This window comes from Streptomyces chrestomyceticus JCM 4735 (genome assembly GCF_003865135.1).
Taxonomy (GTDB): Bacteria; Actinomycetota; Actinomycetes; order Streptomycetales; family Streptomycetaceae; genus Streptomyces; species Streptomyces chrestomyceticus.
This window is the reverse complement of the sequence record NZ_BHZC01000001.1, coordinates 7,487,091-7,542,716: the sequence shown is the minus strand read 5'-3', so window position 1 is coordinate 7,542,716 and position 55,626 is coordinate 7,487,091. Positions and strand designations below refer to the sequence as shown.

53 protein-coding genes and 2 pseudogenes (1 of these 55 cut by a window edge) are annotated in these 55,626 nt (G+C 73.5%); 33 read left to right on the top strand and 22 right to left on the bottom strand.

Annotation, left to right across the window (positions count from 1 at the left end; genetic code table 11):
- Positions 1-546: the 5' portion of a class I SAM-dependent methyltransferase gene (locus EJG53_RS33025; protein ID WP_125049762.1), read on the bottom strand. It extends 279 nt beyond the left edge of the window; 546 of the gene's 825 nt are visible here — the first part of the coding sequence; it begins with the start codon at positions 544-546; its stop codon lies beyond the left edge, outside the window.
- A gap of 217 nt (positions 547-763) precedes the next feature.
- On the opposite strand from EJG53_RS33025, the gene EJG53_RS33020 reads away from it, so the two are divergent.
- Complete coding sequence (locus tag EJG53_RS33020) at positions 764-2,023, top strand: DegT/DnrJ/EryC1/StrS family aminotransferase (RefSeq protein ID WP_125047996.1); 1,260 nt, start codon at positions 764-766, stop codon at positions 2,021-2,023.
- A gap of 50 nt (positions 2,024-2,073) precedes the next feature.
- Here the strand turns inward: EJG53_RS33020 and EJG53_RS33015 are convergent, their stop codons facing one another.
- Both EJG53_RS33015 and EJG53_RS33010 read right to left on the bottom strand, forming a co-directional pair.
- Positions 2,074-2,700 carry a class I SAM-dependent methyltransferase gene (locus tag EJG53_RS33015; protein ID WP_244955442.1) on the bottom strand — a complete coding sequence of 209 codons (627 nt, stop codon included), beginning with the start codon at positions 2,698-2,700 and terminating at the stop codon, positions 2,074-2,076.
- A 22-nt stretch (positions 2,701-2,722) separates the two neighbouring features.
- Positions 2,723-3,217, bottom strand: coding sequence for a DUF6314 family protein (locus EJG53_RS33010; protein ID WP_125047995.1), 495 nt, complete (start codon positions 3,215-3,217; stop codon positions 2,723-2,725).
- A 159-nt stretch (positions 3,218-3,376) separates the two neighbouring features.
- Between EJG53_RS33010 and EJG53_RS33005 the strand changes: the two genes are divergently transcribed.
- Positions 3,377-4,096: an HAD family hydrolase gene (locus EJG53_RS33005; protein ID WP_167515199.1), complete on the top strand. Its 720-nt coding sequence runs from the start codon at positions 3,377-3,379 to the stop codon at positions 4,094-4,096.
- Between the two features lie 38 nt (positions 4,097-4,134).
- Positions 4,135-4,572, top strand: coding sequence for an NUDIX domain-containing protein (locus tag EJG53_RS33000; protein WP_244955441.1), 438 nt, complete (start codon positions 4,135-4,137; stop codon positions 4,570-4,572).
- 43 nt (positions 4,573-4,615) lie between these two features.
- Here the strand turns inward: EJG53_RS33000 and EJG53_RS32995 are convergent, their stop codons facing one another.
- Both EJG53_RS32995 and EJG53_RS32990 read right to left on the bottom strand, forming a co-directional pair.
- Positions 4,616-6,238: an ABC-F family ATP-binding cassette domain-containing protein gene (locus tag EJG53_RS32995; protein ID WP_125047994.1), complete on the bottom strand. Its 1,623-nt coding sequence runs from the start codon at positions 6,236-6,238 to the stop codon at positions 4,616-4,618.
- Between the two features lie 384 nt (positions 6,239-6,622).
- Positions 6,623-8,002 (bottom strand): cytochrome P450, encoded by a 1,380-nt coding sequence (locus tag EJG53_RS32990; RefSeq protein WP_125047993.1) that lies wholly within the window; start codon positions 8,000-8,002, stop codon positions 6,623-6,625.
- A 34-nt stretch (positions 8,003-8,036) separates the two neighbouring features.
- Here EJG53_RS32990 and EJG53_RS32985 point away from each other — a divergent pair, with 34 nt between their 5' ends.
- The 3 genes from EJG53_RS32985 to EJG53_RS42920 all read left to right on the top strand — a co-directional run bounded on the left by EJG53_RS32985 (position 8,037) and on the right by EJG53_RS42920 (position 9,413).
- Positions 8,037-8,438 (top strand): hypothetical protein, encoded by a 402-nt coding sequence (locus EJG53_RS32985; RefSeq protein ID WP_031010778.1) that lies wholly within the window; start codon positions 8,037-8,039, stop codon positions 8,436-8,438.
- A gap of 79 nt (positions 8,439-8,517) precedes the next feature.
- Entirely contained in the window at positions 8,518-9,162 is a 645-nt protein-coding gene (locus EJG53_RS42925) for an aminoglycoside phosphotransferase family protein (protein WP_244955440.1), read from the top strand.
- A complete protein-coding gene (locus EJG53_RS42920; protein ID WP_244955439.1) occupies positions 9,078-9,413 on the top strand; it encodes a phosphotransferase in 336 nt (111 codons plus the stop codon). The genes EJG53_RS42925 and EJG53_RS42920 overlap by 85 nt, the downstream gene beginning before the upstream one ends.
- 92 nt (positions 9,414-9,505) lie before the next feature.
- On the opposite strand, the gene EJG53_RS32975 is transcribed toward EJG53_RS42920, so the two are convergent.
- The 4 genes from EJG53_RS32975 to EJG53_RS32960 form a co-directional block, all read right to left on the bottom strand.
- Positions 9,506-11,467 (bottom strand): primary-amine oxidase, encoded by a 1,962-nt coding sequence (locus EJG53_RS32975; RefSeq protein ID WP_125047991.1) that lies wholly within the window; start codon positions 11,465-11,467, stop codon positions 9,506-9,508.
- A 3-nt stretch (positions 11,468-11,470) separates the two neighbouring features.
- A complete protein-coding gene (locus EJG53_RS32970; RefSeq protein WP_244955438.1) occupies positions 11,471-13,069 on the bottom strand; it encodes an APC family permease in 1,599 nt (532 codons plus the stop codon).
- A gap of 177 nt (positions 13,070-13,246) precedes the next feature.
- Positions 13,247-14,200, bottom strand: a complete 954-nt coding sequence (locus EJG53_RS32965) for a hypothetical protein (RefSeq protein ID WP_031010785.1) — start codon at positions 14,198-14,200, stop codon at positions 13,247-13,249.
- A gap of 255 nt (positions 14,201-14,455) precedes the next feature.
- Positions 14,456-16,111, bottom strand: a complete 1,656-nt coding sequence (locus EJG53_RS32960; RefSeq protein WP_125047990.1) for an FAD-binding dehydrogenase — start codon at positions 16,109-16,111, stop codon at positions 14,456-14,458.
- A gap of 234 nt (positions 16,112-16,345) precedes the next feature.
- Between EJG53_RS32960 and EJG53_RS32955 the strand changes: the two genes are divergently transcribed.
- The 11 genes and pseudogenes from EJG53_RS32955 to EJG53_RS32905 all read left to right on the top strand — a co-directional run bounded on the left by EJG53_RS32955 (position 16,346) and on the right by EJG53_RS32905 (position 25,395).
- Positions 16,346-17,236 (top strand): DMT family transporter, encoded by an 891-nt coding sequence (locus EJG53_RS32955; RefSeq protein WP_125047989.1) that lies wholly within the window; start codon positions 16,346-16,348, stop codon positions 17,234-17,236.
- Between the two features lie 223 nt (positions 17,237-17,459).
- Complete coding sequence (locus tag EJG53_RS32950; RefSeq protein WP_125047988.1) at positions 17,460-18,332, top strand: MBL fold metallo-hydrolase; 873 nt, start codon at positions 17,460-17,462, stop codon at positions 18,330-18,332.
- A 113-nt stretch (positions 18,333-18,445) separates the two neighbouring features.
- Positions 18,446-19,110: pseudogene (locus EJG53_RS32945) on the top strand (TetR family transcriptional regulator).
- 46 nt (positions 19,111-19,156) lie between these two features.
- On the top strand, positions 19,157-19,921 hold the full coding sequence (locus tag EJG53_RS32940) for a glucose 1-dehydrogenase (protein WP_125047987.1): 765 nt from the start codon (positions 19,157-19,159) through the stop codon (positions 19,919-19,921).
- A gap of 87 nt (positions 19,922-20,008) precedes the next feature.
- On the top strand, positions 20,009-20,542 hold the full coding sequence (locus tag EJG53_RS32935) for an NUDIX hydrolase (RefSeq protein WP_031010795.1): 534 nt from the start codon (positions 20,009-20,011) through the stop codon (positions 20,540-20,542).
- 101 nt (positions 20,543-20,643) lie between these two features.
- A complete protein-coding gene (locus tag EJG53_RS32930) occupies positions 20,644-21,054 on the top strand; it encodes a YidH family protein (protein ID WP_125047986.1) in 411 nt (136 codons plus the stop codon).
- Between the two features lie 3 nt (positions 21,055-21,057).
- The gene (locus EJG53_RS32925) at positions 21,058-21,396 is read left to right on the top strand and encodes a DUF202 domain-containing protein (RefSeq protein WP_125047985.1); all 339 of its coding nucleotides are present in this window, start codon (positions 21,058-21,060) and stop codon (positions 21,394-21,396) included.
- A gap of 131 nt (positions 21,397-21,527) precedes the next feature.
- On the top strand, positions 21,528-22,586 hold the full coding sequence (locus EJG53_RS32920) for a phosphotransferase family protein (protein ID WP_125047984.1): 1,059 nt from the start codon (positions 21,528-21,530) through the stop codon (positions 22,584-22,586).
- A 9-nt stretch (positions 22,587-22,595) separates the two neighbouring features.
- Positions 22,596-23,846: an acyl-CoA dehydrogenase family protein gene (locus EJG53_RS32915; RefSeq protein WP_125047983.1), complete on the top strand. Its 1,251-nt coding sequence runs from the start codon at positions 22,596-22,598 to the stop codon at positions 23,844-23,846.
- A gap of 76 nt (positions 23,847-23,922) precedes the next feature.
- The gene (locus EJG53_RS32910; RefSeq protein ID WP_125047982.1) at positions 23,923-24,810 is read left to right on the top strand and encodes a bifunctional helix-turn-helix transcriptional regulator/GNAT family N-acetyltransferase; all 888 of its coding nucleotides are present in this window, start codon (positions 23,923-23,925) and stop codon (positions 24,808-24,810) included.
- A gap of 72 nt (positions 24,811-24,882) precedes the next feature.
- The gene (locus tag EJG53_RS32905; RefSeq protein ID WP_125047981.1) at positions 24,883-25,395 is read left to right on the top strand and encodes a hypothetical protein; all 513 of its coding nucleotides are present in this window, start codon (positions 24,883-24,885) and stop codon (positions 25,393-25,395) included.
- 45 nt (positions 25,396-25,440) lie between these two features.
- On the opposite strand, the gene EJG53_RS32900 is transcribed toward EJG53_RS32905, so the two are convergent.
- The 3 genes and pseudogenes from EJG53_RS32900 to EJG53_RS32890 all read right to left on the bottom strand — a co-directional run bounded on the left by EJG53_RS32900 (position 25,441) and on the right by EJG53_RS32890 (position 28,556).
- Positions 25,441-26,037 carry a TetR/AcrR family transcriptional regulator gene (locus EJG53_RS32900; protein WP_031010815.1) on the bottom strand — a complete coding sequence of 199 codons (597 nt, stop codon included), beginning with the start codon at positions 26,035-26,037 and terminating at the stop codon, positions 25,441-25,443.
- A 73-nt stretch (positions 26,038-26,110) separates the two neighbouring features.
- A pseudogene (locus tag EJG53_RS32895) lies at positions 26,111-27,765 on the bottom strand (class I adenylate-forming enzyme family protein).
- The gene (locus tag EJG53_RS32890) at positions 27,762-28,556 is read right to left on the bottom strand and encodes an SDR family oxidoreductase (RefSeq protein WP_031010819.1); all 795 of its coding nucleotides are present in this window, start codon (positions 28,554-28,556) and stop codon (positions 27,762-27,764) included. Before EJG53_RS32890 ends, EJG53_RS32895 begins: the two are co-directional and overlap by 4 nt.
- Before the next feature lie 216 nt (positions 28,557-28,772).
- Here EJG53_RS32890 and EJG53_RS32885 point away from each other — a divergent pair, with 216 nt between their 5' ends.
- Positions 28,773-30,113 carry an exo-beta-N-acetylmuramidase NamZ family protein gene (locus tag EJG53_RS32885; protein ID WP_125047980.1) on the top strand — a complete coding sequence of 447 codons (1,341 nt, stop codon included), beginning with the start codon at positions 28,773-28,775 and terminating at the stop codon, positions 30,111-30,113.
- A gap of 110 nt (positions 30,114-30,223) precedes the next feature.
- The gene (locus EJG53_RS32880) at positions 30,224-31,237 is read left to right on the top strand and encodes a methyltransferase (RefSeq protein WP_125047979.1); all 1,014 of its coding nucleotides are present in this window, start codon (positions 30,224-30,226) and stop codon (positions 31,235-31,237) included.
- Between the two features lie 39 nt (positions 31,238-31,276).
- On the opposite strand, the gene EJG53_RS32875 is transcribed toward EJG53_RS32880, so the two are convergent.
- Positions 31,277-31,708 (bottom strand): hypothetical protein, encoded by a 432-nt coding sequence (locus EJG53_RS32875; RefSeq protein ID WP_125047978.1) that lies wholly within the window; start codon positions 31,706-31,708, stop codon positions 31,277-31,279.
- 229 nt (positions 31,709-31,937) lie between these two features.
- Between EJG53_RS32875 and EJG53_RS32870 the strand changes: the two genes are divergently transcribed.
- The 7 genes from EJG53_RS32870 to EJG53_RS32845 all read left to right on the top strand — a co-directional run bounded on the left by EJG53_RS32870 (position 31,938) and on the right by EJG53_RS32845 (position 39,863).
- Positions 31,938-33,254 (top strand): MFS transporter, encoded by a 1,317-nt coding sequence (locus EJG53_RS32870; protein ID WP_125049757.1) that lies wholly within the window; start codon positions 31,938-31,940, stop codon positions 33,252-33,254.
- Positions 33,255-33,472: 218 nt separating this feature from the next.
- Entirely contained in the window at positions 33,473-34,858 is a 1,386-nt protein-coding gene (locus tag EJG53_RS32865) for a serine-threonine protein kinase (protein WP_125047977.1), read from the top strand.
- Between the two features lie 457 nt (positions 34,859-35,315).
- Complete coding sequence (locus EJG53_RS32860) at positions 35,316-35,933, top strand: hypothetical protein (RefSeq protein WP_030023818.1); 618 nt, start codon at positions 35,316-35,318, stop codon at positions 35,931-35,933.
- A gap of 79 nt (positions 35,934-36,012) precedes the next feature.
- Positions 36,013-36,825 carry a 3-keto-5-aminohexanoate cleavage protein gene (locus EJG53_RS32855; protein ID WP_125047976.1) on the top strand — a complete coding sequence of 271 codons (813 nt, stop codon included), beginning with the start codon at positions 36,013-36,015 and terminating at the stop codon, positions 36,823-36,825.
- 19 nt (positions 36,826-36,844) lie between these two features.
- Positions 36,845-38,227: an OFA family MFS transporter gene (locus EJG53_RS32850; RefSeq protein ID WP_125047975.1), complete on the top strand. Its 1,383-nt coding sequence runs from the start codon at positions 36,845-36,847 to the stop codon at positions 38,225-38,227.
- A complete protein-coding gene (locus tag EJG53_RS44210; RefSeq protein WP_413790171.1) occupies positions 38,224-38,337 on the top strand; it encodes an MFS transporter small subunit in 114 nt (37 codons plus the stop codon). The genes EJG53_RS32850 and EJG53_RS44210 overlap by 4 nt, the downstream gene beginning before the upstream one ends.
- An 83-nt stretch (positions 38,338-38,420) precedes the next feature.
- On the top strand, positions 38,421-39,863 hold the full coding sequence (locus tag EJG53_RS32845) for an amidase (RefSeq protein ID WP_125047974.1): 1,443 nt from the start codon (positions 38,421-38,423) through the stop codon (positions 39,861-39,863).
- Positions 39,864-39,895: 32 nt separating this feature from the next.
- Here EJG53_RS32845 and soxR read toward each other — a convergent pair whose 3' ends face one another.
- From soxR to EJG53_RS32825, 4 genes are all read right to left on the bottom strand, one after another.
- Complete coding sequence (gene soxR, locus EJG53_RS32840; protein ID WP_244955437.1) at positions 39,896-40,489, bottom strand: redox-sensitive transcriptional activator SoxR; 594 nt, start codon at positions 40,487-40,489, stop codon at positions 39,896-39,898.
- Positions 40,490-40,596: 107 nt separating this feature from the next.
- On the bottom strand, positions 40,597-41,058 hold the full coding sequence (locus tag EJG53_RS32835) for a MaoC family dehydratase (protein ID WP_125047973.1): 462 nt from the start codon (positions 41,056-41,058) through the stop codon (positions 40,597-40,599).
- A gap of 131 nt (positions 41,059-41,189) precedes the next feature.
- Complete coding sequence (locus tag EJG53_RS32830; protein ID WP_125047972.1) at positions 41,190-41,816, bottom strand: TetR/AcrR family transcriptional regulator; 627 nt, start codon at positions 41,814-41,816, stop codon at positions 41,190-41,192.
- Positions 41,817-41,935: 119 nt separating this feature from the next.
- Complete coding sequence (locus tag EJG53_RS32825; protein ID WP_125047971.1) at positions 41,936-43,087, bottom strand: acyl-CoA dehydrogenase family protein; 1,152 nt, start codon at positions 43,085-43,087, stop codon at positions 41,936-41,938.
- A 105-nt stretch (positions 43,088-43,192) separates the two neighbouring features.
- On the opposite strand from EJG53_RS32825, the gene EJG53_RS32820 reads away from it, so the two are divergent.
- The 3 genes from EJG53_RS32820 to EJG53_RS32810 all read left to right on the top strand — a co-directional run bounded on the left by EJG53_RS32820 (position 43,193) and on the right by EJG53_RS32810 (position 45,979).
- Complete coding sequence (locus EJG53_RS32820) at positions 43,193-43,840, top strand: TetR/AcrR family transcriptional regulator (RefSeq protein WP_125047970.1); 648 nt, start codon at positions 43,193-43,195, stop codon at positions 43,838-43,840.
- Between the two features lie 135 nt (positions 43,841-43,975).
- Positions 43,976-45,007, top strand: a complete 1,032-nt coding sequence (locus EJG53_RS32815; RefSeq protein ID WP_125047969.1) for an urea transporter — start codon at positions 43,976-43,978, stop codon at positions 45,005-45,007.
- 123 nt (positions 45,008-45,130) lie between these two features.
- The gene (locus EJG53_RS32810; protein WP_125047968.1) at positions 45,131-45,979 is read left to right on the top strand and encodes a hypothetical protein; all 849 of its coding nucleotides are present in this window, start codon (positions 45,131-45,133) and stop codon (positions 45,977-45,979) included.
- A gap of 117 nt (positions 45,980-46,096) precedes the next feature.
- Here EJG53_RS32810 and EJG53_RS32805 read toward each other — a convergent pair whose 3' ends face one another.
- On the bottom strand, positions 46,097-47,179 hold the full coding sequence (locus tag EJG53_RS32805; protein WP_125047967.1) for a Zn-dependent alcohol dehydrogenase: 1,083 nt from the start codon (positions 47,177-47,179) through the stop codon (positions 46,097-46,099).
- A gap of 64 nt (positions 47,180-47,243) precedes the next feature.
- A complete protein-coding gene (locus tag EJG53_RS32800; RefSeq protein ID WP_125047966.1) occupies positions 47,244-48,662 on the bottom strand; it encodes an aldehyde dehydrogenase family protein in 1,419 nt (472 codons plus the stop codon).
- A 162-nt stretch (positions 48,663-48,824) separates the two neighbouring features.
- On the opposite strand from EJG53_RS32800, the gene EJG53_RS40805 reads away from it, so the two are divergent.
- Entirely contained in the window at positions 48,825-48,986 is a 162-nt protein-coding gene (locus EJG53_RS40805; RefSeq protein ID WP_154806419.1) for a hypothetical protein, read from the top strand.
- Between the two features lie 89 nt (positions 48,987-49,075).
- Positions 49,076-49,372, top strand: a complete 297-nt coding sequence (locus EJG53_RS32795) for a barstar family protein (RefSeq protein WP_125047965.1) — start codon at positions 49,076-49,078, stop codon at positions 49,370-49,372.
- Positions 49,373-49,410: 38 nt separating this feature from the next.
- On the opposite strand, the gene EJG53_RS32790 is transcribed toward EJG53_RS32795, so the two are convergent.
- The 3 genes from EJG53_RS32790 to EJG53_RS32780 are packed head-to-tail and all read right to left on the bottom strand — an operon-like array spanning position 49,411 to position 53,125.
- Complete coding sequence (locus tag EJG53_RS32790; RefSeq protein ID WP_125047964.1) at positions 49,411-50,181, bottom strand: class I SAM-dependent methyltransferase; 771 nt, start codon at positions 50,179-50,181, stop codon at positions 49,411-49,413.
- 31 nt (positions 50,182-50,212) lie between these two features.
- Positions 50,213-51,598 (bottom strand): MFS transporter, encoded by a 1,386-nt coding sequence (locus EJG53_RS32785; RefSeq protein ID WP_280526793.1) that lies wholly within the window; start codon positions 51,596-51,598, stop codon positions 50,213-50,215.
- A gap of 3 nt (positions 51,599-51,601) precedes the next feature.
- Complete coding sequence (locus EJG53_RS32780; protein WP_125047963.1) at positions 51,602-53,125, bottom strand: CitMHS family transporter; 1,524 nt, start codon at positions 53,123-53,125, stop codon at positions 51,602-51,604.
- A gap of 284 nt (positions 53,126-53,409) precedes the next feature.
- Here EJG53_RS32780 and hmgA point away from each other — a divergent pair, with 284 nt between their 5' ends.
- Both hmgA and EJG53_RS32770 read left to right on the top strand, forming a co-directional pair.
- Positions 53,410-54,735, top strand: coding sequence for a homogentisate 1,2-dioxygenase (gene hmgA / locus EJG53_RS32775; RefSeq protein ID WP_125047962.1), 1,326 nt, complete (start codon positions 53,410-53,412; stop codon positions 54,733-54,735).
- Between the two features lie 84 nt (positions 54,736-54,819).
- A complete protein-coding gene (locus EJG53_RS32770; RefSeq protein ID WP_125047961.1) occupies positions 54,820-55,569 on the top strand; it encodes a GntR family transcriptional regulator in 750 nt (249 codons plus the stop codon).
- Positions 55,570-55,626 lie beyond the last annotated feature (57 nt).

Below are 55,626 nucleotides of genomic sequence, written 5' to 3'. Positions count from 1 at the left end.
CAGGTAGTCGTGGGCCAGCAGCAGCCGTGCGTCGTCCGGGTCCTGGGCGGGGTCGGGAGCGGCGCCCAGGGAGTTGAGCAGCGGGTGGAACTCGACCACGTACAACATGCCGCCCGGCCGGAGCAGTCCGGCGATCACCTGGGCCCAGCGGGACAGGTCGGGCAGGTAACAGAGCGCGCCCTTGCCCGTGTAGACCACGTCGAAGCGGCGGCCGCCCAGCGCTTCGGCGGCCTGGTGCACATCGGCCTGGACGAACTCGATGTCCCGTCCGTTGCGGGCCGCCAGGAGACGAGCCTGGTCCAGTGCGGCGCCGGAGAAGTCCAGGCCGACGGTGTGCGCCGCGCCCCGCTCGGCGAACGCCTGGGTCTCGGTGCCGAGGTGGCACTGGAGGTGCAGGACATCCCGGCCGGCCAGCGGCCCGAGGTCGTCCCATTCGAAGGGCGCGAACCAGTGGTCGGCGGTCCGTGAGCCGTCCAGCCCGTAGAAGTCGCTGGCCACGTGCACCGGGGTACGGGCGTCCCAGTTCTCCCGGTTGGCGCGCAGCATGGCGTCGGCCGTGGGGGCACTGTCCTGATGAGGTGTGCTGTCCTGGTCGGGCGCGTTCTTCCGATGAGGCGTGCTGTCCTGAGTAGTCACGACGGCGTCCCTACCCGGCGGCTTGCGGCCGGATGCCCGGCGGCGGTCCCGGCCCGGTCCACGGCACGGCCGCTCAGGTGGGCGGCGGCGTCCTGCGTCTGCCCCGGTGAGGAGGAGGTGGTGCGCGGTGTACCCACCCAAGAACTTCGACATCGGCTGGCCGGATCTCGCGTACGGGATGGCGGCCTTCGGGCGGGACGGGGACGCCGAGCGGTGGGCGGCCACCGTGGAACGGCGGTTCGGGGACGGCGGTACGGGCAGGAGTGCGCAGGTGGCGGGCGAGGGCGCGAACCGGTGCCCGGGGCCCCGATGCCTGGCGACGCTGTCGGTACGCAGTGCGCTGGACCTGGCGTTGCGCGCCGCCGCGCTGCCCCGTGGCAGTGAGGTGCTGATGTCCGCCGTCACGATTCCCGACATGTGGCGGATCGTGACGGAACACGGCCTGGTGCCCGTCCCGGTGGACCTGGACGCGAGCACCCTGCTGCCGGCCGCCGGGCAGTGGGAGGCAGCCGCCACCCCGCGCACCAAGGCCGTCGTCGTCGCCCATCTTCTCGGCACCCAGGCGCCGCTGGGGCCCCTCGCCGGACTGGCCGCGCGGCGCGGCTGGCTGCTGATCGAGGACTGCGCCCAGGCGTACAGCGGCCCGGACTTCCGGGGCGATCCGGGCGCGGACGTGTCCCTGTTCAGCTTCGGGCCGATCAAGACCGCCACCGCGCTGGGCGGCGCGGTGGCGGTGGTCCGCGATCCCGGCCTGCTGACGGCCATGCGCGCGCTGCACCGGGAGTGGCCGGTGCAGCGACAGGACGCGCAGGCCCGGCGGGTCGCCAAGTACGCCCTGCTGGCGCTGCTCACCACGCGGCCGGTCTACACCGGGGTGGTGGCGGCCGCCGGAGCGCTGGGCCGCGACCACACCAGCGGCCTCCAGGACACCGTGGGGGCGTTCGCCGGTACGGACCTCATGCCCGCGATCCGGCACCGTCCGGGCGCCGCGCTGCTCGCCCTGCTGGACCGGCGACTGCGCACCACGGACGCCGCGCGGGCGGTGGAGCGGCGGGCGGCGACGGCACGTCGGCTGGTGGCGCGGCTGCCCGACCCGTCGCTGGTGTACGGCGTGGGCGCGCCCGTACACACGTACTGGCTGTGTGCCGTGCCCACACCGGATCCCACCGCGACGACCGCCCGCCTGCGGTCCGCGGGGTTCGACGCGGCCCGGCCGACCTCGCTGGGCGCGGTACCGGCACCGCCCGGCCGCGAGCAGGGCGCGCGGACAGCGGCGCACCTCGTGCGCCAGGCCGTGTGCCTGCCGCTGCGCCCCGGTATGCCGGAGCGCGCGCTGGACCGGATGGCAGCCGCCCTCGAACCGGAGGGCTGGGTGCCGGGGCCGTGAGGCCAGCGGGAAGCGCGGGCCGTCGCTAAGCAGGACACACAGTCGCTGCTCTAAGGGCGCCGCGCCCAGAACAGCGCATGTCCTCCGGCGCCTTCCGGGACGAACTCCTCGCCGTCCACGGTGAGCCCGGCCGCGGTGATCCACTTCCGGTAGGTGCCCGCGTCGGGATGGCTCCACCACATGGCGGCTCCGGCGCCGAGCCAGTTCTCCTCGCTGCCCGTCCAGGCCCCGTGACCGGCGACGGCGAGCAGGGTGCCGCCGGGCCGCAGCCAGCGGGCGATGCGCGAGAGCAGGGCCGGCTGCTCGTCGAGCGGCAGGTGGATGAGCATGTAGAGGCAGACGACGGCGTCGAAGGAGGCGTCGGGGAGGTCGAGACCGGCGGCGTCCGCGCGGTGGAAGGCGGCGCGCGGCACGAGGTCACGGGCCCGCCGGACCTGCACCTCGCTCAGGTCCACACCGGTCACGGCATGTCCCGCGGCACTCAGGGCCCGCGCGACCGGGACGCCGCACCCGCAGCCGAGGTCGAGCACGTCGGCCCGGTCGGGCAGCCGGTCGCGCAGGGCGGCGATCCAGGGGGCGTACGTGCCGTCACCGGCGTCGTCGGCGCGGTAGGCGTACGAGACGGCGTCGTAGCCGCGCCGGACCATGTCTTTTGAGGCTTCGGGGGCTTCGGTCACGGGGACGGACGGTAGGCCACCGTCAGGACCGTGAGCGAACGGTTTTCCGGTACACCGAGCACAGCAACTGGGTCTTGGCCGGGCCGCCCACCTGCCAGCGCAGGTGCCACTCCCCCGGCGAGACGACGGTGAACTCGCCGTCGTAGAGGTCGGCGGCGCAGGGGTGGCGGGTGGTCCAGTGGCCGGTGCGCAGGTCGAGATCGTGGAAGGGGCGGCCGTCGGCGAACGTGACGTCGGCGGTGCCGTCCGGGCGCGGGCACAGGCGCAGGGTGCGGGTGGCCGGGGCGGTGGTGCCGTTCCAGGTCAGTTCGCCCTCCTCCACGTGCAGCAGCACACCGGGCGCGGTCCCGTCGCCTTCCGGCCGGAAGTGCGCCGTGCCGCGGTAAGTCCCCCGCGTACCGGTGCGGACGTCCAGGACCGTGCGGTCGACCGTCCACCGGCCGGCCAGGTACGCGGCGGCGTCGGGGACCGGGTACGGGCCGCCGGGGACGGTCGCGGCGTCGGGCTCTGCGGGCATGCGGCCATTGTCCCCGGCGGTGCCCCGCCCCGGCGTCCGGGCCGGTCCGGGCCGCGCGGAATTGCGGTGCGGGCGCGCGTACCCGGTCAGTAGGGTGCCGCGGGGCCGGGGGTGCCATCCGGCCCGGACGACGGCGACGTGCACGAACGAGGAGACGGTGTGAGCGCAGGGGACGGCGGGCCCGGGACGCGCCGGGCGCGGCAGGTGCTGGTCTTTGACGCCGACGACACGTTGTGGGAGAACAACGTGATCTTCGAGCGGGTCATCGAGGAGTTCCTGACCTGGCTGGACCACCCGGAGCTGGGCCGGGAGGGCGTACGGGCCCTGCTGGACGAGATCGAGGCCGCCAACGCCGTGGTGCACGGCTACGGCAGCAAGGTGTTCCTGCGCAGCCTCGGCGAATGTGTGCGGCGGGTGCGGCTGCGGGAGGCCAGTGAGGCGGAGCTGGCGCGGATCGCGGGCTGGGCGCGGGCCTTCGAGGCGGACGAGGTGGAGCTGATCCCCGGGGTGGCCGAGACGCTGGCGGAGCTGGCCGGGCGGCACGAGCTGCTGATGCTGACGAAGGGGGACGCGGAGGAGCAGCGCGCGAAGGTGGCGGCGTCCCGGCTGGCCCACCACTTCCGCGGGGTGCACATCGTGCCGGAGAAGAACACCGGCACGTACGAGGAGCTGATCCGGACGCGCGTGCTGACGCCGGCCGACACCTGGATGATCGGCAACTCCCCCAAGTCGGACATCCTGCCGGCCCGGCAGGCGGGCCTGAACGCGGTGTTCATCCCGAACGACAACACCTGGGTGCTGGAGCACGGCGTTCTCGACCCGGCCGACGAACAGGTGCTCCACCTGAAGGCGTTCAGCGAGCTGCTGCGGCACTTCTGAGCGGCGTGCCGGGGAGAGCCGGGGAAGGGAGTACCGCGGTGGCGGAGAGGACCGGTACGCCGCGCGTCTCGTGCGTGTTCGTGTGCCACGACGGCCGGGGCCGGGTGCTGCTCGCGCGGCGGAGCGCGGGGGCCCGGGACGAGCCGGGGACGTGGGACTGCGGCGCGGGAGCGCTGGAGTTCGGCGAGACGTTCGAGGCGGCTGTGACGCGTGAGGTGTACGAGGAGTACCGCGCGACACCGCTGGAGATCGCGCGTATGGACGTACGGAACGTCCTGCGCGGCGAGCCGGTGGTGACGCACTGGGTCGCCGTGGTGTTCGCCGTCCGAATCCGTCCGGACCGGGTGCGGATCGGCGAGCCGCACAAGTTCGACGCGCTGGGCTGGTTCGCGCCCGACGCCCTGCCCTCGCCGTTGCACTCGCAGTGCGCGGCCACCCTGGCGCTCCTCCCGGCGGCGGTGAGGGGCCGCGGGTGAGGGAGCGGCGCGCGGCGGTGCTGCCGCGCGCCGTCCGTAGGGGTCACATCGGCGCGGTGTCCTTCAGTTCGCCGTCCAAGGCGAGCCAGCGGGTGACGCCGATCTCGCGGAGGAACGCCACGTCGTGGCTGACCACGAGCAGGGCGCCCCGGTACGACTCCAGCGCCGTGACGAGCCGGCGTACGGACGCCATGTCCAGGTTGTTCGTCGGCTCGTCGAGCATCAGGAGCTGGGGCGCCGGCTCGGCCAGCATCAGGGCCGCGAGGGCCGCCCGGAAGCGTTCGCCGCCGGAGAGCGTGCCGGCCTGCTGGTCGGCACGGGCCCCCTTGAACAGGAAGCGCGCCAGGCGGGCCCGTATCCGGTTGACGGTGGCGTCCGGGGCGAACCGGGCGACGTTCTCGGCGACGGTCAGCCCGTCGTCGAGGATGTCCAGCCGCTGCGGCAGGAAGCGGTGCGGCACGTGGATCTCCGCCTCGCCCTCCTCCGGCGGGATCTCGCCCGCCAGGGTCCGCAGCAGGGTGGTCTTGCCGGAGCCGTTGCGGCCGGTGAGGGCGACCCGTTCCGGTCCGCGCAGCTCGATGTCGGCGGACGCGCCGTAACGGACGCGCAGGCCGCGCAGGGTCAGTACGCCGCGGCCCGGCGGCACTTCGGTGTGCGGCAGGTCGACGCGGATCATGTCGTCGTCCCGCACCGCGTCGGCGGCCTCGTCCCGTTTCTCCCTGGCCTCCCTGAGTTTCCCGGTGTGCATGATGCGGTGCTTGCCGGCCGAGACCTGGGCCGCGGCCCTGCGCTGGTTCATGATGATCTTCGGCTCGCGCTTCTGGGCGTACATCTTGTTGGCGTACCGGGCCCGGCGGGCCAGTTTGACGTGTGCGTCGGCCAGTTCGCGCTGCTGGCGGGCCACGTCGGCCTCGGCGACCCGGAGCATCCGCTCGGCCGCCTCCTGCTCGACGGCGAGGGCGTGTTCGTAGGCGTCGAAGTTGCCGCCGTACCAGTGGACCTCGCCGCCGCGCAGATCGGCGATCCGGTCCACGAGGCCGAGCAGTTCCCGGTCGTGGCTGACCACGATCATGACGCCGGGCCAGCCCGCCACCGCCGCGTACAGCCTGCGGCGGGCGGCCAGGTCGAGGTTGTTGGTCGGCTCGTCCAGCAGCAGCACGTCGGGGCGGCGCAGCAGCAGCGCGGCCAGCCGCAGCAGGACCGACTCGCCGCCGGACACCTCGCCGATGGTGCGGTCGAGGTCGATGGAGTGCAGGCCGAGCTGGTCGAGGGTCGCGCGGGCGCGCTCCTCGACGTCCCAGTCGTCGCCCACGGCGGTGAAGTGGGCCTCGTCGGCGTCTCCGTTCTCGATGGCGTGCAGGGCGGCGCGGGTCCGGGCGATGCCGAGGGCCGCGTCCACCCGCAACCCGGTGTCCAGGGCGGCGTCCTGCGGCAGGTAGCCGACCTCGCCGGCCACCTTCACGGAGCCTTCGGACGGCTGGAGGCGGCCGGCGAGGAGTTCCAGCAGGGTGGACTTGCCGGACCCGTTCAGGCCGATCAGGCCGGTGCGTCCGGGGCCGACGGTCAGGTCGAAGTCCTCCAGGACGGGGGTGCCGTCGGGCCAGGCGAAGCCGAGGCCGGAGCAGACGACGGCGGCGGTGGCCGGAGTGGCGGAAGAGGTGGTCATACAGGTCTCCTCGGGGCGCGGCGAAGGTACGGGGACGGCGCGGGAGACACCACGGGAAGGTCCACGAGAGCCGGGCGGCGGCACCGAGCGGTGGGCCGGGGCGGAGAGGGCGGGCCGGTGGTACGGATCGCCGAGGTCGCGGACAGGGGCGCACGGCGGGTGCTGGGCGCGCTCTTCGCGCGCTGTCGCACCTCGCGCCGTGGGCGCGGTGTCTCAGGACCTCAGACGAGCAACGGCCTACTCCTGTCGGCGGCGATGGGAACGGGAAGAACGGTACGAGGCGCGCCGCCGGACCTTCAACGCATTTTTCGTCGCGCCCGGCGGCGCGGCGCGCTCACACCGCCGCCCGTGCCCGGCCCACGACCGCCCCGGCCCGTACGTACGTCACCCCACCGCGCGCAGCCGCACCCGCGCCGGTCCGGCCGCCTGCAAGGTGATCCCCGCGGTGAGCGGTACGTCCCGGTCCACCGCCGTCAGCTCGTACGACCGCAGCAGGACCGCCGCCGCCAGCACGGACTCCAGCATCGAGAAGTGCTGTCCGATGCAGGCCCGCGGGCCGCCGCCGAAGGGGAACCACGCGTAGCGGTGGCGCGCCGCCTCGCGCTCCGGTGTGAACCGCAGCGGATCGAAGCGTTCCGGGTCCTCCCACAGGTCCGGGTGCCGGTGGGTCACCCAGGGCGAGACGATCACGTCGGCGCCGTCCGGTATGCGGTACCCGCCGATCTCGGTGGCCGCGACGCCGCGCCGGCTGACCACCGGCGCCGCCGGGTACAGCCGCATCGCCTCCTTGAGGGCCATGGTCAGCTTCGGCAGCCGGTCCAGGTCGGCGGCCTCCGGGTCGCGCCCCGCCAGTACGGCGTCGATCTCCTCCCGTACCCGCGCCTGTTCCCCGGGGTGCCGGGCGAGCAGGTGGAGGGTGAAGGCCAGCGAGGTCGCGGTCGTCTCGTGCCCGGCCAGCAGGAAGACCAGCACCTGTTCGCGGATCTCGGTGGCGTCCAGGCCGCCGTCCTCCTCGGTGCCCGCGCGGGTGAGGAGCGAGAGGAGGTCCGCGCCCTCGCCGCCGTCGGGCGCCCCGGCGGCCCGCCGTCCGGCGGCGATGCCGTCGCAGACGGCGTTCAGCTCGGCCGTCGCGGCGGCGGCCTTCCGGTTGGCGGGGGTGGGCCAGCGGCGGGGCAGGCTGCGGGGCGAGAAGCCGCGCCGCACCACGTACTTGTTGATCACGGGGAAGCAGCGGTGCACGGTGGCGACCGCGGCCTCCACGTCCGTACCGAACAGGATGCGGGAGACGGTGCGCAGCGCGAGCCGGTTCATCTCGCCCACCAGGTCGACGGTGCCGTCGGGCGGGGTGCGCCAGCGGTCGGCGACGGCCTGCGCCTCGGACGCCACGGCCGCCGCGTACCCGTCCACCCGGCGCTTGGTGAACAGCGGCTGCACGATCCGGCGTTGGCGCAGGTAATCGGCGTCCTGGCTGGTCAGCAGGCCGTTGCCGAAGGACTGCCGGACCTCTTCGTAGAACGGGTGGTCCTTGCGGAAGTTCGCCGCCTCGGACGCCAGGACCTGCTGGCTGCCCTCGGGCGAGAAGACCGCGTGGAAGACGCTGCGCAGGCCGGGCGGTCCGGCCACGAAGCGGACGATGTCGCCGTGTTCGCGCCGGGCGCGGGTGAAGGTGTCCAGGGTGGAGCGCCGCAGGTCGAACATCGAGCCCAGGAACGGGACTCCCTTGGGTCCCGGTACGGTCCGGGCGGTATGCGTCGTGGAGGTCATGGGGGCGATACCTACCCCGCGTAGCATGGGGCGAATGATCAATAAGCGTTCCGGCCGCGCGCCCGCCGAAACCCCTTGCCGCGTCACCGTCTGCCGCGGCTGCTGCTGCGGTGATCCGCGCAAGGTCCCGGGCGTGGACCACGCGGCGCAGATACCCCGGCTGCGGGCCGCGCTGGCGGGTGCGGCCGAGGTCCGCGCCTCGGACTGCCTGGACGTCTGCGACCAGGCCAACGTCGTGGTGGTCCAGCCGTCCCGCGCGGGCCGGGCGGCGGGCGGGCGCCCGGTGTGGCTGGGGCTGGTCAACGACGACGGGGCGCTGGACGACGTCGCCGACTGGATCAAGGCCGGCGGCCCTGGCGTCGCGGAGCCGCCGGGGGTGCTGGACCTGTACACGTTCACCGTGTCGCGCCGGGTGCGGGAAGCGCTGGAGGACTGAGGGACGGTGGCCCGCGGGGCTTCAGGACCGACGGCCGGTTGTCCCTCCCCCGGCGGCCCTCTGCGGCATGATGGCGATCATGACGGATGAACGTTGGCCGGAGGCGGCCGAGGTGGCCCGGCTGGCCCAGGACACCGTTCCCGGCGTGACCGCGGCCGATGTCCGGCCCATCGGCGAGGGCGGCGACCACGCGTCCTGGTGGGTGGGACCGGATCACGTGGCCCGGTGCGCGCTGGACCGGGGCGGCTCGGAGCGGCTGCGCCGGGAGGTCGCGCTGCGCGAGCTGATCGGGGACCGGGTCGGGGTGCCGGTGCCGGTCAGCGTGGCGAACGGTGAGTGGGCGCGCGGGCGCGCCTTCACCCTGGACACCCGGCTGGGCGGGGTCTCCGCCGAACTGCGTGCGGTGACGGCGGCGGGCGAGGCCGAGCTGGCGCGGCTGCTCGTCCTGCTCGCCGAGGTGCCGGTGGCGTCCGCCGAGGCGCTGGGCGTGCCGCCGGAGGCGCCGCGCAACATGCCGGGGCTGCTGCGCCGCGCCACGGCGGCGGCGGAGTCCGTCGCCGCGCGCGGCGAGTTCGCGTCGGACCTGCTGCCGAGGCTGCACGTGCCGGGGCGGAGAGCGCCACCGCACCCGGCACGCTGGTGCACAACGACCTCAAGGGAGAGCATCTGCTCGTCGCCGAGGACGGCCGGATCAGCGGCGTGCTGGACTGGACGGACGCGGTGACCGGCGACCCCGCCGAGGATGTCGCGGGCCTCGCGATCTCGGTCGGCGCGGTGGCCGCCGTACGGATCGCGGAGGCCGCCGGGTTCGACCGCGGCGGGTGCGCCCGGGCGCTGCAACTGGCCCGCTGCGACACGCTGACGCTCCTCTCCGACCGGCTGCGCGGCATCGACGACAGTCCGCTGCCGTTGCTGCGCGCGCAGTTGCGGCGCGCGTGGGAGCCGACGCCGCTCGACGGACCGGCGGAAGCCTGACGGCCCGGCACCGGCCCGCCTCACCCCTGACCGGCCCGCCTCACCCACCTGACGGGCCGTCACCCGTCCGCCTCACAAACCTGACGGCCCCCTCACCTCCCCTCAGCGTGGCAGTGCCCGCCCGCACCGCTCTCCCGGGGCAGGTCCAGGGTCGGGTTCCGGTCGAAGAACCCGGTCGGCCGGAGCGTGAAGCCGCAGCGGTCGACCGGCATGACCGGCCAGTCCTCCAGGCGCGGCAGGTGCGTCGGCCCGAAGCAGTGCCAGAGCGTGAGGGCGGTGTTCTCCAGGGACTCGCCGGGACGTGACCACTCGGGGACGCCCGCGCCGCCGGGGTGCTGGTTGGGGTAGTCCCCGTCCGGGTAGCGGCGGCCGGCCGCGCTCCGGGTGATCCACAGGTGCTTGGCGGCGTAGGCGACCCGCGCTGCGACCGCGGAGCCGGGCTGCGCGAGGAGCGGCGGGCCGGACGGCTGCGGGGTCAGGGTGTACGCGACCGGCTGTCCGGTCCGGTTGCGGGCGGTGGGGTTGGTGATCCGCCAGCGGCGGCCGACGGCCGGGTCGGCCAGCCGTCCGGCTTCCCCGGAGTCGGTGACGGGGGTGGCGCGGACGGTGAAGGCGTTGCCGTTGGGATTGTCGGGGCCCATGGGGATCCGGACGATGTCGACCTCCTCCACCGTGTTCGTGTGGCCGTCCACCGCCGGGTCCAGCCGGGCGCAGAACAGGTGCTGGTGGTACGGCGCCTGGAGGCCGGGGGCGACCTCGGTGGCGTACGGGGAGACCGTGCCCGGCTCGGCCGCCGAGGTCTGCACCAGGCCGGTGGACTTGACCTCGAACTCGATACCGCCGTCCTGGTACAGGTACCAGTAGAAGCCGTAGTCGTAGTTGCCGAGCGTGGCGACGTACGAGACGACCAGGCGGCGGGAGCGGCGGCTCTCGGCGGAGAAGCCGCTGAACATGTTGGTGTGCTTCCACAGGAGGCCGTGGTCCTCCTCGTGGATGCAGACGGCGTTGGGCAGCGTCCGCGGCCTCCCGTGGTCGTCGGGGAGGACGGCGTCCACGTACCGGATCTCGCCGAGGCAGTCGCAGCCCAGCCGCAGCGCGTTGGCGTTGCGGCCGAGGGTGTACTCGCCGACGTCCAGGTAGCAGATCCAGTTGCGGTCCGGGCCGGGGTCGGCGTACGGGACGGCCATCTCGGCGAGCGAGGCGCGGTGCAGTACGGGCCGTACGCGGTCGCCGTCGCGGTAGGACAGCTCGTGCAGGACCAGGCCCTCGCGGGCGTTGAAGTCCAGCCGCAGTGACCAGTTCTGCCAGCTCAGGCGGTGTCCGTCCAAGGTGAAGGAGGGACCGTCGGGCTGGCTGATCTCCAGGGCCTTCAGGTCGGTGCGCGCCGGGCCGTTGAACTCGGCCTCGTAGCGGCCGCATGCGGCGGGCACCGGCACCGCTCCGGTGTCGATGAGCCGGACGACCCGGCGCTCGGTCAGGTCCACGTCGGCGACCAGGCCGCCCACGGGGTGCGCGAAGGAATTGTCGGCCGTCTCGCAGCGCAGGAACGTCAGCGAGCGCAGCATCCGGCGCCCGGTCTCCTCGGCCCGGCCGAAGTTGCCGGCGGCCAGCGGCGCGCAGACGGCGAGCGAGGTGTCGGTGAGGCCGCGCTCCGCCATGGCCTTGCGCCAGCCCGGGTCGGCCTTGACGATCTCGTCGCAGCGCTCGTACTCCTCGAAGAGCACGGGCGGCTGGCCGTCCACCGCCGGGTCCAGCGGGCGGTGGGCGAGCAGGACGCGGGCGCCGACGTCCACCACCGCCTCGGCGGCGGCGCCGGTCGCGGTGTCCAGGAGGGTCACGCGCACCCGGCGGACGACCGGGTCGCCGGGGCGGTGGGCGGCGACGGTGTGCCGGTCCGGCTCGTCCGGCAGGACCAGCGGGAACCGGGTGGTGTCCGCCACCAGGCCCGCGCCGTGCAGCACGTCGCGGGCCGCGGTGATCTCGTCGGCGGTGAGCGGGTCGAGGGGGTGCGGTTCCGGAGCGGGCGGCTGCGGTTCCGGCGTGCCGTGTGCCATCGGTCAGCTCTCCTCACGCGGGGACGACGGGGACGGCGTGCTCGCCGCCTTCTCCAGTTGGAACGCCTCGTTGCCCAGACCGATACGGGCGTGCACCTGCGGGCGCCGGGCGCGCAGCACCCGCCCGTACCCGAGTCCGACCACCGCCGCCAGCCCGATGACACCGGGCAGCACCCAGGTCAGTGCCGACCCCGCCGCCGCGCTGACCAGGACGCCGAAGTCCTTGGCGGCGTAGACCAGTACGGTCAGCAGCGCCAGCGCGGCCAGTCCGGCGGCCAGCAGCCGCCCGGCCTGCGCCCGGCCCGCTCCGCGCCGTACGAAGAACGCGATGACGGCGACCGACGCGGTGGCCATCAGCACGATCACGCCGAGCGCGCCCACGTTGCCGCCCCAGGCGAACAGCTTCAGTACGGGAGTGGTGGGGTCGCCGTCCGGGTGGCGGTCGGTGAGCGCGAAGGCGCCCACGACGAGCAGCGAGATGACGGACTGGAGCAGCGAGCCGAGCGCCGGGGCGCCGCTGGACCTGGCGGTACGGCCGAGCGCGGCGGGCAGCAGGCCCTCGCGGCCCATCGCGAAGGCGTAGCGGGCCACCACGTTGTGGAAGCTGAGCATCGAGGCGAAGATGCCGGTCACGAAGAAGAGGTGCAGGAGGTCGGTGAACGTGCCGCCGAGCCGCGGGCCGGTGAGGGCGAAGATCAGGCCGGGGCCCTCCTCGCCCGCCGTGGCGACGACGTGGTCCGGGCCGGTGGCGACGCCGATCAGCCAGGAGCTGAGCGCGAAGAAGACCGCGACGAAGCCGACGGCGAGGAACATCACCCGCGCCACGACCGTCTGCGGCCGGCTGGTCTCCTCGGCGTAGACGGGGGCCTGTTCGAAGCCGACGAACGCGGCGACGGCGAAGCACAGCGCGGTGCCCAGGCCCGCGCCCCCGAGGGTGGCCGGGTCGAAGGCGTGCAGCGACAGGCCCTGCGGCCCCGGTTCGGCGGCGAAGGCGATGTCGAAGACGGCGATCAGGACGACCTCGGCGGCGAGCAGCACGCCCAGCACCTTGGCGTTCAGGTCGATCTTCAGCGCGCCGAGCGCCCCGATCAGGGCGACGCCGAGCAGCGCGGGCACCCACCAGGAGACGGTGACGCCGAAGTGTCTGCCGAGCAGCCCGGTCACCTCGAAGCCGAAGATGCCGTAGATGCCGAACTGCAGGGCGCTGTACGCGGCGAGCGCGACGAAGGAGGCGCCGGCGCCCGCCGTGCCGCCGAGGCCGCGCGCGATGTACGCGTAGAAGGCGCCGGCGTTGTGCACATGCCGGCTCATCTCCGCGTAGCCGACGCTGAACAGCGCCATCACCACGCCCAGGATGACGAACAGCAGCGGCTGCCCGACGATGCCCATGACCTGGTACGTGGTGACCATGACGCCGGCCACCACCATCAGGGGCGCGCTGGCGGCCAGTACGGACAGGAGCAGCCCCGCGGTGCCGATGCGGCCGGCGCGCAGGGCCCGCTCCTGGCCCTTGAAGGTACTGATCTCCCCTGGACCGCCCGGACGTGCGGCACGGCCCGTGCGTCCCGGCTTGCTCTTGTTACCCGTACTGCTCGTCAGCATGGCGCGGAGGTGTCCTTTCCGTGGAGCGCGGAGTCGGGGGGTGCGCGTCGTGCGTGGTGCGGGTGGTGCTGCGTACGGCGTACCAGTGGTACTGCGTATGCCGTGCCGGTGGTGCTGGGTGGTGCCGGTGGTGCTCCGTACGTGGTGCGTGCGCCGGGTGGGGCCGGGCGCCCGGGGTCAAGCGGTGCGGAAGGCCGTGGCGCGGGCCGCCTTGAACGCCTTGCGGGCGTCCCGGTCGGGGTAGGACCAGGGAGCGGCGGTGACGTGCGGGCCGATGCGGTGGAAGAGCGCGGCGGCCTCCGCCATCCGCCCCTCGTAGTACTTGGCGTGCGCGAGGAAGTTGAGGTCCACCTTGCGGCGCGGGTGGTCCTCGCCCTCCCACTCCAGCCACCAGTCGAAGGCCGCCTTCATGACCTGGCGGGCGCGGCGGGTGGACCAGTGGCCGGAGGCGGCCGGGTCCGCCGGTTCGAGACCGGCGGCGGCCAGCGCCCGGTAGCGCTCGGCGTGGGCGACGACGGGCAGGATCGCCAGCGGCGAGTCGGCGGGGGCCTGTTCGGCGGCCCAATACGCGAAGTCGTAGACCTGGTGCAGCGGGTCGTCGGCGCCGTTCTGCCGCTGCTCGGCCAGGCAGGCGGCCATCAGGTGGTGGGCGTGGTGGTGGTCCGGGTGCCGGGCCCGCACCTGGTCGAAGGCGTGCTCGCGTTCGTCGGGGGTACCGGTGCGGCGGGCGAGGATCAGCAGACCGAGCCACGGGGTCGGGTCGCGGGGCGCCATGGCGGCGGCGAGCCGGCAGGCCTCGCGCGCGGCGTCCTGGTCGGTGCGGCCGCGCAGCGCCTGGAAGACGAGGGCGCAGGCCAGCAGGGTGGCGGCGTCGGCGCTGTCCGGTTCGGCGAGCCGCCAGTCACCGGCCCAGGCGGCGCTGGCCGCGCCTTCGGCGAGCACCACCAGCCGGTGGCCCCGCAGGTCCCAGTCCGTACCGGTGTCGGCCAGCAGGGTCCGTACGCGGACCCAGCGGCCGTGCGCCAGGGCGTCGACGGAGGCGGCGAGCTGGACGTCGTCCAGGGCCGGGTCGAGGACCGGCGCGTCCTTGCGGCGGGACCGGCCCAGCGGCAGAGGGGGCGGAGGGGTCACGGGCAGGAACACTCCACGACGCGCTTCACCTCCGGACGCGCCGCATCCCGGACGCGTGTGTGCGGATTCGGTGCACTGATCGACACCATCAGGTCACGCACAGCAAACCCGGCGGCACAGCTTCGCGTCAAGGCGGTTCGGAGAATGACCGAAAAGCCAACTCCCTTGCCCGTCAACACACTTGTCAATAAGCGCCGGGGCGGGGCGGTACCGCCGGACGGAGAACCTCCGGCCTCTGGCCTCCGGCCCCGGTACTCAGCCCACCGCCTTAGCCGCCGCCCGTCCCGCCGTGCGTCCCGAGAAGATGCAGCCGCCCAGGAAGGTGCCCTCCAGCGACCGGTAGCCGTGCACGCCACCGCCGCCGAAGCCCGCCGCCTCCCCCGCCGCGTACACACCCGGCAGCGGCTCGCCGCCCTCGGTCAGGACCCGTGAGGACAGGTCGGTCTCCAGGCCGCCGAGGGTCTTGCGGGTGAGGATGTTCAGCCGTACGGCGATCAGCGGGCCGGCCTTCGGGTCGAGCAGCCGGTGCGGGGGCGCGGTGCGGATCAGCCGGTCGCCCAGGTACTTGCGCGCTCCGCGCATGGCGGTGACCTGGAGGTCCTTGGTGAAGGAGTTGGCGATCTCGCGGTCGCGCGCGACGATCTCGTGGCGCAGCGCCGCCTCGTCGAGCAGCGGCTTCTCGGTGAGCCGGTTCATCCGCCGGACGAGATCGCCGAGGGAGCGCTCGACGATGAAGTCCGCGCCCCGGTCCATGAACGCCTGCACCGGGCCGGGAGCGCCGGGCAGGGGCCGCTTCAGCACCTCCCGGACGCTGCGGCCGGTCAGGTCGGGGTTCTGTTCGGAGCCGGAGAGGGTGAACTCCTTCTCGATGATCTTCTGGGTGAGGACGAACCAGGTGTGGGCGTGACCCGTCCGCATGATGTGTTCGAGGGTGCCGAGCGTGTCGAAGCCGGGAAAGAGCGGTACCGGCAGCCGTCTGCCGTGCGCGTCCAGCCACAGCGGTGACGGGCCGGACAGGATGCGGATGCCGTGCCGGGGCCAGACGGGGTTCCAGTTGTCGATGCCCTCGGTGTAGTGCCACATGCGGTCCCGGTTGACGATCCGGCCGCCGGCCGCCTCGGCGACGCCCAGCATCAGGCCGTCCACGTGCGCGGGCACCCCGGACAGCAGGCGCTCCGGCGGGGTGCCGAGGCGTGCGGGCCAGTTGGCGCGCACCAGGTCGTGGTTGCCGCCGATGCCGCCGGAGGTGACGATCACGGCCTGGGCGCGCAGTTCGAAGGCGCCGGCCACCTCGCGGCTGCTGGGCGTGCCGCGCTCGGCGTCGGAGGGCTCCAGGATCTCGCCGGTGACGGTGTCGACCGCGCCCGCGCTGCGCGCCAGACCGGTGACGCGGTGCCGGAAGCGCAGCTCCACCAGGCCGCGCGCGACACCGGCCCGTACCCGCCGTTCGAACGGTGCGACCAGGCCGGGCCCGGTGCCCCAGGTGATGTGGAAGCGCGGTACGGAGTTGCCGTGCCCGGTGGCCTCGTAACCGCCGCGCTCGGCCCAGCCGACGACCGGGAAGAACCGCACGCCCTGCCGGTGCAGCCAGGGGCGCTTCTCGCCCGCCGCGAAGTCGACGTACGCCTCGGCCCACTTGCGCGGCCAGTGGTCCTCGGGGCGGTCGAAGCCGGCCGCGCCGAGCCAGTCCTGCCAGGCCAGCGCGTGGCTGTCGCGGATGCGCAGCCGCCGCTGCTCGGGCGAGCCGACGAGGAAGAGACCGCCGAAGGACCAGTGGGCCTGGCCGCCGAGGCCGCTCGCGGGCTCCTGGTCCAGGAGGATCACCTTGCGTCCCGCCTCGGCGAGCTCGGCGGTGGCCGCGAGGCCCGCCAGACCCGCTCCGATCACGATCACATCAGCGTCGTAGGCCATGACCGCCAGTCTTCTCTCCTCGCCGCGGCGCGCCGGAGGGCCCGGCCGCCATCGTGGCTACCGATCCTCAGCGCGGGCGGACCGCGCGTCAACCGCGGGTTCCGGTGCCACGCGTACGGGGTACCCGGGCGGGCCCGGTGCCGAAGGGCGGGCGGCAAGCGGGGGACGGACGGCCGCAGGGGCGACTAGGGTCGGTCAAGTCCCCGCCTCCCCAGCAGACTTGAGGTGTCTGACGTGACGGTGTTCCTGCTGGCCGTGAGCGCGGCCGGCTGTCTGGGCGTCGGATTCGTGCTCCAGCAGCGTGCGGCGCAGCACGCGCCGATGCAGGACTTCCTCTCCCTGCGCCTGCTGCTCGACCTGGCCCGGATGCCGCGCTGGCTGGCCGGCATCGGGTGCATGGCCGCCGGCATGGCGCTGGGGGCGGTGGCGCTCGGCATGGGGGAGGTCACCCTCGTCGAGCCGCTGCTCGCCACCAACCTGCTCTTCGCGATGGCCCTGTCCCGGTACCTCACCCGGCAGCGGCTCGGCCGGCAGGGGTGGAGCGGCCTGTGGCTGCTGGCGGGCGGGGTGACGGCGTTCATCGTGGCCGGTGAGCCGCACGGTGGGCGTGGCATCGCCGACCCGGTGCGGCACTGGCTGGTCATGGGCGCCGTACTCGGGCTCGCGCTGCTGCTGGCGGCCTGCGCCAAGCGCGTACGGATGAGCCGGGAGGCGGCGCTGCTGGGGGTGGCGGCCGGGCTGCTGTACGGGCTCCAGGACGCTCTGACCCGGATCAGCGGCGAGCGGTTCGGGCGCGGCGGCTGGGCGGCGCTGCTCACCGGCTGGGAGCCGTACGCGGTGCTCGCGCTGGGCGTCGTCGCGCTGGTGCTGGTGCAGAGCGCCTTCGAGACGGCGCCGCTGCGCATGTCGCTGCCCGCGCTGACGGCGGCCCAGCCGCTGGCGGGCATCGTCTGCGGGGTCGGCTTCCTGGGCGACCGGCTGAACGTGACCGCCGGGGCACTCGCCTGGGAGGCGGCCGGGCTGGCGGCGGTCGTGGGCGGAATCGTCCTGATCGGGCGGCATCCGGCGATGCCGGCGGGAGTGGCCGGACGGCCGGAGCGGGTACGGGAGTTGCAGTTGGGGTGAGAGCGGCGGGCGACGGCTCGGGAGCCGCCCGCAGTCCCGGCCGTTTCAGCTTTTTGTCATGCGCGCATCATGTCACCGCACGGTGCGAGAGACCCCTTGAGCAGGAGAAACAAGACCTGGCACCCCTTCCCCTTCCACGGCCGGGCGCGTTTCCTCTTTCTAGGCATCCGTTTTCGCCCGTACTCCGCACAAGCCGCCCGAAGTCCGAAGAATGAGGCATGCCATGAATGGTTGGTACGTCGACCACCGCTGCACCAACTGCGATGTCGCCCGGCAGCTCGCCCCCGACCTGATCGTCGAGACCGGCGGCCGCTCCGAAGTCGTACGGCAACCGCACGGCGCGGCCGAGGAACAGCAACTGCACGCCGCGGCGTTCGCGTGCCCCACCCGCTCCATCCGGCACCCCGCCCGCCGCCTCGACCCGGCCCTGGACCCGTACCCCCTGCGGCTCGGCACCAGCGACGTCCTGTTCTGCGGCCACAACTCCCCGCAGACCGCCGGAGCCAACTCCTACCTCCTGCACCGCCCCGGCGGCACGCTGATGATGGTGGACACGCCCCGCTGGAGCGAGCCCCTGGCCGCCCGCTACGAGGCGCTCGGCCCCGTCACCGACGTGCTGCTCACCCACCGGGACCACGTGGCGCACGGCCGCCGCTACGCCGACCGCTTCGGGGCCCGGCTCTGGATACACGAAGGTGACCTGGACGCCGTGCCCGACGCGGATCACGTCCTGCGCGGCATCCGGCCCACGGAGATCGCCGACGGCGTGGTCGCCCATCCGCTGCCCGGTCACACCGAGGGCAGCGTGCTCTTCGTCGCCGACGAGCGGTACTGCTTCAGCGGGGACAGCTTCTACTGGTCGCGCACGACCGGCGACGTGGAGGTGGCGGACACCGTCACCTGGTACTCCATCGAGGAACTGGCCGCCTCCCTGGACCGTACGGTCGCCGGTCTGCGCTTCGAGTGGCTGCTGCCCGGCCACGGCGGACGCAAGCAGTTGCCCGCCGACGAGATGGCCGCCCGGATGCGGGGACTGGCCGACCGCACACGAGAGCTGCGGCCGAGGCCCGTCGACTTCACGGCGGTGCGGTGGTGAGACGGGGCCCGGGGGCCCGGGTCCGGGGCCGGGCCCGGGTCCGGGTGTCGACGTCCTTCCTCATTCCCGACGAGGGCCTCGACAGTAATAATGCCCAGCATTAAAGTGCCCGCATGGCACGAACGACAGGGGCCGGGTCCGGGGCCGGGACCAGGGAGAGACTGCTGCGCGCGGCGGAGGAACTGTTCGCGGCGCACGGGGTCGACGGCGCGCAGACGCGGGACATCGTCCGGCTGGCCGGACAGAGCAACCCGTCGGCCGTGCAGTACCACTTCGGTTCCCGGCCGGGCTGCTGAACGCGGTGATGGCCGGGCGCCTGGCCCGTACGGAGGCGGTGCTCGCGCCCGCGCTGGCGGCCGTCGAAGCGCAAGCCGGCGCGGCGGGCCCCGATCTGCCCGCGCTGGTCGGCGTGCTGGTCACCGCCGAGGCGAGCCTGCTGCGCGACGACCGGGGCCGCCGCTGCCTGCGCGTCTCCGCCCAGTTGGCCCACGAGAGCGGCGTACGGTCCCGCACTCCGCACCCGACGCTGGACGGCACCGCGACCTGGCGGCTGATCGGCCTCGCGGTGGAAGCGCTCGCCGCAGCGGGCCTGCCCGAGGCGCTGCGGCTGGAACGGATCGAGCTGGCGCTGACGCTGATCGGCGCGGCACTGGCCGACCGGGCCCGGCAGTACCTGGACGGCGCCCGGCCGCTGACGTACGAGGAGGCGTTCCTCGCCGACCTCGTCGGCACCACGTCGGCGTTCCTGCTGGCCCCCGCCCCGGCCCCGTACCCGTAACCGGTCCGCGCCTCTCCCCCACCCCACCCCGAAGCAAGGAGCCACCATGCCCGACCTGCACGGCAAGAACATCATCGTCACCGGCGGCGCGCGCGGTCTGGGGGCGGCCGCCGCCGAGCAGGCGGTCGCGGCCGGCGCGCACGTCGTCCTCACCGACATCCTGGAGGACGAGGGGCGGGCGACGGCCGAACGGCTCGGCGAGCGCGCCCGGTTCCTCGTGCACGACGTGACGTCGGAGGACGACTGGCAGCGGGCCGCGGACTTCACGGCCGAGACGTTCGGCGGCATCGACGGCCTGGTCAACAACGCGGGCATAGCCACCGGCCAGCCGCTGGACTCGATCTCCGTCGACTTCTTCCGCAAGGTTCTCGACGTGAACCTCACCGGCGTCTTCATCGGCATGAAGACGGTGATTCCGGCGATGCGCGAGCGCGGCGCCGGATCGATCGTGAACATCTCGTCGGCGGCGGGCCTCATGGGGCTGGCGCTGACCGGCGGCTACGGCGCCTCCAAGTGGGGTGTGCGCGGCCTGACGAAGATCGGCGCGGTGGAGCTGGGCACGGCACGGATCCGGGTGAACTCGGTGCACCCCGGCATGACCCACACCCCCATGACCGCCCAGGCCGGCATCGAGAAGGGCGAGGGCAAGTACCCCAACACGCCGATGGGGCGGGTCGGCGAGGCCGAGAAGATCGCGGGGGCGGTGGTCTTCCTGCTGTCCGACGCGGCGTCCTACGTCACCGGCGCCGAGCTGGCGGTGGACGGCGGCTGGACCTCCGGGCCGACCGTGCGTTACGTCATGGGGCAGTGACGCGGGAGGCAGTGCCCCACGGCCCGGTGTGACACGCCCCGCCGGGCCCGTGCAACACCGGCCCCCGCGGACTGATTGCATGGAGACATGGACGGACAACAGCCACTGAGCGCGGACGAGATCGTCGACGTCGTCAGCGAGAGCGACGAGGTCGTGGGACAGGTCCGGCGGGGCGACGCCTACGCGCACCGGCTGCGGACGCGCTGCGCGTTCGTCCTCGCCCGCGACGCCGAGGACCGGATCTTCGTGCACCGCCGGACCGCGCGGAAGCTGGTCTTCCCCTCACACTACGACATGTTCGTCGGCGGCGTGGTCGGCGCGGGCGAGACCTACGACGGGACCGCGCTGCGCGAGGCGGAGGAGGAACTGGGCGTGACCGGCCTGCCGCGGCCGGCCCCGCTGTTCAAGTTCCTGTACGAGACGCCCGAGCACACCTGGTGGTCGACGGTCTACGAGGTGCGCTGCACGGTGCCCGTACAGCCGCAGGAGTCCGAGGTGGACTGGCACGCCTTCCTCACCGAGGAGGAACTGGCGCGGCGCATCCCGGAGTGGGAGTGGACGCCGGACGGCATGTCCGCCTGGCAGCGGCTGCTGGAGCGGCGGGCCGGGCAGGAACGGTGATCCCCGTGGCCGCACAGGGGCGGTAGTCCCGTCGGCCGGCGCGGGAAGGCGGGCAGCCCGGGCAGGGGCCCGCCCTGCGGGCACAGCGTAGGGTTCTGGCCATGATCCTCACCGACAGACTGCGGTCGATCGGCGCGGGCGTACGGCTGTGGTTCACGCCGGCGCGCGTCCGCGAGGAGGGCACGACGCCCGACTACCGCTTCTCCCTCGCCAACGAACGGACCTTCCTGGCCTGGCTGCGGACCGGGCTGGCGCTGGTGGGCGGCGGCTTCGCGGTGGACCAGTTCCTGCCCCGGCTGCACGACGTGCTGCGGGTGACGTTCACGGTGGTCCTGCTGGTGGGCGGCGCGCTGTGCGCGGTGCGGGCGGTCAACCACTGGGTGCGCTGCGAACGGGCGATGCGCCGCGGCGAGGATCTGCCCGCGTCCCGCTTCCCGGCCGTGCTGGCGGTCGCCGTCGGTCTGCTCGCGGCCGCGATGGTCGTCCTCGTCGTCATCGGCTGGACGCGCTGACCGATGGCCGGTTCCTTGCCACGAGAGCGGCCGTACCCGGCTCGCGATCCCGGTCTCCAGCCGGAGCGCACCCGCCTCGCCTGGCGGCGCACCACCCTGTCCTGCACGCTGGTCGCGATCCTCGCGGGACGGCAGGTGGTGCAGCACCACGGCCCCGGGCCCATGGTGGTCGTCGCGGTGGCGCTGGTGCTGCTGGTGTGGCTCGCGTTCCTGGCAGCGGCGCACCTGCGGATGCGGGCGATGGGCACGGGCCGGCCGCCGGTCCTGTCCGCCCGTACTGCACTGGCCCTGGCGGGCTGCGTCTGCGCGCTGGCGGTGCTCGGCGCGGCGATCCTCCTCTGAGGACCGACCGGCTCTTTCCGGCCAGGTGCCCAGCGCCCCGTACCCACCCTCTGGACGCCATACCGACTAGTCGGCATGATCGTAGCGGCCGTCCGACCGGAGCGGCCGTCCCTTCCGTACGGAGGAGCACGATGAGCAACGGCACCCCTCCCCCGCGTTCCGCACCCCCGGGCCTGGACCTGGAACGGCTGCGGGACCACCTGGACCGGGAACTGCCCGGCGCGGTACGGGGACCACTGGATGCCGAGCTGATCGAGGGCGGCCGGTCCAACCTCACCTACCGGGTCACCGACGGCACCGACCGGTGGGTCGTCCGCCGCCCGCCGCTGGGCCACGTCCTGGCCACCGCGCACGACATGCGGCGCGAGTTCCGGGTGATCAGCGCGCTGCACCCGACGGCGGTGCCGGTCCCCGAGGCGCTGCTGCTGTGCGAGGACGAGGCGGTCCTCGGGGCGCCGTTCTACGTGATGGAGCTGGTCGAGGGCGTGCCGTACCGTACGGCGGAGCAGCTCGCCGGGCTGGGTCCGGAGCGGACCCGCGGTGTGGTGCTGTCCCTCGTCGACACGCTGGTGGCGCTGCACGCCGTGGACCCGGCGGCGGTCGGACTGGCGGACTTCGGCCGGCCGGACGGCTTCCTGGAGCGGCAGTTGCGCCGCTGGGGCAAGCAGCTCGCGGCGTCGAAGAACCGCGACCTGCCGGGCATCGACGCGCTGCACGAGGCGCTGGGCGCGGCGCTGCCCGCCTCCCCCGCGCCCGCCGTCGTGCACGGTGACTACCGGCTGGACAATGTGCTGGTCGGCGCCGACGACCGGATCACGGCCGTACTGGACTGGGAGATGTCCACTCTCGGCGATCCGCTGACCGATCTCGGGCTGCTGGTGATGTACAGCGAGCAGGAGGACGTGCCCGGCTCCCCGATCGCCACGACGCGCGGCGCGCCCGGCCACCCCGAGGCGGCCGAGCTGATCGAGCGGTACGCGGCCGGGTCCGGCCGGGACGTGTCCGGCATCGCCTGGTACACGGCGTTCGCGTACTTCAAGCTCGCCGTGATCCTCGAAGGTATCCACTACCGCTTCACCCTCGGGCAGACCGTCGGCGCGGGCTTCGACCGGATCGGCGAGCTGGTGCCGGTCTTCATCGACCGCGGCCTGGCCACCCTCGACACCCTGACGACCGCCAAGGAAGGCTGAGGCACGCTGATGGACTTCGCATTCGACGCCCGCACCGAAGAGCTGCGGGGCAAGTTGCTGGCCTTCATGGACGAGCACGTGTACCCGGCCGAGGCGGTCGCCGACGAGCAGCGGGCCGCGCTCGCCTCGCCGTGGGACACCCCGGCGGTCGTGGAGGACCTCAAGGCGGAGGCCCGCAAGCAGGGCCTGTGGAACCTGTTCCTGCCGGACGAGGAGTACGGGGCGGGGCTGACCAATCTCCAGTACGCGCCGCTGGCCGAGATCACCGGCCGCAGCCCGCAGCTCGCGCCGACCGCGCTGAACTGCGCGGCGCCGGACACCGGCAACATGGAGGTGCTGGCGCAGTTCGGCTCCGAGGAGCAGAAGAAGCGGTGGCTGCACCCGCTGCTGGCGGGCGAGATCCGGTCGGCGTTCGCGATGACCGAGCCGGACGTGGCCTCCTCGGACGCCACGAACATCGAGACCCGGATCGAGCGGGACGGTGGGGGCACCTCCCGTTCGAGCGGAGCCGAGAAGGGGGGAATGTACGTCATCAACGGCCGCAAGTGGTACATCTCCGGCGCGATGAACCCGCTGTGCCAGATCTTCATCGTGATGGGCAAGACCGACCCGGACGGCGCCGACCCGCGCCGCCAGCAGTCGATGGTGCTGGTCCCGCGCGACACCCCCGGCCTCGAAGTCCGCCGCGCCATGCAGGTGTACGGCTACGAGGACCACTACCACGGAGGCCACGCGGAGGTGGTCTTCCACGACGTCCGCGTACCGGCCGCGAACCTGATCGGCGAGGAGGGCGGCGGCTTCGCCATCGCCCAGGCCCGTCTCGGCCCCGGCCGCATCCACCACTGCATGCGGCTCATCGGGATGGCCGAGCGCGCCATCGAGCTGATGTGCCGCCGCGCGGTGTCCCGTGAGGCGTTCGGCAAGCCGTTGGCGCACCAGGGCGTCGTCCAGGGGTGGATCGCGGACGCGCGGGTGGCCGTCGAGCAACTGCGGCTGCTGGTGCTGAAGACCGCGTGGCTGATGGACACCGTCGGCAACAAGGGCGCGCACACGGAGATCCAGGCCATCAAGATCGCCACGCCGCGTACGGTCGTGGACATCCTGGACCGGGCGGTGCAACTGCACGGCGCGGGCGGCGTCAGCCAGGACTTCCCGCTGGCGGAGCTGTGGGCGGCGGCCCGTACGCTGCGGCTCGCGGACGGCCCGGACGAGGTGCACCAGCGGTCGCTGGCACGCCGGGAGCTGAAGCGCTACATGTGACCCGGCGACGTACTGCCCCTTGCCCCGCCACCACCCGTCCCTTGCCCGCCAGCATTTCCCTGACTAAGGTCAGGGAATGGATGCGGCACAGATCAGTCAGGTGCGGCGGTTCAACCGCACGGTCACCGAGCGCGTGGGCGTGCTCCACGACCACTACCTCGGCCTGGACCGGCCCGTCGGCGAGGCCCGGCTGCTCTGGGAGATCGGCGGGCAGGGGCAGGACGTACGGCGGCTGCGCGAGCGCCTGGGACTCGACTCCGGGTACGTGAGCCGGTTGCTGCGCTCCCTGGAGGCCGACGGCCTGGTGACGGTGGAACCGCAGCCCGAGGACCGGCGGGTGCGCACCGTCCGGCTCACCGAGGCGGGCCGCGCGGAGCTCGCCGTGCTCGACGGCCGCAGCGACGAGCTGGCCGGCTCCCTGCTGGCGCCGCTCAACGCCGCCCAGCGCGCCCGGCTGGTCGCCGCGATGGCCGAGGTCGACCGGCTGCTGACCGCCACCACGGTCACGCTGGACGTCGTCGACCCCGACCACCCGGACGCCCGGCACTGCCTGCGGGCCTACTTCACGGAGATGCGGGAACGTTTCGAGACGGGCTTCGACCCCGCCCGGAGCCTGCTGCCCGACGCGGGCGGACTCCGCGCGCCCGAGGGCCTGTTCCTGGTGGCCCGGCTGCACGGCGAACCCGTCGCCTGTGCGGGGCTGAAGCTGGCGCCCGGCACCGCCGAGATCAAGCGCATGTGGGTGGCCCCGCACGCCCGGCGGCTCGGCCTCGGCCGCCGCCTGCTGGCCGAGCTGGAGGCCCGGGCCGTCGGACACGGCCGCGGCGTACTCCGCCTGGACACCAACAAGGTGCTCGGCGACGCGATCGCCCTGTACCGCTCGTACGGCTTCGAAGAGGTCCCGGCCTTCAACGACGAGCCGTACGCCCACCACTGGTTCGAGAAGCAGGTCGGCGGGGTCTGAGGGAGCGGCGGGGCCCGGGACCGAGCGCCCTCCGGACGTCCTGCGAAACGATCACTCTCGTAGGATCACGGCATGAATCACGACTTACCCTTGGTTCCGGTCGCCGATGCCTCCGGCACGGTGGCGGAGCTGAAGCTGTTCTCGGTCCCCGCGTCGGGCTGGTGGCTGATCGCCGTCGCGGCGTCGCTGCTCTTCGTGGTCGGAATGCGGCCGCTGGCCTTCAAGAAGGACCCCTCGGAGACGCAGGAGCAGTTCGAACAGCGGAAGCGGCGGAACAAGTGGCTGTTCCCCGTGGGAGCGCCGCTGGCGCTCGCCGCCATCCTGGCGACCAACCTCCTGCGGCCCGAAGCGGCACCGCCGATCCTGTTCCTGTACAGCGTCGCGCTGGTCGCCGTGCTTGCCGCCGTACTTCCGGTGCTTCCCCGGATGTACCGGCAGCACGAGGACCGGCAACAGCGCGAGCCGGGCGCCAAGGCCAAAGCCGACACCTTCACCATGGTGTGGATCAGCACCGTGCTGTGCACGGCGGTCGTGGGCGCCGTACTGGCGCTGATGGCGACGCCGTTCGGGATGCGGCACCACTGACGACACCTGCCCCCGAGGGCCCCCGGTGCCCGCGCCCGAGGGCTCTCACGGCCGCAGCGCCCGCAGCAGCAGGTCGGCGAGGTGGTCGGCGACCTCCTGCGGGGCGAGCGGGCCGTCCTCGCGGTACCAGGTGCCGAGGTGGTGCACCGACCCGAAGTGGTAGTCCACGACCAGGTCGGCCGGGGTGGCGCTGCTGAACACCCCGGCGCGCTGGCCCTCTTCGACCAGCGCGCGGAACTGTTCGTGGTAGCGCCGCCGCTCGGCCCGTACCTGCTTGTCCTTCTCGGGCGCGAGATGGTGCATCGAACGGAAGAAGATCTTCGTGTCGTCGAGGTTCTCGATGGTGGTGACCACGACGTCCGCCGCCGCGTCCCGCAGCCGCCGCTCGACCGGCGCGTCGGCGCGGGCGAAGTGGTCCAGCCGCTCCTGCTGGAGCCGCAGCACCCGTCCGTACACCTCGTGCAGCAGATCGTCCTTGGAGCCGAAGTAGTGGTAGAGGGCGCCCTTGGTCACCCCGGCGGCCTCGACGATCTCCTGTACGGAGGTACGGTCGTAGCCCCGCTCGGCGAAGAGCCGGGTGGCGGTGGCCAGCAGCCGCTGCGCCACGGGTTTGCCGCTCCCGCCGTCCTTCGTGCCGGCCATCGCCCTCACCTGTCCCTCGTGCGTCGTACGTCTCGTGCGTCGTGTCGTTGTCTGCTGTCCGCCGCGGGCGCGGTCAGCCGCGCCCGCGCAGTTCCCGCCTGAGGATCTTGCCACTGGTGGTCTTCGGCAGCTCGGGCAGGATCTCCACCTGCCGCGGATATTTGTACGCGGCCAGCCGTTCCCGGCAGTAGCCGGCCAGCTCGGCGGGCTCGGCCCGCTGCCCCGGCCGCAGGCTCACATACGCTTTCACCGACTCGCCCCGGTAGGCGTCCGGCACACCGACCACCGCCGCCTCGCGCACCGCGGGATGGCCGTACAGCACGTCCTCGACCTCCCGCGGCCACACCTTGAACCCGGACGCGTTGATCATGTCCTTCTTGCGGTCCACGACGTACAGCCAGCCGTCCGGGTCCATGAAACCGATGTCGCCGGTGCGCAGTTCGCCGTCCGGCAGGGTCTCGGCGGTGGCGTCCGGGCGGCGCCAGTAGCCGGGCACCACCTGGGGGCCGCGTACGGCGATCTCGCCCTGCTCGCCGAACGGCACGGCCCGCCCCGGTCGTCGATGATCCGTACGACCGTGTCCGGGCCCGGCACACCGACGGCCAGCGTCCCGGAGGCCGTGTCCACCGGCGCCTCGCGGCCGGGCGGGACGCTGGCGCACGGCGCGGTGCACTCGGTCAGCCCGTAGCCGTTGTGCAGATACGGGCCGAAGGCCGCCCGGAACTTCTCCACCAGCGCGGGCGGCAGCGGCGCGCCGCCCGAGGAGAGCGAGGAGAACGACGCGAAGTGCTCGCGGGTGACGCCGGGCTGCGCCGCCAGCGCCATGTACGCGGTGGACGGGCCGACCGTGTAGGCGGGGCGGTGCTCCAGGAAGGCGTCGAGGACCACGCCGGGCTCGAAGCGGTAGGCGAGGGCGAGGGTGCCGGCGTTGGTGAAGCAGGCGGCCAGTTCGCAGACCATGCCGGTGATGTGGAACAGCGGCGCCAGCGCGAAGTACGTCGCGCCGTCGGGCAGTGCCAGGCCGGTGCGCTGCCGTTCGGCGTTGTAGGCGATGTTGCCGTGGGTGTTGGTGGCACCCTTGGGGGTGCCGCTGGTGCCGGAGGTGTAGCTGATGAGGGCGGTGTCCGCGGCGGCCGGCGGCGTCACGCCGGGCGGCTTGCCCTCGTACGCGCGGGCCGCGGCCAGCAGGTCGTCGGCGCCCTCGCGCGGTCCGAGCCGCTCGCCGCGCAGCACACGGGTGTCGTCACGCGTCTGGAGGTCCAGTTCGCAGGCGGTCAGGGCGATCCGTACGGAGGGGACCGCGGCGGCGGTCGCGCGGAGGAAGGCGTCCCAGGTGCGGTCCGCGCAGACCAGCGCGGTGACCTCGGCGTCGGTGAGGACGTGCGTCATCTCGGCCGACTTATACATGGGGTTGACGGGGACGACGATGCCGCCCGCCTTCCACACGCCGAGCAGCGCGAGCACGAAGTGCGGCGTGTTCTGGAGCATGATCGCGGCACGGTCGCCGGGCCGGAAGCCGCGGGCCGCCAGGTGCCCGGCCACGCCGTCGCTGAGCGCGTCGGCCTCGGCGTACGACAGCCGCCCGTCGAAGTAGGCGAGAGCCGTGCGGTCCGGGGCGCGGCGGGCGGCGTCCCGGAAGGCGTGCAGGGCGGAGGGGTGCGGGTCGACGGGGGCGCGCTGGGCGTCGGTGAGCTGCGCCAGCCAGGGCTTGTCCTCGTAGGTGGTCATCGCGGCGTCCCCTCGGCTTGCGGCGTACGGCTCCCGGCCTGCTCCAGCTTCCGCTGGAGGTGGTTCATCCCGCCCAGCCACCGCTCGGTGTCGGCCGCCCGCGCGGTGTAGTAGTCGCCGACCTCCGGGTGCGGCAGGACCAGGAACCGCTCTTCCGCCATGGCCGCGAAGAGCGCGTCGGCGACGGCGGCGGGCTCGATCGCCGTCGGGGTCAGCACCAGTTCCCCGGCCGCGCCGGTGCCCGCGAGCATGTCCGTCCGCACCCCCTGCGGGCAGATCGCGTGCACCGCTATCCCCCGGTGCCGGTACGTCAGCGACAGCCACTCCGCGAAGGCGTACGCGCCGTGCTTGGTGACGCTGTACGGGGCCGCGCCGACCATGGTGAGCAGGCCCGCCGCCGACACCGTGGACACGAACCGGCCCGCGCCGCGCTCCAGCCACCCGGGCAGCAGCGCGCGGGCCGCCCGTACGTGCGCCATGACGTTGACGTCCCAGGCCAGCTCCCACGCGGCGTCCGGCGCCTCCGGACCGCCGCCGGTGCCGACCCCGGCGTTGGCGCAGAAGATGTCGACGGTCCCGCCGAGCGCCTCCCGGGCCGCCGGTACGACGTCGGAGGCGTCCCCGGGGACCGCGACGGCGCCGAGTTCCCGCGCGGTCCGCTCCGCCTTCGCCGCGTCCAGGTCGTTGACCGCCACCCGCGCGCCCTCGGCGGCGAAGCGGCGGGCCAGCGCGGCCCCGATGCCACCGCCCGCCCCGGTCACCACGACTGTCTTGTCCCGTACGGCTTCCACCTGCGGTCTCCCTCGGTCGGCCCCTGACTCGACTGCCAGGCAGACTAACCAGTCGGTATGCCGGAGTGGAAGGGCGCGGACCCGCGACGGAAGAGCGCCCGCACACCGTGGGCCGGACGCGGCAGCCGCGCGCGGCACGCCGTCCGGCGCGTTCCCCCGGAGGCTGCCGGGCGTTAGCGTGCGCACGACACGGGCTCCGACGGCGGAGGTGGACGCATGACCCTGTCCAGACGGAAACTGCTGGCCGCGACGGCGGTCACGAGCGTGATGGGCGGGACGGCGATGACCGGCGAGGCGAGGGCGGCGGGCACGGCACACGGGTCCACGGGCGCCGGAACGACCGGAGCCGGACCGGCAGATCCCGAAGCTCACGGCTCGCACCTCCCCCGTACCCGCACCGGCTTCGACCGCCTCGCCGCCGACGGCTACGCGCTCCTGTCCGGCCGCCGGGTCGGCATCGTCACCAACCCCACCGGCGTCACCCCGGACGTACGCCACATCGTGGACGTGATGCACGCCGACGAACGGGTGGACCTGGCCGCCGTCTTCGGCCCCGAGCACGGCTTCCGCGGCACGGCCCAGGCCGGCGGCTCGGAGGGCAGCTACGAGGACCCCGCCACCGGGCTGCCGGTCCACGACACGTACGGCAAGAGCGGCCGCGCGCTGGCCGACATCTTCACCCGGTCCGGCGTGGACACCGTCGTCTTCGACATCCAGGACGTCGGCGCGCGCTTCTACACCTACATCTGGACGCTGTACGACTGCATGGTCGCCGCCGTCCTCGCGGACAAACGTTTCGTCGTGCTCGACCGCCCCAACCCCGTGACGGGCCGCGCCGCGACCGGCCCCGTACTCGACCGCGCCCTGGCCTCCGGAGTCGGCCGCGAACCGATCGCCCTCGCGCACGGCATGACCGTCGCCGAACTGGCCCTCCTCTTCAACGCCGAGTTCGTCCCCCGCGCCGCGGGCCGCCCGGCCGACCTGGAAACCGTCCTCATGACAGGCTGGCGCCGCCCGCACTTCTTCGACGCCACCGGCCTCCCCTGGGTCCCGCCCAGCCCCAACATGCCCACCCCCGACACCGCCCTCGTCTACGCGGGCACCTGCCTCTTCGAAGGCACCAACCTCTCCGAGGGGCGCGGCACCACCCGCCCCTTCGAACTGCTCGGCGCGGACGGCATCGACCGCCGCTGGTCCGCCGCCGCCACCGAACTGGCCGACGCCGTCGGCCTCCCCGGCGTCCACTTCCGGGAGGCGTACTTCGCCCCCACCTTCTCCAAGTTCCAGGGCAAGACCATCGGCGGCGTCCAGCTCCACGTCCACGACCGCGAAGCCTTCGACCCGGTCCGTACCGGCATCGCCCTGCTGATCACCGCGAAGCAGGTGTGGAGCGGCTTCGCCTGGCGCCCGGACCACTGGATCGACCGGCTGACGGGCACCACGGGCGTACGGACGATGATCGACGCGGGCGCCGGCGTGGACGAGGTGGCCGCGGCCTGGCGGGACGGCCTGGCGCGCTTCCGGCGGCTGCGGCGCGGGTACCTCCGCTACCGGTGACGCCCTTTGAGACACGGGCGACGCAATCCGCCCTGGTGACGCCAGGGACGTACCGCCAAGGTGGAAACCCCGGAAACCCCGACCGCCGCTCGTGGAAGGACCGCGCCCCGATGGCCACCACGCCACACTCCCCCGCCGTCCAGCTCACCGAACACGCCCTGGCCTACCTCCACTCCGCCGCGCTGCGGGCCGCGGCCCTCCTCGGCGTCGCCGACCACCTCGCCGACGGCCCCCGCACCGCCGAGGAACTCGCCGCCGCCACCGGCACCGACGCCGCCCACCTGCGCCGCGCGCTGCGCCTCCTCGCCACCCGCGACGTGTTCCGCGAGGACTCCGACGGCACCTTCCACCTCACCCCCGCGGCCGACCCCCTCCGCTCCGACGCACCCTCCTCCATGCGCGACGCCGTCGTCATGCTCACCGACGAGCCGTTCTGGCGTCCGGCCGGACAGCTCGCGGACACCGTCCGGGCCGGCCACACCGTCTTCGAGGAGATCTTCGGCGCACCGTACTTCGGCCATCTGGAACGCGTACCGGACGCGGGCACCGTCTTCGACACCGGCATGGCCGGCCTCGCCGAGAGCGAGAACGACCCCGTCGCCGCCGCGTACGACTTCCCCGCCACCGGCACGGTCGTGGACGTCGGCGGCGGACGCGGCGGCCTGCTGCGCCAGGTCCTGCTCCGCAACCCGGGTCTGACCGGCATCCTCCACGACCAGGAAACCGTCCTCCGCCACCACACCCTGGACCTCCCCGGCCTCACCGGCCGCTGGCAGACCCACGCGGGCGACTTCTTCACCGCCGTCCCGTCCGGCGCCGACGTCTACCTGCTCAAGCGCATCCTCCACGACTGGCACGACGACGACTGCCTGCACATCCTGCGCACCTGCCGCACCGCCATGACCCGCCCCGGCAGCCGCCTCCTGATCGTCGACGCGGTCCTCCCCCAGGGCAACGACGCCCACCCCGGCAAGACCATGGACATCCTGATGATGACCTCCCTCAACGGCCGCGAACGCGACGAACCCGCCTTCCACCAACTCCTCGACGCCGCAGGCTTGACACCGCTCCGAACCCTCCCGACGGAGTCGACGCTTTCGATCGTGGAGGCGGTGGCGGGGTGACGGAGGAGCGTCGGGGCCTGCGTCAGGACGTCGCCGGCCTCAGGACGTCCTCCCGAAGTCGATCCCCAGTGCCGAATCCGCGGACACCGGTACGTGGATGCCGTCCCGCGCCCCGTCGCCGTCGATCACCAGCTCGACGGTCGCGCTCTCGCCCGGCCCGGTGACGACCTCGACCCGGATCGTCTGCTCCGCGGCGGAGTTCGGTGCCTTTGGCAGCGTCCACGTGCCCGTACCGCTGAAGGTGTGGGCCGGGTGGTAGCCGCTGTAGCCGCCGGGCAGCTTCGTCGCGGTCGCCGATCCGTCCGCACGTAACGTCACCTGCGCACCACGCGGCCCTGACCAGGTGCCGACGACGTCACCCGGCTCCGCCCTTCCCGGTCCCCACGCGATCCACAGGTAGATCACACCGAGCGTCACCAGCACGCCGCCCACCACGGAAGCCGCGATGGCCACCCGAGCCACGGTCTTCATCAGGCCGACGCCTCCCCCTGAACGTCCCCATGTTCCACCTGTGCAGAAATCGTACACATAGGCGAAATCTGCGCACGGCCCCCCTGCCGGCACCGCCGCCACCACCCCCATCTCAGCAACCAAGACGTCACATCCCACCTATTGACTACCCGGACGATCCCGCGTGACAGTGCGCCTCGTGCACAGTGACGCGACATCAGCAGCCGTCCCGGCGGACGGAATTCCGGACGTGGCGGACACGCCCCCGAGCGGAGGCGCCGCGGCGTCCGGGGCTGCCGCCAGCCCGGAGAGCCTCCGGCGGGTGGCCGTGGCCTCGTTCATCGGGACGGCCATCGAGTTCTACGACTTCTACATCTACGGGACGGCCGCCGCGCTCGTCCTCAACCAGGCGTTCTTCCCGACGCTCGACCCGGTCAACGCCACCCTCGCGTCGTTCTCCACCTATGCGGTGGCGTTCGCGGCGCGGCCGATCGGGTCGGTGGTGTTCGGGCACTTCGGGGACCGGGTGGGGCGGAAGTCCGTGCTGGTGGTCTCGTTGCTGCTGATGGGACTGTCGACGGCACTGGTCGGGCTGCTGCCGGGGTACGGGACGCTCGGGATATGGGCGCCGCTGCTGCTGATCCTGCTGCGGTTCCTCCAGGGGATCGGACTGGGCGGTGAGTGGGGCGGGGCCGCGCTGCTGGCGGTGGAGCACGCGCCGAAGAAGCGGCGTGGGCTGTATGCGGCGTTCCCGCAGGTCGGGCCCTCGGTGGGGTTCTTCGCCGCGACCGGAGTGTTCTGGTTGCTGTCGGCGGTGCTGGACGACGGCGCGTTCCGGTCGTGGGGCTGGCGGGTGCCGTTCCTGCTGTCGTTCCTGCTGGTCGGGGTGGGGCTGTTCGTACGGCTGAAGATCAGCGAGACGCCGGTCTTCGCGAAGGTGATGGACGCGCACGAGGCCAGCCGGGTGCCCGTGCTGGACGTCGTACGCCGGCATCCGCGCGAACTGCTGCTCGGCGCGGGCGGCATGATCATCGCGTACGGGCTGTTCTACACCGCGACGACGTACTGCCTGGCGTACGCCACCGGCACGCTCGGCGTCTCCCGCAACACCATGCTCGGCCTCTCCCTCGTCGCCTGCCTCTTCCTGGCGGCCGGCACCTGGCTCGCCGCCACCCGCTCGGACGGCGCCGGGCGGCGCAAGCTGGTCCTCACCGGGACGGTGCTCTCGGCGGTCTGGGGGCTGATCCTCTTCCCGCTGCTGGACACCGGACAGCCGGTGCTGATCGCGGTGGCGGTCGGCGGCGCGCTGTTCTGCATGGGCGTGGTGTACGGCCCGATGGGCGCGTACCTGCCGGAGCTGTTCGGTACGACGGTGCGGTATTCGGGCGCCTCGCTGGCGTACAACCTGGGCGGGGTGCTGGGCGGCGCGGTCTCGCCGCTGGTGGCGACCCGGCTGCAGGCGGCCTTCGGGTCGGACTCGGTGGGGTGGTACGTGACGGCGATGGCGGTGGTGTCGCTGGTGTGCGTGCTGGCGCTGCCGGAGACGCGGGAGCGGGAACTGGACTGAGGGCGCGCGGCCGGCGGTTCCGTGCGGCCCCGGTAGCCGGGAGCGAGAGTCGGCTGTCGGGGGCGCGCGGTCCGCGCCGGGCGCCGGCTGCCGCGAACCGGCCATGCGTGGCGTATGGCCGGATCCGCCCGCCCGCAGGACGATGCGCTGCACACCGCGGCGCGGCTTCGGAACTCCGGCCCGGCAGGGTGGCCCGGCGCGCCGCTCAGGGGGTCGTCATGACGGATGCAGCGGGCGGTTCCGGCACGGCAGCGGCCGGGGACATCGGCGTACAGCCGTACTGGGAGCTGACGTTCGACGCCGACGGCGATCCGGACGCCGGACAGCGGGACCGGCTGGTGGCCGGGGTGGCGCGGCAGCGCGTCACCGACCTGCTGGTGTTCGCGCACGGCTGGAACAATGACCGGTCGATGGCCACGCGTCTGTACGGGCGGTTCTTCGCCCCGTTCCCCGGTATGGCGGGGGCCGGGGTACGGCTCGGCTACACCGGTGTGATCTGGCCCGCGATGCGTTTCACGGACGAGCCGATTCCGGACTTCGATCCGGTGCCGCCGGGGTCGTCTACGGCGGTCGGAGGGGCCGGTACGGCCGGGACCACCGGTTCGGCTGATGCGGCCGGGACCACCGGAGCTCCCGGTGAAGCCGGGCCGCCGCTGCTGGACGACGCGTCGCTGCGCGCGCTGGCGCGGGTCTTCCCCGGGCGGGAGCTGACGTTGCGGCGTCTCCAGGAGCTGCTCGCGGAGCGGCCGGCGGCCCGTTCCGCCTTCGACGAGTTCGCGCGCCTCGGACGCGAGCTGGTGGCGGTGCGCGAGAACAGCCCGGCGCAGCGGCTGGCCGAGGACATGGGGACCGGCACGCCCGCGATGCTCACCGACGATCCGATGGCGGTGTGCGAGATCCTCACGGCGGCGCTGGAGAAGTGCGGCCACCAGGAGCTGTTCGGCGACGGGCTGAAGCGGCTGTGGAACGGGGCCAAGGAATTCCTGCGGCAGACGGCCTACTACGCCATGAAGCGGCGCGCGGGCGTGGTGGGCCAGCTCGGGCTGGGCCCGGCGCTCGGCCGGCTGGTCAAGGCCGCGCCCGGTACCCGCATCCATCTGATCGGGCACAGTTTCGGCGCCCGCCTGGTGTCGTACGCGCTGCGCGGCATGCCGCCCGGCGTCACCGGGGTGAAGTCGATGACCCTGCTGCAAGGGGCCTTCTCGCACTACGCGTTCGCCGCCCGGCTGCCGCACGACCCGGACCGGGGCGGGGCGCTGCAAGGGGTGCAGCAGCGGGTGGACGGCCCGGTGGTGTCCTGCTACTCGCGGCACGACTCGGCGCTGGGCATGCTGTACCCGCTGGCCTCCCGGCTCTCCGGCGACTCGGCGAGCTTCCAGGGCCTGTTCGACCGGTGGGGCGCGGTCGGCCACGACGGCATCCAGGCCGTGGACGGTGCCCAGCGGCTGGAGCTGGGCGCCGCGGTGCCCGGTAAGGGCTGTGTGAGCATCGACGCGTCCTCGGTGGTCCGCGACGGTCCGCCGCCGGCCGGCGCGCACAGCGACGTCTGCCACGGGGAGCTGGCGCGCGTGGTCCTCACCGCCGGGCGGGTGGTGACGAAGTAGGGCGGGCGGCGTCGGGCGACGCGGATCGGTCCTGTCGGGTTCCGCTGCGCGAGCGCGCATCCGTCGTCGGGTTCCGCCCGATCGCGAGCGGCTCCGGACCGTACCGGACCGGTCCGGACCGTACCTGGACCGGAAGCAGCCAAGTCGGCCGCAGGACGGATCGACGGCCGTGGCGTGGGTACCAGCAGTCACCGGCGCATCTCTCGTACGGGCTGCCGGTAGCGCGCCGCAGCCGGAAGGCGGACGACCTTAACTTTCTCAAATCCCCACAGATGTACGGTGGATGATGCACACGAGGCGCGCTGGGCGCCGCGGGGGGCATCGGGAGCGAGTGGCGCTTCCGGTGCGGCGCGAGTGTCGCCACCACGTATCCGCAAGACAGTTCGATGGATCCGGCGGGCGGTCCGCTACGTCCATTCCCTGTCCAGTCGGGTCCTCCCCACGGAGGTGGGATGAATTGGCCGGTTTCAGAGCTCTCGCAGAACAGGTGCGCAACCCCCGTCTCGTCGCCACGCAGCGGCGTACGGCCTTGCGCAAGTGCCTGGAACGCTTCGCCCCGTACGGGCACCGCGCGACCTGGCACCATCTGTGCACCAGGGCGGGCATCGCGACCGAGGACCGCGAACCCGACCCGGCGCGGCTGATGGCCGCGCTGGAGGAACTGGAGGAGGCCCGCGCCGTCTGGCTCGGGTACGAGAAGGAGTTCGCGGCCCGTCGGCGCCGTGAGAAGCACGACGGCATCCGGCAGCCCAGCGCGCTCGACGACTGGCACCGGCGCACCTGGGGCGGCTGTGACATCGTGCCGTGCGAGGCGCCCGACCGGCATCCCGCGGCGCCGCTGGCCGCGGTGCTGCGCAGCATGATCCGGGCGATGGAGTCGGGCACGCCGCGGTCCGGCTGCCCGGTGTGCGGTACCCGGCGCTTCGTGTGGCGCACGGACCTCGAACGTTTCCCGGTGGCCGGGCCGGTGTGCCAGGAGTGCGGGATCGTGGCGCCGCTCTCGGTACTGACCCGTGAGGCGCTGGCGGAGGCGCGGGAGTCCTCACGCGTGCGGCGGCTGTACGTGGCGGCCTGAGCCGGGCGGGCCGGGGACGCGGGGCACGCCGCCCAGCCGACGGAACCCGTTGTCAGACCCTGCTGTCATGCTCGTGGGCATGGTGCAGGTATGCCTCAACGGCTCCCGGAACGCCGCCGGTTCCGGGGTGGTGCCGATGGTCCCGGCGGAGCTGGCCGATGCCGCGGGGAAGGCGGTCGCGGCCGGCGCCCGGGACATCCACGTCCACCCCAGGTCGCCGTGCGGGCGGGAGTCCCTCGCGCCCGGTGTGCTGACGCCGGTGCTGGAGGCGGTACGGGCCGTGGTGGACGTGCCGGTGGGGGTCACCACCGGCGCGTGGGCCGAGCCGGACCCGGAGCGCCGGGCGGCCTGCGTACGGGCCTGGCCGGTGCTGCCCGACCACGCCTCGGTGAACTGGCACGAGCCGGGCGCCGAGGCGGTCGCCACCGCCCTGCTGGAGCGCGGTGTCGGCGTCGAGGCGGGCATCTGGTCGGGCACGGACGGCGCGGAGCGCTTCGCGGCCTCGCCGCTGGGGCCCCGGGTGCTGCGGGTGCTGGCCGAGGTCATGGACCCGTGCGCCGGTTCGGCGCGGAAGACGGCGCACGGTCTGCTGCGCGCGCTGGACGCGTACGGTGCGCACGGCCGTCCGGTGCTGCTGCACGGCGAGGACGGCGGAGCCTGGCCGGTGCTGCGGCTCGCCGGGGAGCTGGGGCTGGCCACCCGTATCGGTGTCGAGGACACCCTGCTGCTGCCGGACGGATCGCCCGCGGCCTCCAACGCGGAGCTGGTGCGGGCGGCGCTGCGGGAGCTGGCGCGGGGGCCGTCGGAAGGCGGCAGGCCGTGGGCATGCGGTACGGCGGGCCGGGACGACACAGGCCCCGGTGGCCGCGGCACCCTTCCCCGGGGTAGGTGAACGATGTACGTTCCGCGTCATGCGCGCGCCCGCCCGTTCCCGTACCGTCGCGCCGCCTGGGTGGAGCCGCTGGCTCGTGCCGCCCGCGGCGCTGTCCATCCACCTCGCCATCGGCCAGGCGTACGCCTGGAGCGTGTTCAAGCCGCCCTTGGAGTCCTCGCTCGGGCTGTCCGGCACGGCCTCCGCGCTGCCCTTCCAACTGGCCATCGTGATGCTGGGGCTGTCCGCCGCGTTCGGCGGCACCCTCGTCGAGCGCAACGGCCCGCGCTGGGCGATGTCCGTCTCGGCCGTCTGCTTCTCCTCCGGCTTCCTGGTGGCGGCGCTCGGCGCGGCCACCCGGCAGTACTGGCTCGTCGTCCTCGGCTACGGCTTCATCGGCGGCATCGGCCTGGGCATCGGGTACATCTCCCCCGTCTCGACGCTCCTGAAGTGGTTCCCCGACCGGCCCGGCACGGCCACCGGCATCGCCATCATGGGCTTCGGCGGCGGCGCCCTGATCGCCTCGCCGTGGTCCGCCGGGCTGCTGGACACCCTGGGCCGGGACTCCGCCGGCATCGCCCGGACGTTCCTCGTCATGGGTCTGGCGTACGCCGTCTTCATGACGCTCGGCGTACTGCTGGTACGGGTTCCGCCCGCCGGACCGGACGCCCCCGGTGCGGACCGGGCGGCGCCCGCGCCCCGCCCGCTGGTGACCACCGCGCAGGTCTCGGCCCGTAACGCCGTACGGACTCCGCAGTTCTGGTGTCTGTGGGTGGTGCTCTGCACGAATGTCACGGCGGGCATCGGCATCCTGGAGAAGGCCGCGCCGATGGTCTCCGACTTCTTCGCCCGCAGTCCGGCGCCGGTGAGCGCGTCGGCCGCCGCGGGTTTCGTCGGGCTGCTCTCGCTCGCCAACATGCTCGGCCGGATCGTCTGGTCGGCCACCTCGGACCTGGCGGGCCGCAAGCACGTCTACCGTCTCTACCTGGGCGTCGGCGCGCTGATGTACCTGCTGATCGCGCTGGCCGGGGACACGTCCAAACCGCTGTTCATCGCGTGTGCGGCGGTCGTCCTGTCGTTCTACGGCGGCGGGTTCGCCACCGTACCGGCCTATCTGCGGGACCTGTTCGGCACGTACCAGGTGGGGGCGATCCACGGCCGGCTGCTGACCGCCTGGTCCACGGCGGGCGTCCTGGGGCCGCTGATCGTCAACGCCGTGGCCGACGCGCGCCGCTCCTCCGGGCACATCGGGGCCGACCTCTACACGACATCCTTCTTCGTCATGATCGGACTGCTCGTCGTCGGGTTCGCCGCCAACGAGCTGGTGCGGCCCGTGCATCCCCGGCACCACGAACCGCCGTCGTCCGCCGGGCCCCGGCCGGCGGACACCGCACCCACCTCCCCGAAGGGAGCCACCCCGTGACCGCCCGCCGTACCGCCCTGCTCGTCTGCGCCTGGCTGTGGGTGGGCCTGCCGTTCGGATACGGCCTTTACGAACTGGCCCTGAAACTGAGACAACTCTTCACGGGATGAGGCAGCGGCCGCGCACGACATCCACCGGCCCGGACGACACCGGGCCCCGGCCCGGCCACCGGCACACGCGAAGGCGGACGTCCATGGCAGAACTGCACGACCTGACCGCTCTGGAGCAGGCCGAGGGGGTGCGGACCGGCGAGCTGTCCCCCGTCGAGATCACCGAGCACTACCTGGCCCGCGCCGGGGAACTGGACGCCACACTCGGCGCGTTCCTCACCCGTACCCCCGACATCGCCCGCAAACAGGCGGCGGACGCGGAGGCCGCGGCCGCCGCCGCGCGTCGCGAGGGCCGGGAGCTGCCGCCGCTGCACGGCGTGCCCGTACCGGTCAAGGACCTGAACCAGGTCGCCGGTGTGCGCTGCACGATGGGGTCACGGACGCTGGCCGGCAACGTGGCGCAGATCGACGACCATGTCGTCACCAAGCTGCGCCGGGCCGGCACGATCCTGCTCGGCAAGACCAACACCCCGGAGTTCGGCCTGCCCTGCTACACGGAGAACCTCCTCGCGCCGCCCGCCCGCACCCCGTGGGACCTGGAGCGTTCGGCGGGCGGTTCGAGCGGTGGCGCCGCCGCCGCGGTGGCCGGCGGGCTGGCCCCCGTGGCGCAGGGCAGCGACGGCGGCGGCTCCATCCGCATCCCGGCCTCGGTCTGCGGTCTCTACGGCATCAAGCCGAGCCGCGGCCTGATCAGTTCCGGGCCGCTGCTCCACGACGTGACGGGCGTGGGCACCTCGGGCCCGCTCGCCCGTACGGTCGCGGACGCCGCCGCGCTGCTGGACGCGATGGCCGGCCCGATGCCCGGCGACCCGTACGCGGCGCCCGCGCTGCCGCCGGGCGAGACGTACACCGCGTACGCCGGGCGCGCCCCGGGGCGACTGCGCATCGGCTGGCTGGTCGACGTGCCCTTCCCCGGCAGCGAGGTGCACCCGGACTGCCGGGCCGCCGTCATGGAGACGGCCGCGCTCCTCACGGACCTCGGCCACGAGGTCGACGCGCTGACGCTGCCCGCCGACGACAGCTCCCGGCTCGCCTTCACCCGCGTCTGGTCGGTGATCGCCGCCGGCCGCCCGGTGCCGCCGCGGGACGAGGCGGACCTGATGCCGCTGACCCGCTATCTGCGGGCGCGTGGCGCGCAGATCCCGGCCGTCGAGTACGCGCGGTCGCTGTACGCGTTCCGGATGCTGGGGCAGCTTATCGCCGACCAGGTGATGCCGCGGGACGGCGGGTTCGACGTGGTGCTTACCCCGACGGTCGCCAAGCCGCCGCCGCGCGTCGGCGAGCTGCGCAACGACGCGGACCCGCAGGCCGAGTTCGCCGCCGTCGGCGCCTTCACCCCGTACACGCCGCTGTACAACGCCACCGGTCAGCCCGCGGTGAGCATCCCGCTGCACTGGAACGCGGCGGGCCTGCCGATCGGTGTCATGCTCGGCGGGCGGTACGGGGAGGACGCGACGCTCGTCGCGCTCTCCGCGCAGCTTGAGGAGGCGCGGCCGTGGGCGGGCCGCAAGCCCGACGTGTGGTGATCCGGGGTGCGCTGCCCGGGGCGTGGTGAGCGTCAGCGGCGCGCGCAGCGGTCCCCGTCGCGCGCGCCCGCCTCATCCGCCGTACCGGCTTCTCGGGTCCCGCCGCCCCGGCGCCCCTCCCCCGTACCGGCCCCGGAGGCGCCACCGCGCGCCCGGGACGGCCCGCCGGTCCGGTCCACCCGCAGCCGCCGCGCCCCCGGGCCCTGTTCGCCGAGTTCGTCGTACGGGTTCGACAGCGCGCAGGTCTGCAGGGACAGGCAGCCGCAGCCGATGCAGTCGGTCAGCCGGTCGCGCAGCTCGACGAGCTGGGTGATGCGCTCCTCCAGCTCCTCGCGCCAGACCTCGGAGAGCCGGGCCCAGTCGTCCCGGTTGGGCGTGCGCTCGTCGGGCAGCTCGGCGAGCGCGTCACGGATGACGGCGAGCGGGATGCCGACCCGCTGGGCGGCGCGGACGAACGCGACCCGGCGCAGCGCGTCGCGGGTGTAGCGGCGCTGGTTGCCCGCGGTCCGGGTGCTGCTGATCAGCCCCTTGGACTCGTAGAAGTGCAGGGCCGAGACCGCCGCGCCGCTCCGCGCGGAGAGCTGGCCGACCGTGAGCTCGTGGACCTTGTGAGGAAGCTGGGGCACGGCACAACCCTAACCGTGGGCAGGCCCGGTGGGCTGCGGGGATGCGCCCGGCCACGGGCGGCGCGGGTGCCCGTCCGGCGGCGGCCCGTTGGCCGCCCGGCACCGGGTCACAGGTAGAAGCGGCTGAGCGTCTCCGCGACGCAGACCGGCTTCCCGCCGCCCTCGCGTTCGACGGTCACCGTCGTCGCGAGCTGCACGCCGCCGGACACCTCCGTCACGCCCGCGATACGGGCCGTCGCCCGCACCCGCGAGCCGACCGGGACGGGGGCGGGGAACCGGACCTTGTCGACGCCGTAGTTGATGCCCATCTTGACGTTGTCGACCCGCAGCAACTGCGGTACGAGGGCGGGCAGCAGCGCCAGCGTGAGGTATCCGTGCGCGATGGTGGCGCCGAACGGCCCGGCCGCGGCCCGCTCCGGGTCGACGTGGATCCACTGGTGGTCGCCGGTGGCGTCGGCGAACAGATCGATCCGCTTCTGGTCGATCTCCAGCCAGTCACTGGTGCCGAGGTCCTCGCCGACCGCGTTCCGCAGTGCGTCGAGCGAGCCGAACACCCGGGGCTCTGCCATGTCCGTATGCCTCCTCAGGCTCCGCAGACGCGGGCCGTGCCATCGGCCCGCCACCGACTAAGCGCTTGCTCAGCATGTGCGGCGAGCCCTCCCGTGTCAATGCCCTGCGGCCCCTACGGTCCCTGCCGCCCCTACGGCCGCGCGCCGACCATCCGCAGCACCAGCCCGGCATACAGCTCGCCCACCTCCTCGGGCGTACGGGCGCCCTCGGCGGAGAACCAGCGGGCCACGTCCACACACAGCGACAGCACCGCGAGCGTCGTGCCCGGTACGTCGCCGACCGTGAACTCCCCGGCGTCGGCGCCGTCCTGGAGGATGCCGCGCAGCGAACGGTCGGTACGCCGCCGCAGGCCGGCCACGTGCGCGTAGTGCTCCTCGCTCAGCGCCTGCAGCTCGTACTGGATGACCCGGGCGGTGGTGTGATGCCGGGCGTGCCAGCACGCGAAGGTGCGGACGGCGGCGGCGAGCCGCTCGGCGGGACTGCCGTCGGCACCGGCCGCCTCCTCCATGATCCGCAGGGCCTTCTCGTGGCCGATGCCGCTGATCCGGAAGAGCAGCTCTTCCTTGGTCCTGTAGTGGATGTAGAGCGCGGCGGGGCTCATGCCGGCCCGGCCCGCGATGTCGCGGGTGGTGGTGGCGTGGTAGCCGCGCTCGGCGAACGCCTCGACGGCGGCGCGGACCAGACGGCGGGCCGCTTCCGGGGACACGTCGGCCCAGTCCTCCGCCGAGCCGTCCGCCTGCTCCGCCTCCGTGACCATCGCGCACCCCGATCCTCGGTCCCTCGCGGGCCATCCGCGACGGACCGAACACCTTACCCCGCCGGTGAGCAAGCGCTTAGAACCGCCGGGACGGGGTGTGGGGGGGCGTCCGGAATCGCTCAGAACGCCGACACCCCGGTGAGGGCCCGCCCGATGACCAGCTTCTGGATCTGGCTGGTGCCCTCGTACAGGGTCATCACCCGGGCGTCGCGCAGGAGCTTGCCGACCGGGTACTCGTCGATGTAGCCGTAGCCGCCGAAGACCTGGAGCGCGTTGTTCGCGGCGCGTACCGCCGCCTCGGAGGCGAACAGCTTCGCCTTGGACGCCTCGGTGGCGAACGGTTCGCCGCGGTCGATCAGGTCGGCGACCCGCCAGGTCAGCAGGCGCGCGGCGTCCACGTCGACGGCGATGTCGGTGAGCAGCTCCTGCACGAGTTGATGGTGGGCGATGGTCCGGCCGAACTGCTCGCGCTCCGTGGCGTGGCCGACGGCGGCGTCCAGCGCGGCCCGCGCGATGCCCACGCAGCCGGCGGCGACCGACATCCGCCCCTTGGCCAGGGCCGACATCGCGACGGAGAAACCTTTCCCCTCCGGGGCCAGCAGGGCGTCCGCCGGCACCCGTACGTCCTGCAGCACCAGTTCGGCGGTGGCCTGGCCGCGCAGCCCCAGCTTGCCGTGGATCTCCCGGCGCTCCAGGCCGGGCGTGTCCGTGGGGACGAGAAAGGCACTCACCCCCTTGTGGCCGGGGGCGCCGCCGGTACGCGCGAAGAGCAGCACCACGTCGGCCCAGGTGCCGTTGGTGATGAACATCTTGCTGCCGTTGACGACGTAGGAGTCACCGTCCCGTACGGCACGGGTGGTCAGGTTCCCGGCGTCCGAGCCGGTGCCTGGCTCGGTCAGGCCGAAGCAGCCGACGGCCTCACCGGAGGTCAGCGGCGGCAGCCACCGCCGCTTCTGCTCCTCGCTGCCCCAGGCCGCGACCGTCTTGGCGACCAGCCCCAGGGAGACGGAGACGATGCCGCGCACCGCGGAGTCGCCACGGCCCAGTTCCTCGGTCACCAGCGCGTAGGTGAGGTGGTCACCGCCGGAGCCGCCGTACTCCTCGGGGACCGCCAGGCCGAGGAAGCCGACCTCGCCGAGCTTCTTCACGATGCCCCGGTCGACGCGTTCGGCGCGGTCCCAGGCGGCGGCGTGCGGGGTGATCTCACGGTCGACGAAGTCCTCGGCGAGCTGCCGGGCGGCAGCCTGCTCCTCGCTGAGCTCCAGGTTCATCAAGGCCCCTTGGGGAGGGAGACGGCAGCCGGGCGGCCCGGAACAGCCGGACGACTCGATAACTACCACTGCTAGTTTTCCAGCGGCAGCTCTACTATGTGCGGCATGGCCCGACCCCGCAAGCCCCTCCTGAGCCGGGAGCGCATCGTCACCACCGCCCTCGCGCTCATCGACGCGGAGGGCCTGGCCGCCCTGTCCACCCGGCGGCTGGCCGCCGAACTGGGCGTCAGCGGGCCATCCCTCTACAACCACTTCACGACCAAGGACGGCATCCTGGACGCGGTCGCCGACACCGTGATCGCCGAGGTGGACGTCTCGGCCCTCGCCACCGGCACGGACTGGCGGACCGGTCTGCTGGCCTGGGCCCGCTCCTACCGCGCGGCGCTCGCCGCGCACCCCCACATCGTCCCGTTCCTCGCCCAGGGCCCCGGCCGCCGCCCGGCCGGCCTGAAGATGGCCGACGCGGCCTTCGGCGGCATGGTGGAGGCCGGCTGGCCACCGGCCCAGGCGACCCGGATCTGCGCCATGGTCCGGTACTTCGTCGCGGGCTCCGCGCTGGGCTCCTTCGCGCGCGGTTTCGTGGACGACCCGAGCGCCTACGACCCGGCCGACTACCCGCACCTGGGCCAGGCCCACCTGCTCGCCGAGCATCAGCAGCGGGTGGACGAGGGGGCGTTCGAGACGGGCCTGCTGGCACTGGTCGACGGACTGGCACTGCGTCACCCGGCCGCTGCCCCACCGCCCCGGACGTAGTTCCGCAGCCGCCGCCCCACCACCCCGAAGGTAGATGTAAAGTGCATCCGCCCGGGACGTCCCGGCACGGTGCGGTACGGGTACGCCCCCGGCGTACCCCGCCCGCCGGCAAGTCCGCGCCCGAGGGGAGACGACGTGCGTGACCTGATCACCGCGGTACGGGACCGGAGCGCGCCGTGGACCCGGCACCGCCGGACCCGGCACCTCGTCCACGTCCTGCGCGGCCAGGCCCAGGTCGACTTCCTGCCGAGCGCGGTCACCGGCGCGGTCTTCTCGGTCGCGCTGTGCGCGGCGGGCTGGGCGTACGGCCTGTACGGGCTCCTCGGCACCGCGACGGGCACGGCCACGGCGCACCTGCTCGGCGTGGACCGCGAACGGATCACCGCCGGACTGGAAGGTTTCAACGCCTGCCTGGTGGCCGTCGGTTCGGCGGTCTTCCTGGGTGCCGGGCACCTGTCCACCGCCCTGCTGGCGGTGGGCGGCAGCGTACTGGTCACGGTCGTCACCGCCGCCGTCGCACGCGTTCTGGGCAGCCGGCAACTGCCCACGCTCACCCTCCCGTTCTGCCTGGTGGCGAGCGCGCTGACGCTCGCGGCACCGGGTTTCGCACACCTCTGGCACCAGGCCGCGCCCCCGGCGGCCCTGCCCCGGCCGGCCGGCCCGCCGTACGCGCTGTCGTTCACCGACCTGTGGCACGGGCTGTTCGCCGACGTCGCCCAGATCTTCTTCATGCCGCAGTGGTACGTCGGCGCCCTCTTCCTCGTCGGCATCTTCCTCGCGAACCGCACCGCCGGGGCGATGGCATGCCTGGGCAGCCTGACCGGCACCGGCACCGCCTGGGCGCTGGGCGCGCCCGCGGCGCAGATCGCGTCCGGCGCGGCGGGCTACAACGCGGTGCTGGTCGCCATGGCCCTGTGCGGCGTCTTCCTGCCGGCCGCCCGCCGGACCGCGGCGTACGCGGTGACGGGAGCGGCCGCAGCGACGGCCCTGACCCCGGCCGTGACCGCCCTCACCGCCCCCTCCGGAGGCCACGCGTTCACCTGGCCGTTCGTCCTGGTCACCCTCGTCTTCCTGGCGGCGGCCCCGGCGTTCCCGCGCCTACGGGCCGGCGGGGAGCCGACGCCGGTGGCCGCTCCGGCCTCGCCGACCTCGTCCACGTCGGTTTAACGCGCCTGGGCTGCCGGAGCCCCGCACGGCGCAGATCATGCTTCGTGTACTTTCGAAGCCGGTGTGCCGGGAAGTCTGGTCGGCGGAAGAGCAGAGCTCTGTTTGTCGACCGGGGAGAAACGCATGGCCTTCTGCGGTGGCCACCCGTGCCGCCTTCCACTGGCGGCTCCCCCCGGCGCGGATGTCGGGTGGGGATTTCCCTGGTGGGTCTGGGTCCTCGCCGGCCTGTACGCCGCGTTCGCCCTGTACGCCGCATGGGACACCCGACGGCAGCGAGCGAAACTTCCGCGGGCCGAACAAGTGGCGGAGCTGAAGAAAGAGCTGCGGACGCGGGCACCGAACGCTCGGGGGCACGTACGGATCACCCCGGGGGAATTCCCCGGCCTCACCACAGCCGAAGCCGAAACCGTGGCGGACGAGGTGGGTCTCGCCCGGCAGACGCACGGGGCCAAAGGTCTGTGGCTCTTCTACCGGAAGGGCACCCGGCCAGGCTCCACAGAGGCCCTGGATGTCCGGGGTGGCCCCCGCCCCGAGGAATTGCGGCAGAGCGCCGCGGCGCGCCAGCTCGCCGCCTGGTCGCGCGAACGCGACGGCTTCGACCCACTGGACGAAGCGACCCTCAAGACGGCGGAGGACGGCGTCCGCAGACTGCGCGCCAAGAGGGACCGGCTCGTCGTGGCGGCGACATTCGCCCTCATGGTCGGCGCCTTCACCGCGATCGCCGTGGGCGCGGCCTGGCTCAACGGCTCGCTGCCGGGCGGCTTCACCAAGGGGGACGACTGGTCGGCGTACGTGCTGGGGCATGTTCTCGCAGCGGGCGGACTGCTGCTCGGCAGCCACTGGATTCGGCGCGGCAGGCACGCCAAACGGGAGAGCCGCGCCCGTCATGAGCCGGTCATCGCGGCCTACCGGGATGTGGTCCAGGCGCGCGAGGCCGAGTCGGACCGCCGGAACGACACAGAACGGGGATAGCGGGGGACATGGCTGACTTCACCGCAAGCCTTTCCGAACTGCGCAAGCTGCGAGCACCCGGCCCGGTCGAGGCGGACGATGCCGCCGACCGCCGGCCCGGCGCGGTGTGCCGCCGGGTCAGAAGACGACCAGGGCGCGGCCTCCCCTGCCGTCGCGCATCGCCTGGAAGGCGGCGGGGATGTCGTCGAGGGCGATGTGTCCGGTGACCATGGCCGACAGGTCGAGTGCGCCGCTGCGGACGTGTTCGGCGATGCGGGGCAGGTCGGCGGCCGGGTCGCTGTTGCCGTAGACGCAGCCGGAGAGGGTGCGGCCGAAGTAGAAGAGTTCCAGGGCGGAGAAGGTGACCTGCTGGTCCTGGCCGCCGATGCCGACGACGGTGGTGCGTCCGCCGCGCCGGGTGGACGACCAGGCCGTACGGATGGTGTCCGCCCGGCCCACGCACTCGATCGCGACGTCCGCGCCGTGTCCGCCGGTGAGCTTGCGGATGCGTTTGGCGATGTCGTCGGAGGCGAGGAGGAATGCGGTGGCGCCTGCCGCGCGCGCCAGTTCTTCCTTGGCCGGTGACACGTCCACGGCCACGATCGGGCCCGCGCCCGCGATCCGCGCGGCCTGGAGGGTGGCCAGGCCCACGCCGCCCGCGCCGAACACCGCCACCGACTCCCCCGCCCGTACCCGCGCGCTGTGGTGGACGGCGCCCCAGCCGGTCAGTACGGCGCAGCCCAGCAGTGCCGCGTCGGTGAGCGGCACGCCGGGCGGCAGCGGCAGTGCCGCGTGGGCCGGTACGACCGTCTCCTCGGCGAAGACCGCGGTACCGAGGCCGGGGTAGAGGTCGCTGCCGTCGGCGGCGAGCGTGGCGTACGGGACGCCCGCCGCCTTTCCGGCGTCGGCGCACAGCCAGGGTTCGGCCAGCCCGCAGAAGTGACAGTTCCCGCAGGAGGGGGCCCAGTTCAGGACGACCTGGTCGCCGGGGGCGAGGGTGTCGACGCCCGCGCCGACGGCGGTGACGGTGCCCGCTCCCTCGTGCCCGAGGACGGCGGGCGCGGGCTGCCGCAGGGTTCCGTCGGACAGGGACAGGTCGGAGTGGCAGACGCCGGCCGCCGCCAGACGGATGCGCACCTGGCCCGGGCCGGGGCCGGGCAGTTCGATCTCGGCGACCTCCAGCGGGGCGCCCACGGCGGTCAGTACGGCGGCACGGGTCATACGGATGCGGCTCCTTCGGGTACGGCGGGCGGTACGGGCAGGGCGGCCGCCCGGGCCGGTGGGCTCAGAGCTGGAGGGACTTGGTCTGGAGGTACTCGCTCAGGCCGTGCGGGCCCAGTTCCCGGCCGATGCCGGACTGCTTGTAGCCGCCGAACGGCGCGAGCGGGTTGAAGCGTCCGCCGTTGATGTCGACCTGGCCGGTGTCCAGGCGCTTCGCGAAGGCGACCGCCTCGTCCTCGTCGCCGGCCCAGACCGCGCCGGCCAGGCCGTAGACCGTGCCGTTGGCGATCCGTACGGCCTCTTCCTCGTCCGCGTACGGGAGTGCCGCGACGACCGGGCCGAAGATCTCCTCCTGGGCGATGGTCATACCGGGCGTGACGTCGGCGAAGAGGGTCGGGCGGACGTAGTAGCCGCGCTCGCGGCCCTCGGGGGCGTCCGGGCCGCCCGCGACGACCCGGGCGCCCTCCTCGATGCCGCGTTCGATGTAGCCGCGGACGCGGTCGCGCTGGGCGGCGCTGACGACCGGGCCGAGGCGGCTGGCACCGTCCAGCGGGTCGCCCGGCACGTACTTGGCGATGGCCGCCGCGGCCAGTTCCAGTGCCTCGTCGTACCGGTCGGCGGGGACCAGCAGCCGGGTCCAGGCGCTGCACGTCTGGCCGGAGTTGGCCATGACGTTGGCGATGTTGACGCCGACGGCCTTGCCCAGGTCGGCGCTGGGCAGCACCACGTTGGCGGACTTGCCGCCGAGTTCGAGGGCGCAGCGCTTCACGGCGGCGCCGGCCAGCGCGCCGACTTTCTTGCCCACGGCGGTCGATCCGGTGAAGGAGACCAGGTCGACGTCCGGGTGCTCGGCCAGCGCCTGCCCCGCGACCGGGCCGAGCCCGGTGACGAGGTTGAAGACACCGGCCGGCACGCCCGCCGCGTCCACGCACTCGGCGAAGAGCTGAGCGACCAGCGGGGTGTTCTCGGCGGGCTTGAGGACGACCGTGCAGCCCGCGGCGAGCGCCGGGGCCACCTTGGCGACGATCTGGTGCAGGGGGTAGTTCCAGGGGGTGATGGCGCCGACCACACCGACCGGTTCGTGCAGGACGGTGGAGGTGCCGATCTTCTCCTCGAAGGCGTACGAGGCGGCCAGTTCGGCGTACGAGCCGGCCACCACGACCGGGACGGCGGCCTGCACCGCCTTGCTGAACGCCAGCGGCGCGCCCAGCTCGGCGGTGATCGTCTCGGCGATCTCCTGGGCACGCCCGGCGAGCTGGTCGCGCAGCGCGGTCAGCCGGGCGGCACGCTCGGCGGGCGCGGTGCGGGCCCAGCCGGGCAGGGCGGCGCGGGCGGCCCGTACGGCGGCGTCCACGTCCTGGGCGGTCCCGGCGGGGACGGTGCCGATGACCCGTTCGTCGGCCGGGTTCACGACGTCGATGGTGTCCGGCCCGGCGGCGGGCCGCCAGCTCCCGTCGATGTATATGGCGTCATGCTGCTTCACGTCGTCGCCCTCCCGTGCCGGCTGCTGTCCGTGAGCCCGAAGGTACTCGCCGCCCCAAACTAGCGGTGGTAGTTTTCCGGCGCCAGGCTTCTTACCGGCCACCGGGGGAGAGCCACCGCAGCCGGTCCGCGAAGCCCAGTTTTTCCGCCCTACGCTGAGCTGATGGGCGTCGGGACAGAGGTACTGGTCGTGGACTGGCCGAGCGTGGAGCCCGACGGGTGGATCACGACCTTCGAGTCGTTCGCCGGCTTCCTCACCGACTGGGGAGAGGTGGTCACGGAGGCGGAGCGCCGCGGCTGGGGCGTCGTCGGCTTGCGCTGTTGACCGCCGCCACGGCTGATGTTCGCGTCGCGGCCAGGGCCTGTCCCTTCGACCGGTGAGTGGCTCCCCGTGAGCCTGGTTACTCTGCTGCGATGACGGACAGCGAGCTGAACGTCGACCTGCGCGGTCTGCCGATCGAGACACTCAACGACTTCTGGGACGCGGTGAGCGGGCCGTGCGGGCTGCCGGAGTGGTTCGGCCGGAACCTGGACGCATGGTCGGACACGATCGAGACCCGCGGCATCTCCGAGGTGATCGACAGTCACGATGCCCTGGTCGTGCACGTCGATCGGCGGGGTCTTTTCGACGGGAACCGACAGGAGGCCGCCGTTCTGGCCGGCATCTTCGACGGGGAGCGGAACCGGCTCGTCGTCCACGGGCCGGCCTGACGCACCCTTCGTGCCGCATGCCGGTGAGCCCGGCGGACTCAACGGCGAGCCGTCAGCAGCGGCTGGAAGTAGCCGCCCTCCTCCGGATCGTGCCAGGCCAGGTGCTCGAAACCGGCTGCCGTGACGAAGGCGGTGACCTGGGCCCGGGTCAGGGCCCAGGAGGTCGCGCGGCGGCTGTGCACCTCCCAGGTGGTGCCGCGCGGCAGCAGTTGGACGAGGTCGAAGTCGTAGTGCTCCCCGTCGTCGTGCCACTCCCACAGTTGGAGCGTGACGGCCCGGCCGCCGCCGGGGGTGCGGGTGACGCGGGCCGGCAGTACCTCGGGGTGTTCGCGGCGGGCTTCCTCGTAGGCGCGCATGCCGAGGAGGAGTTGGCCGCCGGGACGCAGCACCCGTCGCATGGAGCCGAGGGCCGCGCGTACCGACTCGGGGGTGGTGAGGAGGGCCAGGGAGTTGTCCGCGCACACCACCGCGTCGAAGAGGGCGTCGCGGAACGGGAGGTTCCGCATGTCGGCGGCGGCGGTCGGCAGGCGCAGGCCGCGGGCGGCCGCCTCGGCCGTGGCGCGGGCCGCCGCGACCGGGCTCAGGTCGGTGCCGGTGACGGCGTGACCGGCCGCGGCCAGGCCGATCGCTTGGGTGCCGATGCCGCAGGCGCAGTCCAGGACCCGGTGCGCGCGGTCGCCGAGCGCGGCGCGCAGGTGGCCGTCGAGGGCGCGGCCCTGCTGGGCCACGGCGGTGGGCCAGTCCGGGTACAGCAGGTCGTACGTCGGGGCGAGTTGGTCGAAGAACCGTGCCAACGGCGGGTCCGGCATGGGGTCACGATAGTGCGACGGGGACGGGTCTTCACCGGGTGGCGCGAGGTTCGTCGTCGGGGGCGGGCGTCGCGGGCCCGTGGGGGCTGTCGGCGTGTTCCGGACACCGGGGCCCGGACTCCTTGCGCGCCGGGCGGACGGCCACGGCTGCCGAGGCCAGGAGCAGGACACCGAGCAGCGCGAAAGGCGCCGCGGTACCGGCCAGTCCGGCCAGCAGGCCCGCTGTCGCGGGTGCCGCGACCTGGCCGAGACGGTTGCCGGTCAGGCGCAGGGCGAGCGCCGTGCTGCGGGCCGCCGCCGGGGCCGCCTGGACGACCGTGGTCATGGACAGCGGCTGGCCGACTCCGAGGCAGAAGCCGAGGACGCCGAGCATCACGGCCAGCACCCGGACCGGCGCGGGCAGGGCCAGCCCGGCGCACAGCAGGCCCGCGAGCGCGCAACTGCCCGCCATCAGGGCGGTGCGTCCGAGCAGCCGGATCATGGGCGTCATGACCAGCCGGCAGGCGACCGTGGCCGCCGCGCGCAGGCTGAGCAGGAGCCCGACGGTGGCGGGCGCGATGCCCCGGTCCTCGCCGATGACGGGGAGGTAGGCGGTGAGGATGTCGGTCGCGGAGAGCACCGCGAGGCTCATGAAGATGCCGGCCGCGACGCCCCGGGTGGCCAGGATGCTCCGTACGGGGGTGCGGGCCGCCGGTTGTGTACGTATCCGGGCACTCATGGCGCTTCGAGCCGGCGTACCGGCCGCCGGTGTTGTACGTCCCCGAGCGCTCCGTACCGGCGTACCGGCCGCCGCTTTCGTACGGCCCCGGGCGGGGCGTGTGACCCCGGCGGCGGTGGCCGGGCGGTGTTCGAGGCGCCACAGGGACAGGTAGGAGAAGGCGGCGAGGCCGCCCGCGGCCAGGAGCGCGGTGGCGCTGGTGGCCGCCATCGCGCCGTCGTGCTCGGAGACGACGAGTCCGGCGGCGGCCGGGCCGGCGAGTTGGCCGAGGGAGGCGCCGATGGTGAAGTGGCCGAAGTTGCGGTCGCGTTCGTCCGGGGCGCTGCGGCGGGCGACGATGGACTGGGCCCCGATGACGAAGCACAGGTGGCCCAGGCCCATCACCCCGCTCCAGGCGGCCATCGCGGGCAGCGAGCCCGCCACGCCGCTGAGCGCGCAGCCGCCCGCGATCAGCGCGACGCCGGCGACCAGCAGCGGGGCGCAGCGGCCGTGGTCGGTGCGGCGGCCGAGCGGTACGGCCACCAGCAGCGGGAGCAGCGCGTACACCGCCGTGATCACGCCGACCGCCCGCTCGTCGGCGCCGAGCGCGAGCGCCCGGTAGGAGACGGCGGGCCGGGCCATGCTCACCGCGGCCTGCGCGAAGGTGAAGGTGAGGACCAGGCGCAGCAGCCAGCCCCGGCCGGACGTCGCGGCGTCCACGGGTCAGATGATCCCGTACAGCAGGCCGGCCGCGAGGACGACCAGGGAGGTCAGCACCGCCCATTTCACGGTGAAGCGGGTGTGGTCGCCGAACTCCACCTTCGCCATGCCGACGAGGACGTAGACGGCGGGGACGAGCGGGCTGGACATGTGCAGGGCCTGGCCGACGAGGGAGGCGCGGGCGATCTCCAGGGCGCCGACGCCGTGCGCGGCGCCCGCCTCGGCGAGGATCGGGACGATGCCGAAGTAGAAGCCGTCGTTGGACATGAAGTACGTGAGCGGGATGCTCAGGACGCCGGTGACGATGCCCATGTGCGGGCCGAGCGCGTCCGGGATGCCGTCGACGAGCCAGCGGGCCATGTGCGCGACCATGCCGGTGCCGGTGAGGACGCCGGTGAAGACGGCGGCGGCGAAGACCATGCCGGAGACGTTCAGGACGTTCTCGGCGTGGGCGGCGATCCGGGCCTTCTGGTCCGTCATGCGGGGGAAGTTGACGGTGAGCGCGGTGGCGGCGCCGAGGAGGAAGAGCACCGGGATGGGGAGGGTCTGGAGGACGAGGAGGACCAGCAGGGCGACGGTGAGGGCGGCGTTGAACCAGTAGAGCTTGGGGCGCAGGGTGGCGCGGTGCGGGTCCAGGCCCTGGAGGTCGTCGGTGTCGGGGGCCGGGCCGTCGGTTCCGTGGGCCGCGGCACTGGTTCCGGGGGCCGCGTCGACGGTCGCGGGGTCCGCGGAAACCGCGCCGCCGTTTCCGCCACCGGCCGCCGCGGGACGCGCCTTCGCCGTCCGCGGGGCCGCCGTCCGCAGGACGGTCGTACGGACCCGGGCCCCGAAGCCCCCGGTCGCCGCGGCGAGCACCGGCTCCCCGGCCGGCACCGCACGCCCGGCCGCGGTGCCCGCGTCGTCGAGCGTGAGCAGGCCGAGCCGCTTGCGCTCGCGGCGCCCGAGGACGTACGCGAGCAGGAAGACCGCGACCAGGCCGGTGGCCAGCGCCGGGACCATGGGGACGAAGATGTCGCCGGCGTCCAGCTTGAGGGCGGTGGCGGCGCGGGCGGTCGGGCCGCCCCACGGGACGGTGTTCATCACGCCGTTGGCGGTGGCGGCGACGCCCGTCATGACCACCAGGCTCATCTTCAGGCGGCGGTAGAGCGGGTAGAGCGCGGACACCGTGATCATGAAGGTGGTGGAGCCGTCGCCGTCCAGCGAGACGATCGCGGCGAGCAGCGCGGTGCCGACCACGACCCGGACCGGGTCCGCCTTGCAGAACCGCAGGATGCCCCGGACGACCGGGTCGAACAGCCCTACGTCGATCATCACGCCGAAGTAGATGATGGCGAACATCAGCATCGCGGCGGTCGGCGCCAGGTCGCCCACGCCCTTGAGGACGTACGCGCCCAGGTGCGCCCCCTGGCCCACCAGGACGCAGAAGAGCGCGGGGATCAGGATGAGCGCTGCCATCGGCGACATCTTCTTCGTCATGATCAGCACCAGGAAGGTGGCGATCATGACGAATCCGAGGACTGTCAGCATGGGGGTACCTCACGTTCGCCTTCGAACACCGCCCGGGACGGCGGTCGAGGCGACGGTAGGTGGCCGAAACTTTCGTTAACAAGGTCTTGACGCGCGAGCAATACGAGCAAAACAGCGGGCTGTGCGAGCGACTGTCCGGCCGGTCCGGCGGCCGGGGACCGCTCCGGAGCGGTTCCGCGCCCGCCTTCCGCCGGGTGGCCGAGAGTTTCCGTTGACGGGCCGGGCCCGCAATCCTAAGGTCCTCCATAGGATTGCTGGACCCCCTTGAGCGGCGGGAGCGCGCGATGACAGGCACGGGCAACGAGCGGGCGAGGAAGACGGCCGAGGGACTCGCGTACTCCTCGGGCTTCGGCAACGAACACAGCTCGGAGGCGGTCACCGGCGCCCTGCCGGTGGGCCGCAACTCCCCGCAGCGCGCGCCCCTGGGTCTGTACGCGGAGCAACTGAGCGGTTCGGCGTTCACCGAGCCGCGCGCCCACAACCGCCGTACGTGGCTCTACCGCGTCCGCCCGTCCGCCGCGCACCCGGCGTTCACGCGGGTGGACAACGGCGCGCTGCGCGGCGCGCCCTTCACCGAGACCGCGCCGGACCCCAACCGCCTGCGCTGGAACCCGCTGCCCGCACCCGAGGCCCCCACCGACTTCCTGGCCGGGCTCTGGACCCTGGGCGGCAACGGCGACGCCACCCAGCGCACCGGCATGGCGATCCACCTCTACCACGCCAACACCTCCATGGACCGCCGGGTGTTCAGCGACGCGGACGGCGAACTGCTGATCGTGCCCGAGCACGGCGGTCTGCTGATCCGTACCGAACTGGGCCTGCTGCGCGCCGAACCGGGGCACGTCGCGCTGATCCCGCGCGGCGTCCGCTTCCGCGTCGAGCTGCTGGACGCCACCGCGCGCGGCTACGTCTGCGAGAACTACGGGCAGCCCTTCCAGCTTCCCGACCTCGGCCCGATCGGCGCCAACGGCCTGGCCAACGCCCGGGACTTCCTCGCGCCGACCGCCGCGTACGAGGACGAGGAAGGCTCCTACGAGGTCGTCAACAAGTTCTGCGGCAACCTCTGGCAGGCGACCTACGACCACTCGCCGCTGGACGTCGTGGCCTGGCACGGCAACCACGTCCCGTACGTCTACGACCTGCGCCGCTTCAACGTCATCGGCTCGATCAGCTACGACCACCCGGACCCCTCGATCTTCACCGTGCTGACCTCGCCGTCCGACACCCCCGGCCTGGCGGGCGTGGACTTCGTGGTCTTCGCGCCGCGCTGGCTGGTCGGCGAGGACACCTTCCGGCCGCCGTACTTCCACCGGAACGTGATGAGCGAGTACATGGGGCTGATCGAGGGCGCCTACGACGCCAAGGCGGAGGGCTTCGTCCCGGGCGGCGGCTCGCTGCACAACATGATGTCCGCGCACGGCCCCGACCGGGAGACCTTCGACCGGGCCAGCGCGGCGGAGCTGAAGCCGCAGAAGATCGACGACGGGCTGGCGTTCATGTTCGAGACCCGCTGGCCGGTCACCCTCACCGGGCAGGCGGCCGGCGCCGACCACCTGCAGAGCGGCTACGACGGCGTGTGGCAGGGTCTTGAGCGCCACTTCCGTCCCTGAGAGCACCGGGCCGACCGGGGACCGTCCGGCCTCTGAGAACACAGAGCCGGCCGGGAACCGTCCGGCCCCTGATACGGAGCCGCCGTGACCACCTTCGCCCCCGACTCGCTGGACCTGAACCGCAAGCTGCCGCTGTGGTACCAGGTCTCGCAGTCGCTGCGCGCGTCCATACTCGGCCGCTCCCCCGGCGCCCCGCTGCGCCTGCCGACCGAGGACGCGCTCGCCGCGCACTACGGCGTGAGCGTGCTGACCATGCGCCAGGCGCTCAAGGAGCTGGAGACGGAGGGGCTGATCAGCCGGCACCGCAGGCGCGGCACGTTCATCGAGCCGAGCGCGCGGCGCGGGGCGCCGGTGCGGCTGCTCGGTTCGGTGGACGCGATCGTGGCCCAGCAGTCCGGTATGCGGACCGAACTGCTGGGGCACGGCCCGGCCGCCGTGCCGTCCGAGCTGGCGGAGTACTTCCCCGGTCTGGCGGAGGTGGCCGCGTACCGCAGGCTGCGCGGCGACGCGAAGACCGGCGAGCCGACGAACCACGCGCGGAACTTCCTGCACCCCGACGTCGCCGCCCGCGTGGACCCCGCTGACCTGGAGCGCTGGCCGATGACGAAGGTGCTGCGGGACGCGGTGGGCGTGGCCATCGCCCGCATCACGGACACGGTCGAGGCGCGGCTGGCCGACCCGGAGACCGCCCGGCTGCTCCAGGTGCCGCTGCTCAGCCCGATCCTGCACTACACGGGCATCACCTACGACCAGGAGGGGCGGGTGGTGGACGTGGCCCTGATCCACTACCGGGGCGATCGTTTCTCCTTCACGGTGACGCTGGACGCGCACTGATCCGGCCGCGGTTCGCCGGAACCCACCCCGGTGTGGGCGCCGATGACGGAGCAGGTG

Excerpts from the sequence above, each read along its gene's own strand:
- EJG53_RS33010 (WP_125047995.1), bottom strand. The coding sequence starts at position 3,217 with ATGCCCGCAGAGCCCGACGCCGCGACCGTCCCCGGCGGCCCGTACCCG.
- EJG53_RS32995 (WP_125047994.1), bottom strand. The coding sequence starts at position 6,238 with ATGACCACCTCTTCCGCCACTCCGGCCACCGCCGCCGTCGTCTGCTCC.
- EJG53_RS32990 (WP_125047993.1), bottom strand. The coding sequence starts at position 8,002 with ATGACCTCCACGACGCATACCGCCCGGACCGTACCGGGACCCAAGGGA.
- EJG53_RS32985 (WP_031010778.1), top strand. The coding sequence starts at position 8,037 with ATGATCAATAAGCGTTCCGGCCGCGCGCCCGCCGAAACCCCTTGCCGC.
- EJG53_RS42925 (WP_244955440.1), top strand. The coding sequence starts at position 8,518 with ATGACGGATGAACGTTGGCCGGAGGCGGCCGAGGTGGCCCGGCTGGCC.
- EJG53_RS32975 (WP_125047991.1), bottom strand. The coding sequence starts at position 11,467 with ATGGCACACGGCACGCCGGAACCGCAGCCGCCCGCTCCGGAACCGCAC.
- EJG53_RS32970 (WP_244955438.1), bottom strand. The coding sequence starts at position 13,069 with ATGCTGACGAGCAGTACGGGTAACAAGAGCAAGCCGGGACGCACGGGC.
- EJG53_RS32960 (WP_125047990.1), bottom strand. The coding sequence starts at position 16,111 with ATGGCCTACGACGCTGATGTGATCGTGATCGGAGCGGGTCTGGCGGGC.
- EJG53_RS32950 (WP_125047988.1), top strand. The coding sequence starts at position 17,460 with ATGAATGGTTGGTACGTCGACCACCGCTGCACCAACTGCGATGTCGCC.
- EJG53_RS32940 (WP_125047987.1), top strand. The coding sequence starts at position 19,157 with ATGCCCGACCTGCACGGCAAGAACATCATCGTCACCGGCGGCGCGCGC.
- EJG53_RS32935 (WP_031010795.1), top strand. The coding sequence starts at position 20,009 with ATGGACGGACAACAGCCACTGAGCGCGGACGAGATCGTCGACGTCGTC.
- EJG53_RS32930 (WP_125047986.1), top strand. The coding sequence starts at position 20,644 with ATGATCCTCACCGACAGACTGCGGTCGATCGGCGCGGGCGTACGGCTG.
- EJG53_RS32925 (WP_125047985.1), top strand. The coding sequence starts at position 21,058 with ATGGCCGGTTCCTTGCCACGAGAGCGGCCGTACCCGGCTCGCGATCCC.
- EJG53_RS32920 (WP_125047984.1), top strand. The coding sequence starts at position 21,528 with ATGAGCAACGGCACCCCTCCCCCGCGTTCCGCACCCCCGGGCCTGGAC.
- EJG53_RS32915 (WP_125047983.1), top strand. The coding sequence starts at position 22,596 with ATGGACTTCGCATTCGACGCCCGCACCGAAGAGCTGCGGGGCAAGTTG.
- EJG53_RS32910 (WP_125047982.1), top strand. The coding sequence starts at position 23,923 with ATGGATGCGGCACAGATCAGTCAGGTGCGGCGGTTCAACCGCACGGTC.
- EJG53_RS32905 (WP_125047981.1), top strand. The coding sequence starts at position 24,883 with ATGAATCACGACTTACCCTTGGTTCCGGTCGCCGATGCCTCCGGCACG.
- EJG53_RS32900 (WP_031010815.1), bottom strand. The coding sequence starts at position 26,037 with ATGGCCGGCACGAAGGACGGCGGGAGCGGCAAACCCGTGGCGCAGCGG.
- EJG53_RS32885 (WP_125047980.1), top strand. The coding sequence starts at position 28,773 with ATGACCCTGTCCAGACGGAAACTGCTGGCCGCGACGGCGGTCACGAGC.
- EJG53_RS32880 (WP_125047979.1), top strand. The coding sequence starts at position 30,224 with ATGGCCACCACGCCACACTCCCCCGCCGTCCAGCTCACCGAACACGCC.
- EJG53_RS32875 (WP_125047978.1), bottom strand. The coding sequence starts at position 31,708 with ATGAAGACCGTGGCTCGGGTGGCCATCGCGGCTTCCGTGGTGGGCGGC.
- EJG53_RS32865 (WP_125047977.1), top strand. The coding sequence starts at position 33,473 with ATGACGGATGCAGCGGGCGGTTCCGGCACGGCAGCGGCCGGGGACATC.
- EJG53_RS32855 (WP_125047976.1), top strand. The coding sequence starts at position 36,013 with ATGGTGCAGGTATGCCTCAACGGCTCCCGGAACGCCGCCGGTTCCGGG.
- EJG53_RS32850 (WP_125047975.1), top strand. The coding sequence starts at position 36,845 with ATGCGCGCGCCCGCCCGTTCCCGTACCGTCGCGCCGCCTGGGTGGAGC.
- EJG53_RS32845 (WP_125047974.1), top strand. The coding sequence starts at position 38,421 with ATGGCAGAACTGCACGACCTGACCGCTCTGGAGCAGGCCGAGGGGGTG.
- EJG53_RS32835 (WP_125047973.1), bottom strand. The coding sequence starts at position 41,058 with ATGGCAGAGCCCCGGGTGTTCGGCTCGCTCGACGCACTGCGGAACGCG.
- EJG53_RS32830 (WP_125047972.1), bottom strand. The coding sequence starts at position 41,816 with ATGGTCACGGAGGCGGAGCAGGCGGACGGCTCGGCGGAGGACTGGGCC.
- EJG53_RS32825 (WP_125047971.1), bottom strand. The coding sequence starts at position 43,087 with ATGAACCTGGAGCTCAGCGAGGAGCAGGCTGCCGCCCGGCAGCTCGCC.
- EJG53_RS32820 (WP_125047970.1), top strand. The coding sequence starts at position 43,193 with ATGGCCCGACCCCGCAAGCCCCTCCTGAGCCGGGAGCGCATCGTCACC.
- EJG53_RS32810 (WP_125047968.1), top strand. The coding sequence starts at position 45,131 with ATGGCCTTCTGCGGTGGCCACCCGTGCCGCCTTCCACTGGCGGCTCCC.
- EJG53_RS32805 (WP_125047967.1), bottom strand. The coding sequence starts at position 47,179 with ATGACCCGTGCCGCCGTACTGACCGCCGTGGGCGCCCCGCTGGAGGTC.
- EJG53_RS40805 (WP_154806419.1), top strand. The coding sequence starts at position 48,825 with ATGGGCGTCGGGACAGAGGTACTGGTCGTGGACTGGCCGAGCGTGGAG.
- EJG53_RS32795 (WP_125047965.1), top strand. The coding sequence starts at position 49,076 with ATGACGGACAGCGAGCTGAACGTCGACCTGCGCGGTCTGCCGATCGAG.
- EJG53_RS32790 (WP_125047964.1), bottom strand. The coding sequence starts at position 50,181 with ATGCCGGACCCGCCGTTGGCACGGTTCTTCGACCAACTCGCCCCGACG.
- EJG53_RS32780 (WP_125047963.1), bottom strand. The coding sequence starts at position 53,125 with ATGCTGACAGTCCTCGGATTCGTCATGATCGCCACCTTCCTGGTGCTG.
- hmgA (WP_125047962.1), top strand. The coding sequence starts at position 53,410 with ATGACAGGCACGGGCAACGAGCGGGCGAGGAAGACGGCCGAGGGACTC.